General features: G+C 44.0%; 46 protein-coding genes (2 of these 46 cut by a window edge). 25 read left to right on the top strand and 21 right to left on the bottom strand.

The window, feature by feature from the left end:
* Positions 1 to 191: the 3' portion of a sensor histidine kinase gene (locus IEY67_RS02395; RefSeq protein WP_183670044.1), read on the top strand. The gene continues 1,879 nt to the left of window position 1, outside the view; only the last 191 of its 2,070 coding nucleotides appear in the window; its start codon lies off the left edge, out of view; it ends in the stop codon at positions 189 to 191.
* A 10-nt stretch (positions 192 to 201) separates the two neighbouring features.
* Here IEY67_RS02395 and IEY67_RS02390 read toward each other — a convergent pair whose 3' ends face one another.
* Both IEY67_RS02390 and ruvB read right to left on the bottom strand, forming a co-directional pair.
* Positions 202 to 1,707, bottom strand: a complete 1,506-nt coding sequence (locus tag IEY67_RS02390) for a lipopolysaccharide biosynthesis protein (protein ID WP_183670045.1) — start codon at positions 1,705 to 1,707, stop codon at positions 202 to 204.
* Between the two features lie 8 nt (positions 1,708 to 1,715).
* The gene (ruvB, locus tag IEY67_RS02385; RefSeq protein WP_122353595.1) at positions 1,716 to 2,741 is read right to left on the bottom strand and encodes a Holliday junction branch migration DNA helicase RuvB; all 1,026 of its coding nucleotides are present in this window, start codon (positions 2,739 to 2,741) and stop codon (positions 1,716 to 1,718) included.
* 495 nt (positions 2,742 to 3,236) lie between these two features.
* On the opposite strand from ruvB, the gene IEY67_RS02380 reads away from it, so the two are divergent.
* Positions 3,237 to 4,205, top strand: a complete 969-nt coding sequence (locus tag IEY67_RS02380) for a hypothetical protein (RefSeq protein WP_183670047.1) — start codon at positions 3,237 to 3,239, stop codon at positions 4,203 to 4,205.
* Positions 4,171 to 4,860: an ABC transporter ATP-binding protein gene (locus tag IEY67_RS02375; protein WP_122374624.1), complete on the top strand. Its 690-nt coding sequence runs from the start codon at positions 4,171 to 4,173 to the stop codon at positions 4,858 to 4,860. The genes IEY67_RS02380 and IEY67_RS02375 overlap by 35 nt, the downstream gene beginning before the upstream one ends.
* Before the next feature lie 82 nt (positions 4,861 to 4,942).
* On the opposite strand, the gene IEY67_RS02370 is transcribed toward IEY67_RS02375, so the two are convergent.
* The 9 genes from IEY67_RS02370 to IEY67_RS02330 form a co-directional block, all read right to left on the bottom strand.
* Positions 4,943 to 7,093, bottom strand: a complete 2,151-nt coding sequence (locus IEY67_RS02370; protein ID WP_183670049.1) for a GH92 family glycosyl hydrolase — start codon at positions 7,091 to 7,093, stop codon at positions 4,943 to 4,945.
* Between the two features lie 71 nt (positions 7,094 to 7,164).
* Positions 7,165 to 8,289, bottom strand: coding sequence for a glycoside hydrolase family 76 protein (locus IEY67_RS02365; protein ID WP_183670051.1), 1,125 nt, complete (start codon positions 8,287 to 8,289; stop codon positions 7,165 to 7,167).
* A 99-nt stretch (positions 8,290 to 8,388) separates the two neighbouring features.
* Positions 8,389 to 9,528, bottom strand: a complete 1,140-nt coding sequence (locus IEY67_RS02360; RefSeq protein ID WP_183670053.1) for a SusE domain-containing protein — start codon at positions 9,526 to 9,528, stop codon at positions 8,389 to 8,391.
* A gap of 12 nt (positions 9,529 to 9,540) precedes the next feature.
* Positions 9,541 to 10,668, bottom strand: a complete 1,128-nt coding sequence (locus IEY67_RS02355; RefSeq protein ID WP_122353574.1) for a SusE domain-containing protein — start codon at positions 10,666 to 10,668, stop codon at positions 9,541 to 9,543.
* 32 nt (positions 10,669 to 10,700) lie between these two features.
* Positions 10,701 to 12,323: a RagB/SusD family nutrient uptake outer membrane protein gene (locus IEY67_RS02350; protein ID WP_122353575.1), complete on the bottom strand. Its 1,623-nt coding sequence runs from the start codon at positions 12,321 to 12,323 to the stop codon at positions 10,701 to 10,703.
* A gap of 15 nt (positions 12,324 to 12,338) precedes the next feature.
* On the bottom strand, positions 12,339 to 15,689 hold the full coding sequence (locus tag IEY67_RS02345; protein ID WP_183670056.1) for a TonB-dependent receptor: 3,351 nt from the start codon (positions 15,687 to 15,689) through the stop codon (positions 12,339 to 12,341).
* A 130-nt stretch (positions 15,690 to 15,819) separates the two neighbouring features.
* Positions 15,820 to 16,833: a FecR family protein gene (locus tag IEY67_RS02340; RefSeq protein ID WP_183670058.1), complete on the bottom strand. Its 1,014-nt coding sequence runs from the start codon at positions 16,831 to 16,833 to the stop codon at positions 15,820 to 15,822.
* Positions 16,834 to 16,889: 56 nt separating this feature from the next.
* A complete protein-coding gene (locus IEY67_RS02335) occupies positions 16,890 to 17,453 on the bottom strand; it encodes an RNA polymerase sigma-70 factor (RefSeq protein ID WP_183670060.1) in 564 nt (187 codons plus the stop codon).
* A 699-nt stretch (positions 17,454 to 18,152) separates the two neighbouring features.
* A complete protein-coding gene (locus IEY67_RS02330) occupies positions 18,153 to 19,364 on the bottom strand; it encodes an ROK family transcriptional regulator (RefSeq protein ID WP_122355382.1) in 1,212 nt (403 codons plus the stop codon).
* Between the two features lie 498 nt (positions 19,365 to 19,862).
* Here IEY67_RS02330 and IEY67_RS02325 point away from each other — a divergent pair, with 498 nt between their 5' ends.
* From IEY67_RS02325 to IEY67_RS02285, 9 genes are all read left to right on the top strand, one after another.
* The gene (locus tag IEY67_RS02325; protein WP_122374631.1) at positions 19,863 to 23,201 is read left to right on the top strand and encodes a SusC/RagA family TonB-linked outer membrane protein; all 3,339 of its coding nucleotides are present in this window, start codon (positions 19,863 to 19,865) and stop codon (positions 23,199 to 23,201) included.
* A gap of 29 nt (positions 23,202 to 23,230) precedes the next feature.
* Entirely contained in the window at positions 23,231 to 24,799 is a 1,569-nt protein-coding gene (locus tag IEY67_RS02320; RefSeq protein WP_183670062.1) for a RagB/SusD family nutrient uptake outer membrane protein, read from the top strand.
* Positions 24,800 to 25,061: 262 nt separating this feature from the next.
* Positions 25,062 to 25,979, top strand: coding sequence for a dihydrodipicolinate synthase family protein (locus IEY67_RS02315; RefSeq protein ID WP_122374633.1), 918 nt, complete (start codon positions 25,062 to 25,064; stop codon positions 25,977 to 25,979).
* A 5-nt stretch (positions 25,980 to 25,984) separates the two neighbouring features.
* Positions 25,985 to 27,187 (top strand): AGE family epimerase/isomerase, encoded by a 1,203-nt coding sequence (locus IEY67_RS02310; RefSeq protein ID WP_183670064.1) that lies wholly within the window; start codon positions 25,985 to 25,987, stop codon positions 27,185 to 27,187.
* Between the two features lie 242 nt (positions 27,188 to 27,429).
* The gene (locus IEY67_RS02305; RefSeq protein WP_122374767.1) at positions 27,430 to 28,674 is read left to right on the top strand and encodes an MFS transporter; all 1,245 of its coding nucleotides are present in this window, start codon (positions 27,430 to 27,432) and stop codon (positions 28,672 to 28,674) included.
* Between the two features lie 99 nt (positions 28,675 to 28,773).
* Positions 28,774 to 30,396, top strand: coding sequence for a sialidase family protein (locus IEY67_RS02300; protein ID WP_183670066.1), 1,623 nt, complete (start codon positions 28,774 to 28,776; stop codon positions 30,394 to 30,396).
* A 5-nt stretch (positions 30,397 to 30,401) separates the two neighbouring features.
* Positions 30,402 to 32,411, top strand: a complete 2,010-nt coding sequence (locus IEY67_RS02295) for a family 20 glycosylhydrolase (RefSeq protein ID WP_183670068.1) — start codon at positions 30,402 to 30,404, stop codon at positions 32,409 to 32,411.
* A gap of 15 nt (positions 32,412 to 32,426) precedes the next feature.
* A complete protein-coding gene (locus IEY67_RS02290) occupies positions 32,427 to 34,535 on the top strand; it encodes a GDSL-type esterase/lipase family protein (RefSeq protein WP_183670070.1) in 2,109 nt (702 codons plus the stop codon).
* Between the two features lie 54 nt (positions 34,536 to 34,589).
* A complete protein-coding gene (locus tag IEY67_RS02285) occupies positions 34,590 to 35,798 on the top strand; it encodes a cyclically-permuted mutarotase family protein (protein ID WP_183670072.1) in 1,209 nt (402 codons plus the stop codon).
* Positions 35,799 to 35,878: 80 nt separating this feature from the next.
* On the opposite strand, the gene IEY67_RS02280 is transcribed toward IEY67_RS02285, so the two are convergent.
* From IEY67_RS02280 to IEY67_RS02270, 3 genes are read right to left on the bottom strand one after another with little or no spacing between them, the layout of a single operon-like run.
* A complete protein-coding gene (locus IEY67_RS02280) occupies positions 35,879 to 36,631 on the bottom strand; it encodes a TIGR02757 family protein (RefSeq protein ID WP_122374639.1) in 753 nt (250 codons plus the stop codon).
* 3 nt (positions 36,632 to 36,634) lie between these two features.
* Complete coding sequence (locus tag IEY67_RS02275) at positions 36,635 to 37,336, bottom strand: DNA alkylation repair protein (RefSeq protein ID WP_183670074.1); 702 nt, start codon at positions 37,334 to 37,336, stop codon at positions 36,635 to 36,637.
* Positions 37,333 to 38,295: a 2-hydroxyacid dehydrogenase family protein gene (locus tag IEY67_RS02270; protein WP_122374641.1), complete on the bottom strand. Its 963-nt coding sequence runs from the start codon at positions 38,293 to 38,295 to the stop codon at positions 37,333 to 37,335. Before IEY67_RS02270 ends, IEY67_RS02275 begins: the two co-directional genes overlap by 4 nt.
* A gap of 84 nt (positions 38,296 to 38,379) precedes the next feature.
* Here IEY67_RS02270 and IEY67_RS02265 point away from each other — a divergent pair, with 84 nt between their 5' ends.
* A complete protein-coding gene (locus IEY67_RS02265; RefSeq protein ID WP_183670076.1) occupies positions 38,380 to 39,612 on the top strand; it encodes a spore maturation protein in 1,233 nt (410 codons plus the stop codon).
* A 138-nt stretch (positions 39,613 to 39,750) separates the two neighbouring features.
* Positions 39,751 to 40,185, top strand: a complete 435-nt coding sequence (gene ybeY, locus IEY67_RS02260) for an rRNA maturation RNase YbeY (RefSeq protein WP_122355355.1) — start codon at positions 39,751 to 39,753, stop codon at positions 40,183 to 40,185.
* A gap of 24 nt (positions 40,186 to 40,209) precedes the next feature.
* Here ybeY and IEY67_RS02255 read toward each other — a convergent pair whose 3' ends face one another.
* Positions 40,210 to 40,584 carry a HepT-like ribonuclease domain-containing protein gene (locus IEY67_RS02255; protein ID WP_122374768.1) on the bottom strand — a complete coding sequence of 125 codons (375 nt, stop codon included), beginning with the start codon at positions 40,582 to 40,584 and terminating at the stop codon, positions 40,210 to 40,212.
* Positions 40,577 to 40,870, bottom strand: coding sequence for a nucleotidyltransferase family protein (locus IEY67_RS02250; protein ID WP_122374643.1), 294 nt, complete (start codon positions 40,868 to 40,870; stop codon positions 40,577 to 40,579). The genes IEY67_RS02255 and IEY67_RS02250 overlap by 8 nt, the downstream gene beginning before the upstream one ends.
* Before the next feature lie 520 nt (positions 40,871 to 41,390).
* On the opposite strand from IEY67_RS02250, the gene IEY67_RS02245 reads away from it, so the two are divergent.
* Both IEY67_RS02245 and IEY67_RS02240 read left to right on the top strand, forming a co-directional pair.
* On the top strand, positions 41,391 to 41,612 hold the full coding sequence (locus IEY67_RS02245) for a hypothetical protein (protein ID WP_122374644.1): 222 nt from the start codon (positions 41,391 to 41,393) through the stop codon (positions 41,610 to 41,612).
* Positions 41,613 to 41,805: 193 nt separating this feature from the next.
* A complete protein-coding gene (locus tag IEY67_RS02240) occupies positions 41,806 to 42,570 on the top strand; it encodes a phosphatase PAP2 family protein (protein WP_183670078.1) in 765 nt (254 codons plus the stop codon).
* A 1-nt stretch (position 42,571) separates the two neighbouring features.
* Here the strand turns inward: IEY67_RS02240 and IEY67_RS02235 are convergent, their stop codons facing one another.
* The gene (locus tag IEY67_RS02235) at positions 42,572 to 43,198 is read right to left on the bottom strand and encodes a porin family protein (protein WP_183670081.1); all 627 of its coding nucleotides are present in this window, start codon (positions 43,196 to 43,198) and stop codon (positions 42,572 to 42,574) included.
* 151 nt (positions 43,199 to 43,349) lie between these two features.
* Here IEY67_RS02235 and IEY67_RS02230 point away from each other — a divergent pair, with 151 nt between their 5' ends.
* On the top strand, positions 43,350 to 43,763 hold the full coding sequence (locus IEY67_RS02230) for a hypothetical protein (protein ID WP_183670083.1): 414 nt from the start codon (positions 43,350 to 43,352) through the stop codon (positions 43,761 to 43,763).
* Between the two features lie 6 nt (positions 43,764 to 43,769).
* Here IEY67_RS02230 and IEY67_RS02225 read toward each other — a convergent pair whose 3' ends face one another.
* Complete coding sequence (locus IEY67_RS02225) at positions 43,770 to 44,186, bottom strand: DUF1016 N-terminal domain-containing protein (protein ID WP_183670085.1); 417 nt, start codon at positions 44,184 to 44,186, stop codon at positions 43,770 to 43,772.
* 194 nt (positions 44,187 to 44,380) lie between these two features.
* On the opposite strand from IEY67_RS02225, the gene IEY67_RS02220 reads away from it, so the two are divergent.
* Together IEY67_RS02220 and IEY67_RS02215 are read left to right on the top strand one after the other, a co-directional pair.
* Positions 44,381 to 46,990, top strand: a complete 2,610-nt coding sequence (locus IEY67_RS02220) for a sensor histidine kinase (RefSeq protein ID WP_183670087.1) — start codon at positions 44,381 to 44,383, stop codon at positions 46,988 to 46,990.
* Between the two features lie 8 nt (positions 46,991 to 46,998).
* A complete protein-coding gene (locus IEY67_RS02215) occupies positions 46,999 to 47,754 on the top strand; it encodes a LytR/AlgR family response regulator transcription factor (RefSeq protein ID WP_183670089.1) in 756 nt (251 codons plus the stop codon).
* A 19-nt stretch (positions 47,755 to 47,773) separates the two neighbouring features.
* Here the strand turns inward: IEY67_RS02215 and IEY67_RS02210 are convergent, their stop codons facing one another.
* Positions 47,774 to 48,196, bottom strand: a complete 423-nt coding sequence (locus IEY67_RS02210; protein ID WP_122374649.1) for a Riean_0653 family protein — start codon at positions 48,194 to 48,196, stop codon at positions 47,774 to 47,776.
* Positions 48,197 to 48,208: 12 nt separating this feature from the next.
* Positions 48,209 to 48,868, bottom strand: coding sequence for a hypothetical protein (locus IEY67_RS02205; RefSeq protein ID WP_183670091.1), 660 nt, complete (start codon positions 48,866 to 48,868; stop codon positions 48,209 to 48,211).
* Between the two features lie 264 nt (positions 48,869 to 49,132).
* Here IEY67_RS02205 and mnmG point away from each other — a divergent pair, with 264 nt between their 5' ends.
* From mnmG to deoC, 5 genes are all read left to right on the top strand, one after another.
* Positions 49,133 to 51,010 (top strand): tRNA uridine-5-carboxymethylaminomethyl(34) synthesis enzyme MnmG, encoded by a 1,878-nt coding sequence (gene mnmG, locus IEY67_RS02200; RefSeq protein ID WP_183670583.1) that lies wholly within the window; start codon positions 49,133 to 49,135, stop codon positions 51,008 to 51,010.
* A gap of 83 nt (positions 51,011 to 51,093) precedes the next feature.
* Positions 51,094 to 52,902 carry an excinuclease ABC subunit UvrC gene (gene uvrC, locus IEY67_RS02195; protein ID WP_183670093.1) on the top strand — a complete coding sequence of 603 codons (1,809 nt, stop codon included), beginning with the start codon at positions 51,094 to 51,096 and terminating at the stop codon, positions 52,900 to 52,902.
* A gap of 9 nt (positions 52,903 to 52,911) precedes the next feature.
* Complete coding sequence (gene dtd, locus IEY67_RS02190; RefSeq protein ID WP_122355319.1) at positions 52,912 to 53,364, top strand: D-aminoacyl-tRNA deacylase; 453 nt, start codon at positions 52,912 to 52,914, stop codon at positions 53,362 to 53,364.
* 1 nt (position 53,365) lies between these two features.
* Positions 53,366 to 53,704, top strand: a complete 339-nt coding sequence (locus IEY67_RS02185; protein WP_122355317.1) for a nucleotide pyrophosphohydrolase — start codon at positions 53,366 to 53,368, stop codon at positions 53,702 to 53,704.
* On the top strand, positions 53,701 to 54,639 hold the full coding sequence (gene deoC, locus IEY67_RS02180) for a deoxyribose-phosphate aldolase (protein ID WP_183670095.1): 939 nt from the start codon (positions 53,701 to 53,703) through the stop codon (positions 54,637 to 54,639). Before IEY67_RS02185 ends, deoC begins: the two co-directional genes overlap by 4 nt.
* A gap of 148 nt (positions 54,640 to 54,787) precedes the next feature.
* Here deoC and IEY67_RS02175 read toward each other — a convergent pair whose 3' ends face one another.
* Complete coding sequence (locus IEY67_RS02175) at positions 54,788 to 55,762, bottom strand: polyprenyl synthetase family protein (RefSeq protein ID WP_122374652.1); 975 nt, start codon at positions 55,760 to 55,762, stop codon at positions 54,788 to 54,790.
* Between the two features lie 99 nt (positions 55,763 to 55,861).
* On the opposite strand from IEY67_RS02175, the gene polA reads away from it, so the two are divergent.
* A protein-coding gene (gene polA / locus IEY67_RS02170) for a DNA polymerase I (protein ID WP_183670097.1) crosses the window boundary here: on the top strand, positions 55,862 to 57,671 show its 5' portion. It continues 971 nt past the right edge of the window; the window shows 1,810 of its 2,781 coding nt (coding positions 1–1,810); it begins with the start codon at positions 55,862 to 55,864; the stop codon falls past the right edge of the window.

The following is a 57,671-nucleotide window of genomic DNA, read 5'->3' as shown; positions in this document are numbered from 1 at the left end:
GTATCTCCTCCGATAAGCGTGAATGGATATTCGAACGGTTCACCAAAGCAGACGATTTCGTTCCGGGTTCCGGATTGGGATTATACCTCTGCCGGCAGATAGCACACCGCATGAAAGGAAAGATTTACGTCGATCCGGATTATTCAGCCGGTTTACGCATTGTCCTGACACTTCCTCTCAAACCGGAATAAGCGACCGGGATTATTTCTTTTTAGCAAAATAACGCCCTACGTAAGGCAATTCCTGCAATGGTAAATCGCGTCTTATTACGATGCCGACAAACAGGCAAAGCAGCAAAGTACGGTATCCCAAACGCAAAAGTTCCGATTCGATCGTCGGCAACATGCCTGCCAGATAGAAAACGGCCGCTAAAACGGAGTAGATAACTGCAGATTTAAGATCGTATTGTATCGGGAATTTCTTCTGCCCGATAAAATATGAAAGAAGCATCATTATCAGATTGCTCGCAAAAGAAGCCCATGCACAAGCCATATATCCGTATACAGGAGCAAAGAATACAATGATCAGAATTGTAGTGGCACATCCGATCGTCGAGAAATAAGCTCCCCACCGTGTCTGATCGATCAATTTGTACCAGAATGAAAGATTAAAATAAATTCCGAAGAACAATTCACCCAACATAACGATAGGCACAACACGTAATCCGGGATAATAGGAAACAGGGACGATATGTTTAAATATATCGATATAAAACATCACTGCCAGAAAAATAAGCAGAGCGAATATAATAAAATACTTCATCGCTTCCGAATATGACTTTTTACTGTCATCATCCTTATTCTTTGCAAAAATAAATGGCTCGTAAGCATACCGAAACGCCTGTGTAAACATAACCAATACAACTGCTATTTTAAAACAGGCACCATATATTCCCAATTGGGTATTGGCCATCTCCTTATCTTCGAATAAGAAAGGAAATAATATTTTATCCGCTGTCTGATTAAAAATACCTGCAATTCCCAAAATCAGGATCGGAAAAGAATAAGCAAGCATCCGTTTGAGTAAAACGAAACTCGCTTTTTCCCGTAAACCCGGGATCATATCGGGAAACAACAGCACAAGTGTGACAAGCGACGTTATTACATTCGCAACAAAAATATATCCCACCTGATAATCCGGAATATAAAACCAATCAACCAATGCAGGGGTATGAGTATAAAGCCATGGACAAGCTATCAGGAAGAAAAGTACTAAAACAATATTCAGAAAAATATTAAACAATTTGATAGAAGCAAAGCGAACCGCTTTTCCCTGATACCGGAGAAAAGCAAACGGTATGCAACAAAAAGCATCGACTGCCACAATCCCCGACATCATTCCGACAAATTCCGGATTCGCACCATACCCTAAAGAATTACTGATCGGAGTCAATGCACTGAATATCAAAACAACAAACAGCACAGAAGTAAAAGCGATACTGAATAATGTAGTAGCGTAAACCCGCATTGGAAGCGTAATTTCTTTCTTATTCATAAAACGGAAAAATCCCGTTTCCATTCCATAAGTAAGAATAACCATCAGCAATGCTGTCCAAGCATACAAATTGGTTACGATTCCATAATCACTTTCCGTTGCCAGCACACGCGTATACATCGGCACCAGCATCCAGTTCAGGAATTTCCCTACAATACTACTAACACCATAAATCGCAGTCTCTCCTGCGAGCCGCTTCATTCCTCCAGCCATAACTTTTTTCAGTCAAATAAAAACCCTTGTTCTTCGCCCCTTTTACGTCCCAGGTGGGTATAAGCCAGTTCCGTTACTTCACGGCCCCGCGGTGTACGTTTGATAAATCCTTCTTTGATCAGGAAAGGTTCATATACTTCTTCCAGTGTTCCGGGATCTTCGCCTAAAGCCGTAGCGATAGTGGTCAGGCCGACCGGACCTCCGTTGAATTTATCTATAATTGTTGTCAGTAACTTATTATCGATCTGATCCAGGCCATAACGGTCGATATTTAATGCCTCCAACGCATAACAGGATATAGCCTTGTCTATTTCGCCGGAACCTTTCACCTGTGCAAAGTCACGTACACGGCGTAACAACGCATTGGCAATACGGGGCGTACCACGACTGCGTGAAGCGATCTCACGCGCTGCGCTCAGTTCGCATTTCACATTCAGGATATCTGCACTACGAAGTATGATCTTCGTCAATGTCTCCATCTCATAATATTCCAAGTGCATATTGATCCCGAAACGGGCACGCAACGGACTGGTCAGCAAACCGCTACGGGTGGTTGCACCGACCAGCGTAAAAGGAGCCAGATCTATCTGGATAGAACGGGCGCTCGGCCCTTTATCGATCATAATATCGATCCGGTAATCCTCCATAGCCGAATACAGATATTCTTCCACGATCGGACTCAGACGGTGAATCTCATCTATAAAAAGGACATCATCCTTTTCCAGTGAGGTCAGCACACCTGCCAAATCGCCGGGTTTATCCAACACCGGACCGGAAGTCACTTTAAAACCGACTCCCAGTTCATTGGCTATAATATTCGACAACGTAGTTTTGCCTAGTCCGGGAGGGCCATGCAGCAACACATGATCCAATGCTTCTTTGCGCATACGGGCCGCCATCACAAAAATTTTCAGGTTCTCGACCACCTTGGCCTGTCCGCTGAAATCGTGAAAAGAAAGTGGCCGGAGTGCATTTTCGTACTCCCGTTCACTTTCCGGCACACGTGTATCTCTTATATCAAAATCGTCTTCCATATCTTTGCTCATTGCCTTGCAAAGATAATAAATATATTTGCTTTACACTGTCCGGCTCCTGTTCATAAAGCACAGCAGTCTATCTTCCATTCCCATCTGAAACAGCAATCTGAAGCAATTTACAGATGGTTCATTCATTATTAATGCTGAAATATGTCTTGATGCATTCGCTTTCCCTGCCAATCATAATTTTCCACCTGATGCATTTGCCGTTACTACCCGTACTAATTCAAATTTCCCCGGCGGGAAATCAGTGGTTGATAACCATCAACCGATTGGCCGACAATTGTCAACCGTTCGGCTGATAATTATGAACCATACGGCTGATAATTATCGGCCGCTAAAATTTACCGTATGTTTAATAGAAAAGAAAGGAATAAGTATTGATAATAAAAGGGATCTTTTGGTGAGCGAAAGATAGGGATAATGCCTGGGGAATACAACAATCAATGAATAAAATTCCCTACATTTGCCGGGAACGTTAATTGAACATTTATGAACAGCGCATTCCTACGTTTCCGTCTCCGGCAGTCGGGAAAGTTTATTCGTGAAATTCCGGTTATCTATCTGGTCGTGATGGTAGGACTCTTGCTTATACCCGGAATTGCACTGTATCAATTTACGAAGGATTTAAAAGGGAGCCTGATCATAGCAGCCATCCTGCTGGCACTTCTGTCTTTACTCCAGCTGCGAAGGAAAGACTATAGATTCATCTTTCTTACGGAAGAGAATGGCTGGAAAGTATTCAGCATGGATTATTTCTTATTATCCTTACCGATCCTTATTATCCTGCTGGTAAATTCATTCTGGTATATATCGCTGGCAATCATAGCCGGATGCATAGGAATCAGTTTCATAAAACAGCCTTTTCACCGGACAAAAAAGGGGATGGAAGCTCCCGGATGGATACCGGCGGAAGCCTTCGAATTACGGGCCGGGATCCGGCAATACGGCGGCTTATTACTGATTCTCTATCTGAGTGCCTGGATCGGCCTGTTACTGCCTTTTGCCTCTCTGGCATCACTCTGGTTCTTCACGGTCGTATTGTCCGATATTTTCAGATTCTCAGAGCCGGTACAGATACTTTGCGCGCAGGAACGACCTGCCAACAGGTTTCTGCACAGGAAACTACTCCTCTATCTGAAATTATCCATATACGCGATAATTCCAGTTTGTGCGATATACATGCTTTTATATCCACAGCATTGGTGGCTTATCCTTACCTTTCTGGTAGGAGTATCCCTGAATATAGCGTTATTCATTGTAAACAAATATGCCCATTATCTGCCGAATACAAAGATTACGGGAGGGCAAGTTCCCATTACAACAGCTGTAATAAGCATTTTCCTTCCGGTTTTTTCGCCGGTAGTTCTGTTTTTTCTGATCAAATACTATCTGGCTGCCTGCCGGAATCTAACAATTTATCTATATGCTTACAATCCGGAATCTGCAAGTAGAATATAAAAAAGAATCTCCCATACTGAAAGGGATCGACCTATCGATGGAATCGGGGAAAATACACGGCCTGGTCGGTCTGAACGGCGCCGGGAAGACAACCTTGCTGAATACGCTGTATGCTTTCATCCGCCCTTCCGAAGGTTCGATCTGCTACAATGAAAGAACTCTGAAAAGACGGGATATTGCCTACCTGGAAGCCGAGAATTACTTTTACCCTTATATGACAGGACGGGAATACCTGAATCTTTTCCCGGCAGGAAAGAACGGTTTTGAAACAGATAGCTGGCAACAACTTTTTCATCTTCCGTTAGACGATATTACGGAAAACTATTCGACCGGGATGAGAAAGAAACTAGCCTTGCTGGGCGTTCTTAAGCCAGATAAACCGATCGTAGTCCTGGATGAACCGTTCAACGGCCTGGATCTGGAAAGTGCCCATATCCTCACCCTTATCCTGCAACAACTCCGGGAAGGAGGTAAAACGGTATTGGTTACTTCACATGTTTTCGAGACATTAACGTCCAGTTGCGATCAGATCCATCATATCGATCACGGGATAATCGGCCACAGCTACTCCAGAGAACAGTTTGGAATGCTCCAAAAACTCCTCTATTCAACTATAGAGGACCAGGCTTCCGATCAAATAAAGAAGCTTATCTGATCCTTTATTCACGTACTGATACAAATCAGCCCGGATTTAAGTAAACCCGGGCCGATCGCAATAGAAAACACTTGATCTTTTATTATTCAGTAGTGACTGTCAATTGTTTCCCCTGTTTCAACAGGGCATGCGGGATAAACCAGCCATCGATTTTCTGACCGTCATAAGAAATATCCGTAATCTTCCGCCCGTTGCCTTTCTTTACGATCGTGAACTGAGTATTATCGCCTAAGGTGAATTTTACCTGGTCGAACAAAGGTACGGTCACGATATATTCCGGGTCAGCCGGAGAATAGGTATATAAGCCAATGGCATTGAATACATACCAGGAAGACATCTCACCAGCATCATCCATTCCGGAATAAGCCAGTTTGTCCTTACCCATATCATAATAATGATTCATGATACTATCCAGCATACACTGTGCCTTTTCCTGTTTATCGATGAAATAATAAGTATAAGGAATGCTGTGTCCGGGTTGGTTGCCGTGGCAATAATTTCCGATGAAACCGGTTAAATTGTGAGCTTCATAATTTCTCCACGGTTCTGTAAACAGTGAATCCAGTTTCTGTTCGACAGCTTTTTCACTGGGATAAAGGGCAATCATACCTTTCGGATCGTGGGGAGCAAAAAACAGTGACTGCCAGGCATTGGCTTCACGATACATATAAGCATAATAAGGATAATAAGGATCGAAATCCTTGATCCAGCTGCCATCGGCAATCTTTCCGCGCCAGAAACCTGTACTCGGATCGAACAGGTTCTTATAATTACCGGAGCGTTCCATCAACGTTTTATAAGTACTTTCATCTCCCAACTCCTTAGCCAACAAAGCAGTCGCATAATCATCGTATGCATATTCGACAGTCTTTGTTACCGCTGCTTTATATTCATCCCAGGTCGGAACATTCGTCGTATCCTTTTCTGCAATCCATCCCTGTTCGATGTATTCATCCAGATACGGCCTGCCGCCTTTTCCCGGAACAGTTGCGTTATTCACCAACAGTTTATAGGCCCGGTTTAGATCGAAATCCTTCAATCCGCGTAAATAGTTACCGGCAACAAATACAGAGGCATGGTCTCCGTGGAAGAAGGTCGGCATATAGCCATTCCGCTTTTCACCTTTATCTGTAATGGATTTGATCACGTCTGTCGTTACATCCGGCGAGATCATTCCCAATAAAATCAACTTATTACGATAATCATCCCAGAATGACGGATCGGTATAATAACGGAAACCATTATTTACCACATTGCCTTTAGCATCCGTATATTCCCCGTTCACGTCGCTTCGCAAAACGGGCCATAAGAACGAACGATACAGACAGGAATAGAAAATGCCTTTCTCACGTTCCGTTCCGCCGGTCACTTCTATTTTGGATAACAAATTCTCCCAGGTCTTGTCTGCTTCCTTCCGAACCTGTGCAAAGCTTTTCTCTTTCATTTCCTGTTCCAGGTTCATCTTTGCGTTGTCGATACTTACGAAAGAAAAACCGATCTTCAACTCCAGCGGTTCGCTTCCTTTACTATCGGCAAAACTAACAACCGAAACTTCATGTTCATCGTCTTTCACCTGTTTGATATCCTGGATCTTATAATTGGAAACAGCATAGAAACGGATATTACCCTCGGCATCCTGATTACCGGAAAAAGTATGATCGTCGACCTTCTGAATGCTCCAGTCTCTTACTCCATTGTTTGTCCGCGTGATATCCACCAAGACTTTCTTATCGTCATCCGGTCGGAAAGTATATTTATGATAAGCACAACGAAGTGTGGAAGTCAGCTCGGCATTGACCCCGTATCTTTCCAGGAATACCTGGTAATAGCCCGGATGAGCCGATTCGTTCGTATGGCTGTATTTTGAGGCATAATCATCGGAAGATACATTCCCTGTTACCGGAAGGATAGGAAGATGCAGCAGGTTCCAATGTCCTTTATTGGTATGCGAGAAGCCGTAAATAACCGTATCTTCATACTGGTAACCGGCTCCGCTCCGGAATTGGGTCACCGGACTCAACTGGACCATCGCATTCGGAACAGAAGAACCGGGAAATACTTCAGCCCCCCAGGTCCTTGTCTTCAAATGACGTTCATACCCCAGGTCTTTCGTTTCCCACAATGTTGCTGTCCCTAAAAAAGGATTCACATAATTCGTGAGCTGCTGCTTACCCGGTTGGCAACTTATCATCAAGGTCAATGATAATAAGCCTACAAAAAAAGAGTTTTTCATACTAAATTAATTATTAGAATATGATAATGATCAAGAATTAAAAACTATATCTGTCTGAGATTAAAAAACACTTATAATATATCCAGATCCTCCAGTAACGCAGCCGCTTCGATCAACATACAACCACTCAGTTGCTCGGTTAATCCTGTAGACGCTCCCGGGGCAGTCCGCCAGTAAGTACCGAATAATACATTTGATTTATTGGTCCCCTGCGTCCATAATGTTTCTGCATTTGTTTTCAGGAATTGTGTATAACGCCGTTTAGCACCTGCATCCAGGCGGTCCTGCTGGATAAGATCTGTGAAATAACGAATAAAAATACCTTTGAACAATCCTCCGTCACCTGTTCCTTCATCTTTCAGAATAGAATTGCTCACCAGTGTACTGATCGTATAATCAGCAGCCAAAACGGCATCGTTCAGATAGGCCTTTTCTCCCAATATCTTATATAATTCAACGGCTGATCCGATAAATGTTCCTTCATTGTAAGTAAATATCCAACTTTTCTGTATTTCTCCGGTATTGCTGTTTATATTATCGTACACCATCCCGTTATTGCTGTTGAATAATGTACTTTTTTCCCAGTTATATATCTTGAGTGCCCATTCCTTATACGTTTCATCCCCGAATTCACGGTACAGGCGGGCTGCCAGGATGCAAGCCGGACCGTTTGAACAGGCATTTTTACTATACTCCTGCCCTTTTACCCAACTGATACCTCCACCTGCATTCTCATTCCAACCTACTTTGATATAATCCCAGATTTGCAATGCGGCATCTTTATATTTTTGTTCTTTGGTTGCCTGGTATGCACGAAGAATAGCCAGCGCATTCCATTCCATATCATCGTAATAGTCATTCCGGAACGAATTACCGTTCTTGATCTTCACGCCTTCAAACCATTGGTCGAAATAGGTTTTATATTTCGCATCTTCCGTACGCAAATAGGCGTCTGTCAGCACATCCAGTGCATGTGCCTGGGGCCAATACTGGAATGTCGTATTTCCATTGTTATCGGTATTAAAATACTTCTCTCCCGCATTCCAGAATGAATTTATCAATGCCGTCGTACTGCTATCGGCAGCGGCATACCAATTAATACTATCATTTTCATCCGGTACGTTCGGAGTATTATCATCATCGCCACAAGCTCCAAGTAAAAAAGGGAGTAACAGGAAAAGGAATATATTCTTCATGACATTATTTTTAGCTGTTAAAAAAAGAAGAACCCGGAATCAGGTCAAATTTTCCGAAATATACAATTCCGGGTTCTTCTTACCAAATCTTATAGTAAACTATTTAACAATCGTATGCGTATAAGGCTGATCGGCTGTCAGATACAGTGTATAAGTAGCCGGAACACCATCAAAGTCTCCCATCAACTTCCATTTGTTATCCCACTGGGATACTTCGGTAAACAATTGCAGGTAATAATAAGACTCCGGACTGCTTGCCGTCGGACGAGCGTCTGTCTGGTTTAATGTACCCCATTCGACTTCTTTCTCCGCATCGGCTCCGCCATTTTCCTGGATAGTCATTCTGAACTTATAACGTTCGTCCTTACCCCAGCTTTCTTCTTTGAAAGTAACTGTTTCCTTAGCCTGGAATACACCATAGCCTGCGTAAGGCAGTTCGAACAGAGATTCACCATCCGGGCAGAAATAGAAGCTGACTTTGTTTACCAGCGTATAAGTGCAGGCACCGGTATTAAAGTCTAATGTAATACGGTAAATACCGTCTTTGGCAACCGTTGCCGTACCGTTCTCTTTCACCATTCCGTCAACCGTATAGAACTCTCTCGGAGTACCGGTCTTTGCGTCTGTGAAATAGAAAGGTTTACCTGCTGTCAGTTTTGTATACACTTCAAATTCACCACCGGAAATTGCTTTCATTTTATGTGCTTTTGCCAGGTCAGCACCACCTTCAGAGGCCTCTCCGGTCACATATACATCGATCGGAACATCTTCGAAACCGGCCAGGCGGGTCACCGTGATCTTATTTTCAACTCCGGCTTTCATGCTCTGCAAACCTTTTGAAGAAAGTACGGTCCACTTGAATGTACCCGTATCGGACGGTTTTATACCGACCTTGCCCGCAATCTGGTTCAATTGCTTATGCGTAACGGAAACATAATTGCCAAATCCGTTATTATTGGAATACATCACATATACCGGTTGTGAAAAATCACCGTCTGCCTTATCAAAAGCAATCTGATAAAGAGCAGTACCTGTTTCTTCCACACTCGGTGTCTGCCATTCAAAATAAACACTGGCTGATGCGGAGGGTTCCAAAACAACGGATTTTCCATCTGCCGGTTCAAGCAATGTGCTTACACTTGCCAAACGGTTATCCGTCTCCCCCATATTATCATTACATCCCATAAAGGCCAGCACCGCAGAGGTAACGAACATCAGTTTTATAAATATCGCTTTCATAATTCTTCCTTTTTATTTTATTACTAAATTATGAGTATATTCACCTTGCGTATTCAAAGAGAATGTAACATCATACGCCTTATCACTCCAACCATCGGTAGCCGGACTCTTCCAGACTTCGTTGTTTGTCCACTGTTCTACATTCGTCTTTTCAGCCATGTAGTAATACTCATCGTTACCGGTCGGCTTACTATCATTGTTGATGGCAGCTCTCCATTCGGTTTCTCCTTCGGAGCTTTCCATTCTGAACTTATAACGGTCGTCCGAATTATCGCTATCCGTCAGGCCTGTTACTGTATAGTTACTGATAGCCCAGACACCCAGACCCTGGTAATCCAGTTCTATCTCTTTCTGTGACCAGTTCAGGAACCATTTCACTTTAGTCACTTCTTTCGAAGTAAACGATCCGGCATTAAAATCAATATAATATTTATAGATACCGGTCTTGGTTGCTGTTGTACTACCGCCTTCTACCAGTTTTTCACCATTCAGCGAGTATTCAGCCGGAGTACCGGTATTGGCACTGACAAACTTAAAGGACTTGCCTTCCGTTAGTTTCATGAAAATCTCAAACTCGCCGTCAGCCACCTTTTTCATTATCATGGCATTCTCCAGGTCAGCCCCTACTTCTGTTGCTTCACCGGTGATATACAACTGGCTCGGGACTTCTGCGAATCCTGCCAAACGGGTAAGCGTCAGCGTACGTTCTTCTTCTGCCTTGACCGGATTAATACCTTTGGAGGCATATACCGTCCATTTCAGAGTTCCTTCTTCAGCCGATCCGATCCCTGCCGAAGCAGCGATCTGGTTCAACTGTTTATGTGTAATCGTTGCATGATTAGTTCCGCCATTGTTATCAGCTGTAACTATAGACACGGGATCGGAAAAATCACCATCCGCCTTATCGAAAACAACTTCATACAACACGGCACCACCATCTTCCGCCAACGACGGTTCCCATTCAAAATACAATGAAGCCGAAGCTGATGCTTGCAGGACAACGGCTTTCCCATTATCCGGTTCATATAACGCTTTAACGGCAGTCACGCCCAAATGCCTCACTTCCCCGTCACTGCTACATGCCGCAAAGACCAGAGCAAAAGCGAACAGCATAATATATTTGATAGATACAATTTTCATATCTCTAGATTTTTTGGAATTAAAACTTTTGATCAATATCCGGGATTCTGAGTCAGATTCTTGTTGATATCCCGTTGTGACTGCGGAATAGCGAACAGATAATCTCTATCTTTATTGAAAGATCTCTTATCCAACTGGATATACTGTGTATTGCCTGCTGCAAATTTAGCTCCGTGAGGATTACCGTTCAGTGCGGTTTCGATCGTTTTCCAACGACGGATATCGTATAGTCTCGTACCCTCGATAGCCAATTCACAACGACGTTCGCGGCGTACAATAGTCTGCATATCGCCCGAAGCCGGGTAATTCAAAGCAGAAGCATCTGTGAAACCGGCACGTTCGCGAATCGGACGGATCGTCTTGTTCCAAACAGTTTCATTCATTTCACCCAGTTCTGTTTTTGCTTCAGCATACATCAATAGAACGTCCGCATAACGCATCAGGATCAGGTTTAAACCGGAAGCCAAACCAGCCGGAGCTGTCGGATCGAACCATTTACGAAGATAATAGCCTGTTGCTGTCGAGTTCTGTCCCGGACCGATATATTCATCCAGGTTAGCAGCTCCCGCATCTTCAGAAGAACCCGGTTTGATATAAATCGTAGACGTTTTACCGTTACCATCCGTCCATTGGTAGCCATGGTAAACGATAGTAGCCTGTAATCTCGGATCCCGGTTTGTATAGGGATCGTCTTCTTTATAACCGGAACCACTTTCATTGATCGACCGTCCATTTTTCATGATATAATCGTCAACCAGCTCCTGAGTCGGTGCGAAACCGTTTACACGTCCGCCCACCGACAGGGGAATCCCATCGTACATTTCGCTCCAGGTTCTCAGATTCAACAGATAACCCATATCCAGAATCACTTCGCTGTTATATTCGTTTTCCGGCAGGAATAAACCTCCATAGCTTGAGAATAAAGCATATTCACCGTATTCGCCATTTATTATTTTCTCACAAATAGACGATACATTTTGCCAGTCGTTTTCATATAAATAGGTACGTGCCAGTAAAGTCATAGCAGCGCCTTTAGTGATACGGCCATTATCGTTTGCAGCATATTCCTGCTTTGTCGGTAATGTGCCGACAATGTCATTCAGTTCGTCACGGACAAACTTGATAACATCCGCTTTCGGCGAACGGGCGATCGTATTGGCCTCCTCGATCGTCAATGTATAGTCGAACAGGGGAACATCGCCATAGTTATTGGCCAGACGGAAAAACAACATCGCACGAATAAAACGCGATTCTGCCTTCATTCTGTTTTTCAATGTCTCATCCATGTTGGGAACACGGTCTACGTTCTCCAGGAATGTGTGGCAAGTCTTGATACCTTCATAACATTTTTTCCAGTCCTCAGAGAAACGTCCCAAAGCGGCATTTGCCTGGCCGGAAGTGATCAGTTTTTCATCCGTGCTACCACGTCCCTCGTATAAGTTATCCGATAAACGTTCATCTGCAAAGAAATAACCGGAACTCATCATTTGGCTGTAAGCCATGCTCAGCACCGAAGAAGCCTTTGCTTCGGAAGTCCAATAGTTCAAATCCGTAAACTTATTGGTAGGAGCCAGATCCAAATCATTACAAGATACAAATGATGCAAGTATGGCGCATGCCATACTTGGCCAATATTTTAAAATATTCATTTTCATAACAAAGTCTATGTCTTAAAATTCTATATCCAAACCAAATCCATAATAAGTTAGTGTCGGGTAGTTACGTCCGCTGTTCGCTCCGATACCGCCGATACCACCCATATCGCTACCGAATTCAGAAGATTCCGGATCGATGAATGAGTTCTTGGTAAATGTCAGCGGATTTTCAGTATTTACACTGACACGTAATTTCTGCACACCAAACTTCTGAGTTAATGCCTTCGGTAAAGTATATCCGATCTGGATGTTCTTTACACGTAAGTAGGCAGCATTCAACAAATAAATATCAGAACCGGCCATACCCCAGTTGTTCGTAGAAGAGGAAGAACCCGGGGCAACCAGACGAGGCCATCGAGCATCCGGATTTGTCGGAGTCCAGAAGTCCAACTGATGTTCGTAAATACAATATGAATAGTTTGAATGGAATGGTTCTATCAACTCACCGCGCAAATACATAGAACGTTTACCCACACCTTGCAGCATCACGTTCAGGTCGAATCCCTTCCATGTCATGTTGTAAGTAAAACCGAATGTATAACGAGGGAATGCATTACCCAATATTACACGGTCTTTTTCGTCGATAACGCCATCTTCATTCTGGTCAACGTATTTCACATCACCAGGTTGTACGGAAGCTCCTACCGGCAGTGAGCTATTTGCAATCTCGTCATAACTCTGGAACAATCCGTCTGTTTTGTAACCGAAATATGAACCTAAAGGCTCGCCTTCACGGATCAGTTTATACAACTGGTCGTTCTGGTCGATACGTTCTTTTCCACCGAAATCGGTTACTTTATTCTTTGAGTCGGAAATGTTGAAATTGAAGTTATGATGGAAATCGCCTGAATTCAATTTATAATTGACCGTTACTTCCCAACCTCTGTTTTTCATTTCTCCGGCATTCTCCTTAGCTGCAGAACCGCCATAGATAGAAGAAACTTCAGGAGTTAACAATATATTAGAGGTTTTCTTATCAAAATAATCTACAGATAAGAATAAATTACCATTCAGGAAAGTTGCATCGGCACCAATATTGAAGTTGGCCGATTTTTCCCATGTCAGGAATGCATTACCGTCTGTATAGCTGGTTCCCGGAACAGATATGCCATTGAATACATAACCGTTGTTGTTCATCTGGTAAACAGTCTGGTAAGAATAATTGTCTACATTCTGATTACCCAGCACACCATAAGATGCTCTCAGTTTCAAATCACCGATATTACTCTTATAAGTATCCATAAAGGCTTCTTCGGAAAGACGCCAACCGGCAGAGAATGAAGGGAAGAAACCCCAACGCTGATCTTTGGCAAATTTTGAAGAACCGTCATAACGGAAAGATACGTCTCCGTAATATTTATCCATATAATTATAACCTACACGACCGAATATGGAAGTAATACTTGTCTGGTCCGTATCGTTATTCGAGTTCTTGTTATCTTTATTCTGAACGGATTCGTCTGTTGTCGGTAAACCCAGGTCTTCATCCGTATATTCCCAGGCGATGCGACTTGCCTGTTTTGTATAAGATTCGTTTGATACACCGAACAAGGCGTTTACATTATGAACACTGTTAAATGTACGGTTGAAATCCAATAAGAACTGTGTACTTAACGTATAACGTTTTTCGTTATAATCTTCAGTCATTGTATTGGAGTGCATATACAGTACCGGATTTTCCAGATCAGCAGAAGAATACAACGGCACTTTCTTGTCACGGCGATAACGATGATGCTGAGTCAGGTCCAGACCAACCAAACCGGTAGCTTTCAAGCCGTCGATGATCTTGAAGTCAAGGTTCATACTTCCGATGAAGTTATCTTCGTCTTTCTTTTCATAACCACCGTCCTGCAGTAATGCCAGTGGGTTATCGTCGCCGACTATATCATTAACCAGATATTTGTCACCTTCCATAAACTTATAATAATAGTAAGAAGGAACACGAGACGAGTTGATAATCGTATTTCCTGTACCACCGGCTACCGTTCTGTCTTTACGGCGGTTGTAAGCCATCAATGACGTCAGTTTAAAACGGCCATACTCGGTACTCAGGTTACTACGGAAGTTATAACGTTCCATTCCGAAGCTACCCTGGAAGTTACTCTCCTGGTTATAGTAGCTGGCTGATACCATGTAAGTGGTATTCTCACTACCTCCGGATACATTGATGTTATAGTTTTGCTGAAGGCCGGATTTAACAATTTGGTCATATAGCCATTCTTCTTCATTACGATGATCATACAGATCACGAATCTGGGTAGGTGTGAACTGAGGCGCACTGCCCACATTCATATTTGCCTGGTTTCTCAACATGGCATTCTGCCAGCCTTCGACCGGAGAGAATAAAATATGCGGGTCCTGAATGCCGACCTGTCCATTAAACGCGACAACGGGTTTGCTGCCTTTGGAGCCTTTTTTAGTCGTTACCAGGATAACGCCATTTGCAGAACGGGAACCATAGATAGCTGCACTACCTGCATCTTTCAGGACGGATACGTTATCGATATCGTTCGGGTTCAGGTTGTTCAGAGTCGATGAGCTCGATACCAATCCGTCGATAACGATCAGCGGGTCATTGTTACCCATCGTACTGACACCACGGATGTTGATGTTCATACTGTTGTCGTTCGGATTCGCATTCTTGCTCTGAATGATAAGGTTAGCAGAAGCACCCTGTAAAGCCTGGGTAGCATTGGTTACAGGACGATTCTCAAAGATCTCGCTGTTTACCTGGTCTACAGAACCGGTGATACTTTTACGGGAACGGGTACCATAACCGACAACTACCACCTCATCCAGTTTCTGGGTATCTTCCTTCAACGTAATACGGAAATCACTTTTCCCTTTCAGGGATATCGATTGAGTCAGATAACCGATGAAAGAAATATCCAGTGTGCCGTTTTCAGGAACTTCCAATGTAAAATTACCGTTAAAATCAGTAACCGTACCATTTGTTGTTCCTGCAACAACGACGTTTGCGCCGATAACAGGTTCGCCCGTTTCATCGACAATAACACCTTTTACATTCTTTACCTTCTGATTAACCGCATTCTGGGAAGGAGAGGTAATGACCAGATAGTCACCTTTTACCGAATAAGTATAGCCTGTACCAGCCAGCACCTGGCTCAATACATCCAATACTTCCACATTGTTTTGATTAAGCTCGACTTTTTTGTTTACATCCAACTGGGTGCCATTATAGGCAATTTTGTACTTGGATGAAGCTTCAATCTTCTGGAATGCTTCTTTTAAAGAAACAGTACCTTCATTAAAGGACACCTTCTGCGCATTGATTTGCAGGCAACCTGCAATCAAAAAACTCAGACAATAGGTTCCAATTCGTCTGGATTTGTGTTTGTTCTTCATATGTAATTAAAATAGTTAAACAATTGCACCGATTTGAGTGCGAACTCATCTATAATGACAGATGAAAAAAACGTTGCACCCAATCAATCGTAAAACTTTTTCAAATTACATGTGATTTTTTTTAATGAACTTATCTCAGATAAATATTTTTCCCGTCAATTTTATACTCCAAGCCCGGGATAAGCTCTTTCAGAAGCATAAATATATTTTCGACAGACTCATTCTTATTAAAATGAACCGTCAGCAGATTCTCATTATAAGCCGATGTCTGCAAATGTATATTCAACCCGTATGTACGTTGCAGGATACGGATAATATCCTTAAAAGAATAGTTGTCAAACAGCAGACCTCCTTCACGCCAATCGGAATAATCGGCAGAAACAACCTTTTTCACATCTACATCTCCGGATTCAATATAATATAAGAGTTGTTCATCAGGCACCAGATGATATGTTTTTTCTTCTTCATCCTGTAAACACACCTGTACAGATCCTTCTTCAAGAGTAGTTGCTATCCGGCCGATTTCCGGATAAGCAAAAAGATTGAACCGGGTACCCAACACTTCGACATTCAGTGTCCGGGCTTTAACAATAAAAGGCTGTTCCACATTCTTCTCTACCTCGAAATAACCTTCACCCGACAGATAAACCTCACGTCTCTCTCCCACAAAAGTAGAAGGATATATCAATACACTACCGGAATTCAGCCAAACACGGCTACTGTCGGGAAGAACAACCTGCTCACGTTTCCCTGCAGGTACAAAATGTTCTATCAGTGAAACATTCGCCAAGGCATCTTTCACATGGGTCGCTTCCCAATAAAGATATAGAGATGTGGAAAGCATGATTAATGGTAAAAGCCATATAGCCGCCAGTTTTACCCAAAAAGGCATGATCCGCACAGCTTTACCTACCGGTTCCTTTCGATCTGTAAAACCTAAATTTCTGCTCAACTGTGAAAAGGCCTGTTTGGGATAAGTCTCATCCATTTCCGGAAATCCTATAGTATCCCAAACCGACTGTAACGCACTATCTACTTCCGGTCTATCCTCTTTTTTAATCAGCCGTCGATGTACTTTCCAGGTCATCTCTTCCGAGAGGTCGTGATGAAAGAAATAATCAACTATTTTTTTTATATAACTCATTCTATTTCTACGATTATATTATATAGACTGCTTTTAGGCTATCCACCCCTAATTTTTTAACACAAATAAAGTATCAATAGGTATAATAAAATTTTTCTCAACTCTTTTAACGCTAGATTCAAATGATTCTCTACCGTCTTCTTACTCAATTCCAATTTCTCCGCAATCTCTGCATTCGATAATCCCGCTTCACGGCTCAACTGATAGATCAGTTTACGCTGGGGAGGCATATTCTCAACCACCATATCTATCAGGAGTTGCAAATCTTTAGCTATCAGATCTTCATCCGGTGAATCATAAGTTTCTTCCTCAAAAGGTTTTTCATTCAACCTTTCTACACGTATTTGCTGAGATTCCAAAAAATTGAAAGTAGTATTCTTAGATAGAATAAACAGATATGCTCCAAAATTCCTGACATCGGCAAACATATTCCTGTTTACCCACACTTTTGAAAAAACTTCCTGGGTAATATCTTCTGCGTCTTGTTGCGATTTAACCAGGCCGTATACAAAATTGCGGACTTTAGGATAATAGCGCATGAATATTACCTGAAAAGCATCTTGGCTTCCCTGGACCAGTTCCTTCACTAATAGTTCCTCGTTGATAGATTTTGTTAGCATAACGGCAAATATACGAAGCTAATATTTAAATCAAAACGAACATTGGTAATTTGTTTTTATAATAAGTAGTATTTTCTGCTTTGAACAATTCATCTTTGCAAAATCCAATCTATTTCCCCAAATATAAAAAATAATTGGGGAAATGTTATGTTTTTATAACAGGGAAGGAGTATTTTCAAAGATAAATAACAGAGTCCTTAGAAGACTATGGCATAATATTCAGATCTATCTATATTCGTCAGCATACAGCATAGAAGTCATACAAAGTATCAAAAAGGTAGAAATGTCTCCTAGAAAATAAGCTTAGCAAGCAAATCCATTCATTAAAAACTACTACAATCAGTCTTTAATTTTACATAACTGAAAGATATAGCCCAAAGCCTTTTCCTAATTTATTATTGTCTACTTTTCTTTTTTATATATTTAACTTCAATATTTAATTACACCGCAAATATAAATAAATATATTTAATAATAAAAGTATATCAAATCAAATTTATCAATATTTGTTTTGTTAAAAATAAAACTATTCTGCTTAGATTGTTTTTCTATAAGAGGAGTATATAAAAAATTAAAGGGAGCAATTATTCATTACTCCCTTTGATTTACAAAATTACCTTTTGGCAATAAATAAAATAAAGGTCCATAAATCTTATATCGACAAGATTTACAAATACCGTATTGTTAATAAAAATATTGATTAATAATGAATCATCCCCAACACTTTACTTCTTGAAAGCAGGCATGCCCCCAGGGCACCAGCACGTTCCCCTAATCGGGAGACTTTGATTTCTGTATCCTGAGATACCAAATTAAGAGAATATTTCCGTATAGCACTCTTTATGGGCAGACTGATATATTCACTTGTAAGCGACAGAGTACCTCCGAGTACGACTAATTCAGGATTAAAGATATTCATAAGACCGGCTATTCCACGTCCCAACTTCTCTCCCATTTCCTCCAGTATTTCAATGCATAACACATCTTCTTTCTGGATCGCTTCAATCATATCGGCCATGGTTATCTTTTCTTTCTTCTCTATTTTTCCTGCTAAAATAGTACTACTACCTTCACGATAACGCTCTAACAGCTTACGATGCAAGGCAGATCCGGATGCTTCAGTCTCAATGCATCCCTTTTTACCGCAATGACAAAGGATTTCGTTATCAAAAAAGCAGAAATGTCCGAACTCACCGGAGAAACCGGATTTTCCATAGTAAAGCTCGCCGTTTATGAAGATAGAAAGTCCTAGACCCCATCCCATATTAATAAATAATATATTTTTTTCACCCTTAACCACGCCTTGCATGTATTCGCCATAGATCATGGCCCGGGTATCATTTTCGATATATATTTTAATCTTGATCCGCTCTTCCAGGATTTGGGATAAGGGTTTTTCTTCAAAATAGAAAATGCTATAACTATATCCGGAAACCGGATTTACACGTCCTGAAATATTTACTCCTACCGCCAGTACTTTGTCACGCGATACACTCAACCGATCGATAAAATCATTGATCAGATAACACAAACTCTCCAGGGCTTCCGGAGTATTTTCCAGGGTATAGGGAATACTCTCTTCAACACGCAATTTTTCTCCTTTGAAATCGACAGCTGCAATATTGATCTTACTCCGGTACACATCGACTCCGACAAAATAACCGGAAGTAGGGTTCAGACCATAAATATTCGGTTTACGCCCTCCGCTTGTCTCCTGTTTTCCAAAGTCCAGAATATAACCATCATCCAATAATTCCCCGACCAGTTTGGTTACAGTAGGAATACTCAAATCCATTTCCTTGCACAACTCCGCGATTGTGGCATCACCATTGGCTATATAATAATGTATAATCTTCTTTTTAAGAAGGGCACTACGATTGCTATCTGCTGTAATAAGGAATTTTGTATTCATGGTATTATTTTTTACTGCGATATTTTGAACAAACAAAAGTAGATAAATATTTTTCAAATATAGTTCTGAGTAAATAAAAAAAATCCGAAACAACTCCTTCTGTGAAACTTACATCGGTCGTCCACAAGAACCCTCCCATTCAAAAACAAGCTTTCCCTTTTCTAAAAAAAGTTCAAAATATCATAGTCTTCTAAGAACTCAGATACGAAAAAAAGAAGGATTTCAACAATTAAAAATCAGGACTCTCCGGCTTCCTGTCAACAGCCGGAACATTATAACATTATTGTATCACCTAATAAAATCTATGCGAATGAAAATTTCATGAATCACAAGTAAAACAAGATCACACAAAAAGATGCAACGTTCTCACGGCACACTATATGCCGGTCTGCACCAGGTATGACTTTTCAACATACCGGGAAATCAAATTAAACGTAAACAAACTGATTATTATATGGTAGATCCATATCTAAATGTCCAATTAATAAAACAAGTATCATGAAGAAAAAAACCTTCATTTTTATGCTCATTTTCTTATTACCGGCAATTGCATGGGCACAGGAGAAAATGAGTATCCAGGGAGTCGTTTACGACGATCTGAATACAACCATTCCGGGTGCATCCGTTATTGAAAAAGGCACAACCAATGGAACCGTCACTGATATTGACGGGAAATTCACTATACAGGTTACCAGAGGAGCTACACTTGAAATCTCCTATATCGGATACAAGACCCAGGAAGTCAGGGTAACAAACACACAGCCATTAAAAATTACCCTGAAAGAAGATGCACAAACTCTCGACGAGGTCGTTATCACAGGTTATTCGGGGAAACAGCTCCGATCGAAATCGACTAACTCGATTGCCAAAGTAGCCAACGAAAAACTGACGACCGGTTCTTACACCAACCCGGCACAGGCCCTGTCGGGAGCCGTTTCCGGATTACGTGTCATCCAGGCATCAGGAAGTCCGGCCGCTACTCCGACAATCATTCTCCGTGGTGGTACCAATCTCGATGGTACAGGTTCACCGCTAATCATCGTCGACGGACAGGTACGTGGTAGTTTAAGCGATATCAATCCGGAAGATATTGAAGACCTGCAGGTCATGAAAGATGCGGGTGCCACTGCTATCTACGGTGCCCGTGCAAACGACGGGGTTATCCTGGTTACGACGAAAAAGGGAAAATCGGGGAAATCCGAAATCAATTTCAAAGCGAAACTCGGCTTGAACTTCCTGAACAATCCGTATGAATTCTGTAATGCCGAAGATTATATTTATTGGATGCGTACTGCATATTCCCGCTCTTCAAACATGTGGCAGAGAGCTGATGGCAGCGGAGTTGGTTATGTATCATCCGCTACATTGGGATCTGCTTCGCCCCACGGAACAGGAAACAAATATTTTGCAGCAGACGGTGTTACTCCTCTGACAAATGATATGGCAGCCGTTTATAGCACGATGTACCTGGATGATACCAACAGGTTCCTGCTGGGTAAAGGCTGGAACAGCATGATCGATCCTGTTACCGGCAAAGAGCTGATCTTTAAAGATACAAATGTCAGAGATTACAATTTCAACACACCTGCCCTGACTCAGGATTACAATATCAATATGTCGGGTGGTAACGACAGGGGACATTATTATGCAGGTCTGGGATATAACTATTCCGAAGGACTTCCTATCAACACATTCTATGAAAGATATTCTTTTGTCTTCAACGGAGATTATAAGATCAAACCGTGGTTAACCTCCTATTCCAGTTTAAACTTCACGCGGGCTAACTGGGAAAATCTTCCGGGTTCCGCTGTTTCCGAATATAATTATTTCGGACGTATCTTATCGACGCCTCCTACGGTTCGCTATGAAGACGAAGAAGGGAACCTCCTATTGGGACAGCACTATCAGGACGGTAATCAACAATATCAGCCGGAGAAATTCATTCGTGACAACCAGAGTGATAAATTCACAATGAACCAAAGTTTCAATATCGATTTTATGAAAGGACTTTCTTTAAAAGTTTCGGGTAACTGGTACTACGAAGAACAGCTTGCCGAATCGTTCAATAAAGATTTCTACCAGACTCCGACCGTGATTAATACAACACGTTCTACTTCTTCTAACTGGAGACGTAAATTCGACCAGACATACAACGCCGTATTGAACTACAGCAACCAGATCACTCAGGATCATTATCTGGACGCCATGATCGGTACCGAATATTATGATTCTTACACCCGTTATTTGAGCGCATCCGGTTCCGGTGCCGCAACCGACGACTTCGGGGATCTGGAACTGACAGATAAAGGAGAGAACAAACGTAACATCGATACATATCATAACAAAGAAAGAATCATGTCTTACTTCGGTCGTGCCAACTACGATTTCCGGAGCAAATATCTCCTTTCCCTGGTAATGCGTTCCGACGGATATTCACGCCTGGTAGACAATCGCTGGGGCGTTTTCCCCGGAGTATCCGCAGGATGGGTATTCTCCAAAGAAAAATTCATGCAGAAATATTCCGATATCCTTTCTTTTGGTAAACTGCGTGCGAGTTTCGGTTTGAACGGCAAGGTCGACACAAACCAGATCGGATATTATACCTTGCAAGGTTCTTACAGCACGTCTTCCAAATACGACGGGAATACAAGTTATGTGATCGGAAGCATACCGAACCCCGGATTGAGATGGGAAAAATCAAGAACCATTGAAGCTGGTTTAGACCTGAGTTTCCTGGAAAACCGCTTAAATGCGAACTTTACTTACTATAACCGTCTGACTTCCGACAAATATGCAAATATTAGTCTGCCTTCTTCTTCCGGTATCAGTTCCGTTCTGACTAATAACGGAAAAATCCGGAATAAAGGTATTGAAATAGACCTGAATGCCAAGATCATCCAGACCAAGGACTGGAACTGGACAGTAGGAGCAAACATTGCTTACAACAAAAATATCATCGTTTCATTACCCAACAACGGACTGGACAAGAATCGTCAGGATGCCTTTCAGGTATACTCCGGAAACGGCGATGAGAAAATATGGGTAGGCGGTTACCAGGAAGGTCAGGAACCAGGTATGATGTATGCATTCCAGGCAGACGGTATCTATAAAAATTGGGATGAAATCCCTGATTACCTGGAAGACAGAGGAGGTGGAGCTTCCGCCTGCGTACTTTATGGTAAAAAATCATGGGATGAACTGCCCGACAGTGATAAAGGGACCGGCGAAGAAGGGGCTTCCAAAGTGAAAAAATTACCGATCCAACCGGGTGATGTGAAATGGAAAGATGTAAACGGCGATGGCGTGATCGATCAATACGATATGGTAAAAGTAGGCAACACGAAACCACGTTATACAGGAGGTTTCAATACAAATCTCAGCTGGAAGAACCTACGCCTTTATGCAGCATTCGACTTTGGGTTGGATTACAAAATCTATGATCAGACAAGTAACTGGTTCCTGGGATGTATGCAGGGATCATACAACATGACCACAGATGTGAAAAACACCTGGTCGGAGACAAATCCGAACGGAACGTTACCTAAATATTACTGGGCAGATCAGCTAGGTAAATCCAACTATTACAGAAGATCAACTATGTTCTGCTATGACGGTAGTTATCTGGCTATCCGTGAAATCTCCCTGGCATACACATTACCAAAGAACTGGGTACAGAAAGTGATGTTACAAAATGTAGAAGTATCTGTTACCGGACAGAATTTAGGATACATCACGCAATGTGCGTTGGTGGCAACTCCTGAAACGATGGCAGGTATAGCCGGTTCCGGATATGCTTTACCACGTACCCTTTTATTCGGGATCAGCGTTACTTTATAAACAATTAAACAGTCTAAATTCGGTTAATTATGAACTTAAAGAAAACAATTATAAATACATGTATAGCTGCCAGCGCAGTACTTTATACATCATGTGATCTGGACCTGGTTCCTCTCGATTACTACGGAAGTGGGAGTTACTGGAAAACCGTATCCCAGGTGGAATCTTATATGAACGGGATACATGTCGACCTGCGGGCTAGTAATTTCAACAGACAGTTCTTGCTGGGCGAAGCACGCGGAGGGACAAACAAATCCGGTACTTCTTCATTGATCACCTCAATCAACTACGACCGTATCAAAGAGAACAACCTGGATGCAGATAATACAGGTATTTCAAACTGGAACGGGACATACGGCTATATCTTCGATTGCAACCTGCTGATACAGGAAGTGGAAGGAACTGCCTTGCAGGAAGAGAATGCTTCTACTATCAATTATCTGCTGGCACAAGCTTATGGGATCCGTGCATTACATTACTTCACACTTTACAGAACCTTTGGCGGCGTTCCATTGATCGAACGAGTGAAAGTTCTGGACGGACAAGTAGACGTCGAAACACTTTACACACCACGTTCATCGGCTAAAACGATTATGGATTTTATCAAATCGGACCTGGCAAAGTCGTTGGAATATTTCGGGTCGGACGAAACCATCAAAAGCAATAAAGCTTATTGGTCGAAAGCAGCTACAACCATGTTGGCGGCAGAGGTCTACCTGTGGAGTGCAAAAGTATCATTGGATGATCAGACTCCCGCCTCCGACGACTTATCGAAAGCCAAAGGCTATCTGAACACGATCCTGAACGACTCCCGTTTCGGCTTGTGCGATAACTTCAAGGAGATCTGGGATGTAACCAATAAAGGTAACAAAGAGATGATCATGGTAGCCCGGTTCGCAGACGGTGAAGCGACCAACCAGGCAAGCGAATTTGTTTATGCGCAACCTAACTTCGTAAATACGGTCTACGGACGCGACGGAAACCTTATTACAGGAGATACACTCGAACTAAAAGGCAGCGGTTGGCAGAGAAACGAATACGAACTGGGCTTATGGCGCATTTTTGACGCGGAAGATACCCGCCGTGATGCTACATTCCTGGAATATTATCTGGCAGACGGCTCTTTAATGGGTACGGTTCTGAAAAAGAACCTGGGTTATGTCAATTCAAATAACACCCGCGTTTTCTGCGGTGACGAGGCAATCTATCGCTATGCAGATGCCCTCCTGCTAATGGCGGAAGTTGCCAATATGGAAGATGGGGATGTAGCCTTTTACCTGAACCAGGTTCGTAAGCGTGCCTACGGTTCCAACTGGAATGAAGGAAAATACGGCTATACCAATTCAGACTTCAAGACAAACGAACTGGCTATCCTCGCAGAAAAAGACAAAGAGTTTGTAAATGAAGGCAAACGCTGGTTTGATATCTGTCGCATGAAAGACGGAAAGAATGGAAAAGCATTGGCATTTTGCACTGAATCAGGCTATAAAGGAAACGGAGCCGTTCTAAAAGAAAGCGAAAGCCATAAACTCCTTTGGCCGATCGATGTAACCACATTGAACGCAGACGATACATTGGAACAAACTCCGGGTTACTGATATTTTTCAACATAATTGATAGTTAAAATTTAACTGACTCCTATTCCAAAGGTCGCTATATTCAATATAAATATAGCCTCCTTTGGAATTCTTCTTACCTAAGTCTAAAGACAAATCCTGGGTAATAAGAGGCACTAATATCACACAAAAACAAAGAATTAAGAAAATAATTCTCAATTCACACCCTAATTAATAAAATATTTTATTTATATTTGTCAAGTTTTTAAACAGCAACACACATAAAGAATAAACACTATACACCATGGAAAGAATTAAAGGACTTATCGATGCCCCGTTTACTCCGTTTTATGAAAATGGAGAAGTGAATTACGAACCCATTGAAGCTTATGCCAAACTTCTTGTCAACAACGGATTAAAAGGTGTTTTCATCAACGGTTCATCCGGTGAAGGTTACATGCTTACGGAAGAAGAGCGTATCAAACTCGCTGAACGGTGGATGGAAGCAGCACCCGAAGGATTCAAAGTCATCGTACATGTGGGTAGTACTTGCGTAAAGACCAGTCGTAACCTGGCAGCTCATGCACAAAAGATCGGAGCATGGGGTATCGGAGCCATGGCCTCTCCGTTTCCGAAAGTAAACCGCATCGAAGAATTGGTGAAATACTGCGAAGAGATTGCTTGCGGGGCACCGGAACTGCCTTTCTATTATTATCATATCCCTGCATTCAACGGTGCTTTCCTCCCGATGGTAGATTTCCTGAAAACCGTAGACGGCCGCATTCCTAATTTCGCCGGGATCAAATATACATACGAAAGTCTTTACGAATATAATCAATGCCGGTTATACAAAGACGGAAAATTCGACATGCTTCACGGGCAGGACGAAACGATTTTGCCTTGCCTGGCAATGGGCGGTGCACAGGGTGGAATCGGCGGAACAACCAATTATAACGGAAAAGAACTGGTCGGTATCATTGAAGCATGGAAAGCCGGTGACCTGGAAACAGCCCGCGAAAAGCAAAACTTCTCACAGGAAGTGATCAACGTGATCTGCCATTATCGTGGAAACATCGTAGGAGGCAAGCGTATCATGAAACTGATCGGCCTGGATCTCGGAAAGAACCGCACACCGTTCCAGAATATGACCGATGCGGAAGAAGCGGCTATGAAAGCTGAACTCGAAGCTATCAATTTCTTTGAAAGATGTAACAAATTCTAATCATTATGGATGCAAAAACAAATATTGCCCAGCCTACCGAATATATCGGTTACTGGGGTGACATTTACAAAAACGACTTCCTGAACGATGTCATGCCATTCTGGTTGAAATACGGCATCGACAAAGAGAACGGCGGCTATTTCACCTGCCTGAACAGAGATGGTTCCTTAATGGATTCCAATAAATCCGTATGGTTCCAGGGGCGGTTCGCCTTCATCCTGGCTTATGCTTACAACAATATCGAGAAAAAGCCCGAATGGCTGGAAGCCTGTAAGAACGGTATCGATTTCATCGAGAAATATTGCTTCGATACGGATGGACGTATGTTTTATGAAGTGACTGCAACCGGTATCCCTATGCGCAAAAGAAGATATGTTTTCTCCGAAACTTTTGCGGCCATTGCCATGGCGCAATATTCTATCGCATCCGGAGATAAAAGCTATGCCGATAAAGCGGTAAAACTATTCAAGCAGATCCTTCATTATAAAAATACACCGGGATTACTGGAACCGAAATTCCGTGAAGGATTCGTTGCGAAGGGACATTCTTTCTGTATGATACTGATCGATACGGCAGCCCGTATCCGTGAAGCCATCAACGACGAGATCCTTACAAAGCAAATAGACGAATCCATCGCCGAATTACGTCGTGACTTTATGAAGCCGGAATTCAAAACGATTCTCGAAACAGTCGGTCCGAACGGCGAATTCATCGACTCGATACCGGGCCGTACGATCAATCCGGGCCATTCCATCGAAACAGCCTGGTTCATTCTGGAAGAGGCCAAATACCGGAACTGGGATCCCGAACTGAAAGAAATGGGATTAACCATTCTCGACTGGGCCTGGGAATGGGGTTGGGACAAAACATACGGTGGAATCAGCTATTTCAAAGACTGCAAAAACCTTCCTCAACAGGAATACTGGCATGATATGAAATTCTGGTGGCCCCAATGTGAAGCCATCATTGCCACACTCTATGCCTATGAGGCCACCGGTGATGCAAAATATCTGGAAATGCACCGGATGATCAATGAATATACCTATGCCCGTTTCCCGGACAGGGAATATGGCGAATGGTACGGTTATTTCCACTATGACGGTACATTATCACAGCCGGCCAAAGGAAATATGTACAAAGGCCCGTTCCACATCCCCCGGATGCTTCTGAAATGCAATCTGCTTTGCAAAGAAATCCTTTCAAAATAACATAAACAGAAAGAAAATGCTGTCAAAAGTTCATTTGCCGTCTGCTTTAGCTGACGGTTTACAAGTTGTTTTCCTCTTTAGGCTTTAGCCACATTTCTCTTAACAAAAGGAGATTGTTTAAAATGGGACTAAAGTCCAAAGAAATAGATCATTTACTGCTCCGTCAGCTAAAGCAGACAGCAAATGAACTTCAGATGGCTTATCTTCACCAAACTTTGTTTTCGCCTCTAAAATATAACGAAATGAATAATAAAAAGATATACCCCTGGGTAGTTGTCGGTCTGTTATGGGGAGTAGCCCTGTTGAACTATATGGACCGGCAGATGCTCTCTACCATGAAAGATGCGATGATGATCGACATCACCGAACTGGAATCGGCAGCCAATTTCGGCCGACTGATGGCCGTATTCCTCTGGATATACGGATTCATGAGTCCCGTAGCAGGAATGATAGCCGACAGGGTAAACCGCAAATGGCTGATCGTCGGCAGTCTGTTCGTCTGGTCGTTTGTCACACTTATGATGGGCTATTGCACCACGTTCAACCAGATTTATTTCCTGCGTGCCCTGATGGGGGTAAGTGAAGCCTTATATATCCCGGCAGGATTATCTCTGATCACCGACTATCACCAGGGGAAAACCCGTTCACTGGCAGTTGGTATTCACATGACCGGGCTTTACACCGGACAGGCTCTGGGAGGTTTCGGAGCAACCGTAGCAAGCGCTTTCACCTGGGAAACGACTTTCCACTGGTTCGGGATTGTCGGTATTGCATACAGTGTTGTCCTGATCCTGTTCCTGAAAGATAAAAAAGATCATATCATTCATAAGATAAAAGAAGTAGGCGCCGCTGTCGAGAATCCGGTCAAAGGAGCCCTCAAAGGAATGGGAATGTTGTTTACCAACATTTCCTTCTGGATCATCCTACTTTATTTTGCCACCCCGAGCTTACCCGGCTGGGCGACGAAAAACTGGCTTCCTACGCTATTCTCCGAAAATCTGTCCATAGATATGTCGGAAGCCGGACCGTTATCGACGATCACGATCGCCTTATCTTCGTTTATCGGTGTAATTGCCGGCGGGATCATGTCGGACAGATGGATACAGACAAACGTACGCGGCCGTGTCTATACCGGCGCTATCGGATTGGCATTGACCATTCCATCGTTACTTTTGCTTGGTTTCGGTCATAACTTCCTGATGATCGTAGGAGGCGGACTTTGTTTCGGTATCGGTTTCGGTATCTTCGATGCAAACAATATGCCGATCCTTTGCCAGTTTATCTCACCTCGTTACCGTGCAACCGCTTATGGCATTATGAATATGACAGGGGTATTTGCCGGAGCTGCCATCACAGACCTGCTGGGAAGATCGACAGATGCCGGAAACCTGGGACATGACTTTGCCATGCTGGCAGGCCTTGTTGCCATCGCCCTGCTGATACAGATATGCTTCCTTCGTCCGAAAGTGGCAAATATGACGGATTAACAATAAGAATATCAATAAAAAGTTCCAGAGGTAACGGCAGGCATACCATGAAATCGTTACCTTTGGAAACTACATTTACTAATTCATAGAACAATTATCATGAAAAAAAGCATCTTTTATCTCTGTCTTCTATTCATCGTGCAAACCGCTATTGCTGCAGACAGCCTGTACATCAGGGAGCAGCAAATCCCGATTCTGATCGATCGTACGGACAATGTGCTGCTGGAAATGCGTATTCCTGCACAGAAAGGGGATGTATTAAATAAACTGACTCTTCAATTCGGCAATGAAACAAATGTATCCGATATAAAGGCTGTCCGGTTGTTCTATAGTGGGACGGAAGCCCCCGCAAGGGAAGGAACTCATTTTAATCCGGTGACTTATGTAACAAGTTTCACTCCGGGAAAAACACGTACAGCCAACCTTTCCTACTCTGTTAAACAGGATGAAATAACAACTCTGGGAAACACCATTACACTGACCTCCAAACAGCCGATGGTAAAAGGTCCGAATTATTACTGGGTCAGTATTGAAATGAAACCGGAAACATCTCTGCTATCGAGAGTTTCCTTTACCATACCGGAAGCAGTCATCAATAACAAACCGATGGAAATCACCTGGAGCGGTAAAGCGGAAGCTCCCCGCCGTGTAGGGGTAGGCGTACGCCAGGCCGGAGACGACGGCTCCGCCGCATTCCGTATCCCGGGGCTTGTGACAACGAATAACGGAACTCTTCTGGGGGTTTATGATATCCGTTACAACAGTAGCGTAGACTTACAGGAAATGGTCGACATAGGTGTCAGCCGCAGTACCGACAAAGGGCAGACCTGGGAACCGATGCGTGTAGCCATGACATTCGGTGAAACCGGTGGTTTGCCTCATGCACAGAACGGTGTGGGCGACCCGTCCATTCTGGTCGATGAGAAGACAAATACGATCTGGATCGTTGCCGCCTGGACACACGGTATGGGGAACGGACGTGCATGGTGGAACTCCATGCCGGGAATGACTCCCGACGAAACGGCCCAATTGATGTTGGTAAAAAGCGAAGACGACGGTAAGACCTGGAGCGAACCGATCAATATCACTTCACAGGTAAAAGATCCTTCCTGGTATTTCCTGTTGCAAGGCCCGGGGCGCGGCATCACGATGCAGGATGGTACACTGGTGTTCCCTATTCAGTTCATCGACGCTACACGTGTTCCGAATGCGGGTGTTATGTACAGCAAAGACCGTGGTAAAACATGGCATCTGCATAATCTGGCACGTACCAATACGACCGAAGCACAGGTGGCAGAAGTCGAACCGGGGGTACTGATGCTGAACATGCGTGACAACCGTGGCGGTAGCCGGGCAGTTGCAACAACCAAAGACCTGGGTAAAACCTGGACGGAACATCCTTCCAGCCGGAGTGCACTCCAGGAACCGGTATGTATGGCAAGCCTCATCAAAGTAGATGCAAAAGACAACATCACCGGAAAGAAACTGTTACTGTTCTCCAACCCGAATACAACTAAAGGGCGTAACCATATCACGATCAAAGCCAGTCTCGACGGCGGTCTGACATGGCCTGCCGAACATCAGGTATTACTGGACGAAGCAGAGGGATGGGGATACAGTTGCCTGTCTATGATCGACAAGGAAACCGTAGGAATCTTCTATGAGTCAAGCGTAGCGCACATGACTTTCCAGGCTATCAAAATAGCTGACCTTATTAAATAAAACGGATGAAGCAAAAACTGTTCGTAACACTTATACTATGTTTATGGTTACCGGTGGCATATGCTGCCGGTAACCTGAACTTACTTCCCTGGCCACAGCAAGTGGACTGGACGAAGCAGACGTTCTCAGGCAAGGATATTTCACTTTCACTGGCTGGAAATACCGGACAAATGGTTACCGGCTGGCTGCAGGAAAGCAATATCAACATAAATCCTGCCTGTAAAAAAGTTTTCCGGGTAACGCTTGTCGAAAACCTGCCGGAAGCAACAATAAATCAGGACGAAGCCTACAAACTACAGGTATCATCGCAAGGGATCGCTATCGAGGCAACCACAGAACAGGGCGTTTATCGGGCCATACAAACCCTCCGCCAGTTGACGGAAAAGAAAGGCGGCAGATCCTTCGTCACCGGATGTAAAATAATCGACTGGCCTGCTTTCCGTATCCGTGGATTTATGCAGGATGTAGGACGTACCTACATCCCGATGGAGGAATTGAAACGGGAAATAGCCAAACTGGCACAATACAAGATCAACGTATTTCACTGGCACCTCACGGAAAACCAATCCTGGCGACTGGAGAGCAAGATCTTCCCAATGCTCAACGACAGCATCCATACAACCCGTATGCCGGGTAAATATTATACACTGGAAGAGGCCAAAGAACTGGTTGAATTTTGTAAACGGCACCAGGTATTGCTGATCCCGGAATTCGACATGCCGGGACACAGTGCCGCCTTCGTAAGTACGTTCCGCCACGATATGCAAAGTCCGGAAGGTATGAAAATACTGAAACTGCTGATCGAGGAAGTATGTGAGACATTCGATGTGCCGTACCTTCACATCGGAACGGACGAGGTACAGTTCACCAACCCGCAATTTGTGCCCGAAATGGTCGCTTTTGTACGATCAAAAGGTAAAAAAGTAATTTCCTGGAATCCGGGATGGCATTATCAGCCGGGAGAGATCGACATGATACATATGTGGAGTTACCGGGGAAAACTTCAGGAAGGAATACCGACAATAGATTCGCGTTTCCACTACCTGAACCATTTCGATACCTTTGCCGATCTGCGCGGATTATTTATGAGTAATATCTACCGCCATACCGAAGGCAGCAACGATATGGCGGGTGTCATCCTCGCTATCTGGAACGACCGTTGGGTGCAACCGGAAGAAAAGATCATCAACGAGAATATCTTTTATCCGAACATGCTGACTATCGCCGAACGTTCCTGGCGGGGAGGAGGATATGAGTATTTCGATAAATACGGAACGAATATGCCTCCCCGGAACAGTGAGGAATATAAAGCATTTACAGAGTTCGAACAACGTCTGCTCTGGCATAAGGAACATAATTTCCGGGGATATCCTTTCCCTTATGTAAAACAGACAGACATCAAATGGCGTATCACCGATGCATTCCCGAATAACGGAGATATGGGCAGCGTATTTCCTCCGGAAACCGAGCTACAAGACAGTTACACATACGAAGGAAAAACATACGGAACGAACGATAGTGAAGGAGCCGGAATCTATTTACGCCACGTATGGGGAAATACTATTCCCTGTTTCTATAAGGACCCGCAGGAAGACCATACCGCTTATGCCTGGACCTGGGTTCATTCACCCAAAGATCAGGAAGTCGGAGCCTGGATAGAATTCCAGAACTACGGCCGGTCGGAAATGGACCTTGCACCGCCACAGGGACAATGGGATTATAAAGGAAGCCGTGTATGGCTGAACGACGAAGAAATACTGCCTCCTGTATGGACAGCCACGCACAAGGAAAAATCGAATGAAGTTCTGCTGGGAAATGAAAATTGCGTGGGACGTGAACCGACAAAAGTCCATTTGCAGAGAGGATGGAACAAGGTGTTCATGAAACTGCCGGTCGGCAAGTTCCGTCTGCCGGAAGTACGGCTTGTCAAATGGATGTTCACATTCGTATTTGTTACCCCCGACGGTGAAAAGGTGGTAGACGGACTGATCTACTCGCCGGATAAGAAAAGATAAACAGATCATCATACAATGAAAAAAACGCTTTTATTACTATGCTTGTTACTCTGCACGACTGCCTATGCTCAGAAAAAGATCAAGGTGGCCTGTGTAGGTAACAGTGTAACCTATGGTGCAGGCATAGAAAACCGGGAAGTAAATTCGTATCCGGCACAGCTGCAGCGGATGCTGGGAGAGGACTACGAAGTAATGAATTTTGGGAAAAGCGGCGCCACTTTACTGAACAAAGGACACCGTCCGTACAGCGAACAGGAGGAATACCGGGCAGCTCTCGATTTTGCAGGTGACCTGGTTGTTATCCATCTCGGACTCAACGACACCGATCCGCGCAACTGGCCGAACTATCGGGATAACTTCGTCTCGGACTATCTCTCCCTGATCGAATCTTTCCGGAAAGTAAATCCGGAATGTAAAATATGGATTTGCCGGATGACACCGATTGCCCATCGCCATCCTCGTTTCAAATCGGGTACACGCGACTGGTACTGGCAGGAACAGGCTACCATCGAAGAAATCGCGCAATTGGGCAACACGGGATTGATCGACCTGCAAGCCGGACTCTATAACCGCCCGGATCTCTTGCCCGATGCTCTTCACCCGAATACAGAGGGGGCAGGTATCCTGGCAAAAACAATCTGTCAGGAGCTGACGGGAAATTACGGTGGTCTGCAAATGCCGGTCATTTACTCGGACAATATGGTTTTACAGCGTGAAAAGCCGTTACCTATAACAGGCACCGCCAATGCCGGCCAGAAGATAACCGTACAGATTGCCGGTCAGAAAAAGGAAACCGTTACGGCTTCGAACGGAAAATGGTCCGTCACCCTCGAGCCGCTTCAGGCAGGAGGCCCTTACGAGCTGACAGTAGAGGCAGTTTCCGGAAAAACCGACAAAAAGGGGAAAAAGAAAACAGCCGATTCTCAAAAGATCGTTTACCGGAATGTATTGATTGGTGAAGTATGGCTCTGTTCCGGCCAGTCTAACATGGCCTTCCGCGTAAATGAACTAGCGGACTCACAACATAAAGAACTGACAGCGTATGCGAAGAAAGAACCGCAAATCCAGCTCTTCAATATGGTACCCCGCTGGTTCACGAATGCAGAGGAATGGGATGAAGCGGTAATGGATTCACTCAACCGACTGCAATATTATCATGACGCACAATGGACGGCATGCAACGAACAGACAGTCGATAAATTCTCGGCCGTAGCTTTCTCCTTCGGACAGATGCTTTCGGATAGTCTGCAAGTTCCGGTCGGACTCATATTGAATGCCGTCGGAGGTTCCGGTACAGAAGCCTGGATAGACCGGAAAACATTGGAGTTCGACTTTACCGACATCCTGTACGACTGGATGCAAAACGACTTCATCCAGGATTGGGTACGCGGACGTGCAGCCCTCAACATAAAAAAATCGACCAACAAGCTACAACGACACCCGTATGAACCTTGTTACCTGTATGAAACTGGCATCAGGCCGTTACAGCAATATCCGATCAAAGGAGTGATCTGGTATCAGGGAGAATCGAATGCACAGAATATAGAGACACATGAGCGTCTGTTCCCTTTATTAGTAAACAGCTGGCGAAAAAACTGGGGAGAAGAGTTCCCGTTCTACTACGTGCAGTTATCCAGTATCGACCGTCCGAGCTGGACGTGGTTCCGTAACAGCCAACGCCGGATGATGAAGGAAATCCCGAACTGCGGCATGGCTGTAAGCAGCGACCGGGGAGATTCGTTGAATGTGCATCCAAGATACAAACGTGAAATAGGGGAGCGCCTGGCCCGCTGGGCTTTAAACCAGACATACGGACATCGGATCACACCGTCCGGCCCGCTTTTCAGTTCGGTTGAATTCAAAGATGGTGCCGCCTATCTCTCTTTTGAGTATGCAGATAGTTTGCATACTTCCGACGGAGAGCCGTTACGTACCTTCGAGATAGCAGAACACGACGGACTATTTGTTCCGGCACAAGCAAAAATTGTCGATGGAAAGGTCAAAATCTGGAATGAAAAGATCAGCCATCCTCAACTGGTCCGTTACGGCTGGCAGCCATTCACCCGTGCAAACCTGGTAAACGGGGATGAACTTCCGGCATCCACATTCAGGTCAAAGGAATAATAAAGCACAGGTATATGAATTATTCGTCATATAGCGTGAAAGTACAACAACATTATGTATAACAAATCAATAGTAAACGGATGGTTGATCCTGCTGGTCATATTGCTGACAGGATGCAATCGTCCTACCTCTAAACCGAACAATATCATGATCAATTGGAGCAAATTACCCGACCTGCCCGGAATGGCAGATACGGCATCACTGGGAGTATCGGCCCCCTTCGCCGGTATCAGCAACGGCAAACTGGTGGTAGCCGGTGGTTGCAACTTTCCCGATAAACCCGTCACCGAAGGGGGAGTCAAGAAATATTACAGCGATATATTCACCCTCGACCTTTCAGATAAAAACGCCCAATGGGAAAAAGCAGGCAATCTTCCTTTACCGGTTGCTTACGGAGCCTCCGTCACGACACCGGAAGGCGTCGTTTGTATCGGGGGCAACAACAGCACCGATTTCTTTACAGATGTCCACCTGCTGTCCACTTCGAACAACGATGGAAGCGTGCATATCTGTCGATTGGCATCCCTTCCTGTCCCGATGGATAACCTCTCAGCCACCTATGCCGACCATACGGTTTATGTAGCCGGAGGCAATGAAAATAAAAGGCCGGGGAATAGCTTCTTTGCCATGAAACTGGTTAAAAATCTGGATGAGGATTGGGAAAAGCTACCAGACATCCTCGGTCCGGCTCGTGTCCAGCCTGTCTTAGCCGCTCAAAAGTCTGCAGACGGAATACGCATCTACCTGGCAGGCGGTTTTCAGCCTCTTTCCGGGAATACGGATGCTATTATACCATCAGATATGCTCTCATTCCATTCGGGCACAAAAGAGTGGATTACAGAGACGGAATTGCCCTTATTTGACAACGGAGCACGGCGGACCTTCACCGGCGGTTGTGCTGTTGCCTATAAAGACAGTTCGATCTTATTCATGGGCGGCGTCAATTACGACCGTTTCCTGGCAGCCGTCAACCGCCCGAAGCTGATCGAAAAAGCCGAAGCAGACGGTGACACTGCCCTGGCCGGCACATTACAGGAAGAGGGGAAATCTTACATGTTTCATCCGGTGGAATGGTACAAATTCAATACTGCTTTGTTGCAATACAATACCTTCACCAAAGAATGGACCAACCTCGGTGAATACGAACAACTGGCCCGTGCCGGAGCAGGTGCCATACTGAAAGGCGACAGCCTTATCATCGTCAACGGTGAATTGAAACCGGGCATCCGCACTCCCCACGTCAACCTGGCTATTATAGAATAAACGCTTCTACATAAACAGAAAAGTATTTGTTATTTGTCATACACAGGCATTCAATGGATAAAGGCATGACAAAAAACGACCTACAACGTCGTTTTCCTATTTATATCATAACCAAATAAAGCAAAATCGCCCAGGCAGGGATCGTCGGGAAAAACTTCTTTCAAGGCTTCGGTTATCTCGACAGCTGTTTTCAGGGTGGCATTCTTTTGGTTGGTCAGTCCCAGTTCCAGAGAGATTTGATGGACATGCGTATCCAAAGGAATGATCAGTTCATGCGGCCGTATCGATGTTCCCCAAATGCCGAAATCGACAATACCGTCTTTCCGGACCATCCAGCGAAGGAACATGGCCAGGCGTTTGCAGGCGGAAGTACCCGTCAGCACCGGAATCCCTTCGATATCCCGGAACACATCCTGTATCTTTGTGACCGGATTGGAATACGGACTGGCAGCCAAAGCATCCTCCAGCGAATCATATTTGCCGTAGATACTTCTCATCCGTTCGCACAACTGCCGCAGATGGGAGTAGGTGTAGAAACGGTAAAAAGTATCCCTTTTACCCGATTCCACCGTGTTTCCCGACAATTCCTTATATCCTTCATCCATAATCCAGCGATACGGACTGGGTCCCATTGCGGCATGCAATTCGTTCGCTTTTCGCAAGATCAGTTCCCGGCGCCCGTAAGAAATCCAGGAGGTAAGAAAGGCGGATATTTCTATATCTTTCTTCTCAGTGTACCGGTGCGGAAACTGTACCGGATCGTCCGGGATAAATGCATCTACATTATATTCTTTTGCCCACTGGCGGAGCTTTTCTTTTATCTGTTCGTCCATCTGTTATTTCTTCTTCAGGAAATATTGACGCTGATCCTCCGGATAATGTTCGATGGCATACCGGAGTGCCGTACGGGGGAGACGGGTGGCATATTCCTCCAGGAACGCAGACAAAGTCTCCCGGTCTTTCTTTCCGACTTCACGGAGCATCCAACCCACAGCCTTGTGCATCAGGTCATGTTTATGCGACATCAGTTTTTCTGCCAGAGCCAGCGTATCGGTATATTCACGGTTACGGATAAACGTCACCGTCGAAACCATCGCGATGCGTTGTTCCCACAGGCAATCGCTTTCCGCCAGTTCATACAACCGGGAGCGGTCTTTATCCAGCAGGTAAAGCCCCACGAGATGCGGACAGGTAACGTCCACCAGATCCCAGTTATTGATACGGCGGGCATTGCTCAGATAAAAATCGTACAGCTTCTTCCGGTCGGCTTCCGAAGCCTTTTTGAATTGCTCGACGGCGATCAGCAGGGCACAAAGGCGTGCTTCATGATATTCGCTATCCATCAGTTTCTGCAATTCGGGCAAAGGAGTTTGTTTGTTCACCTTTGCGATACTGCGGGTGAGGGGAGCGACCAGTCCCAGGAATACATCGCCTTCAGCATACTGTCCCGGCCCCGTTTTAAAGAAACGTTGCAGGAAAGCAGCCTTCTCCGGATTCGCCATCGAGAGAAGTTCGCTCAATATAAACTCTGCCGTCATGGACGCATGACACGTGATACAGGACGGTCGCCTTCCAAAAATCCGATGACGTTATTACAAACCGTACGGGCCATGACGATACGCACATCCAGTGTCTGTGTTCCGATATGGGGAGTCAGTACGACATTATCCATCTCCAGTAATTCCGGCAGCGGATAATCGCCGAATTCAAATACATCCAGACCGGCACCATGAATCGTTCCGTCCTGCAAAGCCTTCACGAGTGCCTGTTCGTCCACCAGCGGACCACGGGCCGTATTGATCAGGATAGCAGACGGTTTCATTTGCTTCAATTCTTCCTCGCCGATGATATGATAGGTGTCAGGCGTATAAGGTGCATTCAGGGAGACAAAATCGGACTTTGCCAACAACTCCTCCATAGAGGCATACGTTACATTCAGTTTCGTTTCTTCATCTACGTACAATTGGCGGCGGTTATGATAGATCACTTCCATGCCACAGGCATTCGCACGTTTGGCAAGTGCTTTTCCGATACGTCCCATACCGATAATCCCCAACGTCTGTCCGGTAATATTCACACCCAGATTTTCGAGTACGCCTATTTTCATTTCCTTGCCTAATGTGCGCAATTTACGGTCGCATTCGGTAATGCGGCGGGCGGTATCGATCATCAGACCGAGTGCCAGGTTTGCCGTAGGAGCGGTCACCGGGTCCGGGGTATTGGCCACCGTAATACCTTTTTCCAGGCAATAAGCCACATCGATATTATTGTAACCTACCGCATAATTGGCTACCATCTTTAAATCCGGTGCATGGTCGATCAGTTCTTTATTCACCGGGAAATCGAACATGGAGCACAATACATCATACTCCGGGATCATTTCGAATACTTCCTCATAAGTAAAATCTCTTCCGTCGGGAAAAGTCACATCATACTTGCTTTCCAGCTCCGTGAAGCCCTCGCGGAACATGTCGTAGGTTACTAATATCTTTGTCATAAGTCATTACGATTATTATTCGGGCAAAAATACAAATCTATCGTTAATAAATTCCTATTTTTGTGAGCATAATATGAAAACAATATGGTTCTAAACTACATTTGGATTGCATTCTTTCTTATCGCATTCGTTGTCGCACTGGGTAAACTGATCTTTGCAGGTGATACTGCCGTATTTACCGAGATCATCAATTCGTCTTTCGCATCTGCCAAAACCGGCTTTGAGATTTCACTCGGACTAACGGGGATTCTATCACTTTGGCTCGGTATCATGAAGATCGGGGAGAAAGGAGGGGTGATCCAATCGTTTGCCCGATTCGCTGCTCCGGTTTTCAGTAAGTTATTCCCGGGAATACCGAAAGACCATCCGGTAACGGGTTCGATCTTTATGAATATTTCGGCCAACCTGCTGGGACTCGACAATGCGGCCACACCGATGGGACTGAAAGCCATGCAACAATTGCAGGAACTGAATACCGAAAAAGAATCGGCCAGCAATCCGATGATCATGTTCCTTTGTATCAATGCTTCGGGATTGACACTTATCCCGATCACCATTATGATGTACCGGGCACAACTGGGGGCGGCTAATCCGTCGGATGTATTCCTGCCGATCATGCTGGCGACATTTTCATCCACATTAGTAGCCATACTGGCTGTCTGTATCAAACAGCGGATCAATCTGCTCCAAAAAAATCTGGTTCTGTTCTTCGGCGGATTAGCAGCTTTTATCGGCGGACTGGTCTGGCTGTTCAACTCATTGGAACAGGAACAGGTTTCCCTTTATTCGACCTTATTTGCAAACACTTTATTGTTTACGATTATCTGCGGATTCATCGTCAGCGGTATTCGCAAAAAGATCAATGTATACGACACATTCATCGAAGGGGCTAAAGAGGGGTTCAAGACGGCAGTCACGATCATACCGTACCTGGTTGCCATTTTGGTCGGAATAGGCGTATTCCGGGCTTCAGGAGCAATGGATTTTATCATTGAAGGTATCCGTATGGGGGTAGGTGCTTTAGGCGTAAATACGGATTTTGTGGGTGGCCTGCCGACTATTTTAATGAAGCCGTTAAGCGGAAGCGGAGCACGGGGGATGATGTTGGATGCGATGAACACATACGGAGCCGATTCGTTCGTCGGACGATTGGCATCCATCGTACAGGGTTCGACGGATACGACATTCTACGTAGTCGCACTTTACTACGGCAGCATAGGCATACGCAATACACGTTATACTATTCAATGTTCTCTGCTGGCAGACCTGGTAGGAGCGATTGCTGCGATTACTCTGACATACATCTTCTTTGCCTGAGAGATCAGATCGGATTATCAAAATGTCATTACCATACCGGGTAAATCGGATTAATATGGCGGGTAATTGAAATTAGTACTGCGAGTAATATTTTTTAACGTATTATTCTGATAGATAAACAAGATAAATAACAGCATTATGACAATATCATTTCACGCGGAAGACATCGAACTTCCGGCTATCAAAAAAGAGGCTGTCAGCAACTGGATCAAAGCGGTGACAGAAACATACGGGAAAAAGACAGGGGATATCACCTATATCTTTTGTTCCGACGAAAAGATTCTGGAGGTAAACCGCCAGTATCTGCAACACGATTATTACACCGATATCATCACGTTCGATTATACCAGCGGCAACAAAATATCGGGCGACCTTTTTATCAGCCTGGATACAGTAAAAACAAATTCGGAAAAGTTCGAAACACCTTACAACGAAGAACTGCATCGCACAATCATCCACGGAATTCTTCATCTATGCGGCATCAACGATAAAGGACCGGGGGAGAGGGAGATCATGGAAGAGAATGAAAATAAAGCGTTGGCTATTTTACCAGAGGAATGCCGGGAGAGTTAATCCCGGCATTCCTCTGGCAAAAAATTATATTTGAAGCATATTACTTATTTTTAATACTACAGTCCTCAAAGGAGGTAGGCTCTGTCTGATAACAGCAAAAATAATCTCTTCATCAACATTCGCATATTCATGGGATATGATATTTCTAAGGGCTATTACCTTTCGCCAAGGTATTTCAGGATATTCTGAGAAGAGTTCTCCATTGGTACATTCGTCTATCTTCTTAATATTTTCACCAATGATTTGGAGACGCATCACGCAACCATCAAAAATCAAAACATGTTCCGGGGAAAGCAAAAAGTCATCCGGAGATAGAATCGGTTTGCTCCATTGCATTATCAGATCAATAGACTCAACAATCTGATCGCAACGATCCAGTACTCTTCTTTTATCAAACATAAATGCCATCTTTCAGGATATTATTCTTTAATGCCGGACGCAATGAGTCCCTTAGCCGCACCAAATCGACCTTACATTTACATAAAGCTTCCAATAACTCTTTAAGGTCGAAAATGATAAATGGCTCAACTTTCTCCAATGAAACAAATATATCAAGATCACTCTCTTCTGTATGTTCTCCTCTAGCTACAGAACCAAAAATACCTAGTTCTTTAATACCGAACTGCGGTCCAAACTCTTTTTTAAATTTGGATAATATCTCCTTATATTCTGCTACAGATTTCATAAATATATCGTTTCTACAAAGTTAGAAATAAAATCAATATCTACAATGGCTCTAATTCCTCATTTCTTCAACTATCAATGAGCAGCTCCTATATGAATTTTCCCTCTTTATAATTTTTGTTTCTCCATTTTTTCCTACCTTTGTAAAGGACTCCTCAGCAGAAAGCCCCAGGGTGGGTGCTGGGGAGAGTGGTTTATTTATAAAGAAGACGTTTATTAGCGTTTGTCTTTCGTATTTCAGAACTTCGCAACTTTTGACCTGTCGAAATGATAAATAGCAACAAAGACGTCCTCCTGATATGTTTATACAAGCATCTGTGTATTTCTTACCCAAGAAATATATGGTTTGTAGTACATATCGGCGTGGGCTTTCTGCGTTGCTCGTTCTCGACAGGTGGGCAATGCGAAGGCCCTGAAATACGGGACGGGCGAAGGTAAGATTCCCACGCCTTCTTGTATATAGACTTTCTTTTACAGAAACGAACCACCTAAGGGAGTCGGGTACAAGCCAGGAATTTACCATGATTCATGTTGGACGGCTTATTGAGCTTAAGCTTCATGACCAGGGACGTACAGTTACTTGGTTTGCAACACAATTGTGTTGTACCCGTCCGAATGTATATAAAATTTTCAGCAAGGAAAGTATCGATACCTACCAACTTTGGCGCATCTCCTGCATTCTAGGACACAATTTCTTCCAGGACCTTTCCGAGGCGGTAAAAACCGACCTGTTTACTTCTTAAACACCCTCCCTGTATCCATATATGAAACAAATATGTAAACTATTTGGAACCACCTATTTACCAAACTACACATCCATTTGTCCATATCTTTGCGCTATAAAATTTAACTAAAAAAATACTCCTTTTACGGCTTTATCCAATAAGGTATTTACAGTTGAATATTCGTATAAAATAACTGAACGTGTAAACAAGAATGAAAACAAGCCTATTGTTGTTTCTTCTTCTCTTTGTTCCGGGTGTTCTATGGGCCAATGGAGGGGAAGTTAAAGATACTATCTCAAACACTTATTACGACAAAACGATACAATTCCGCCCACAGCAACTTATACTTCCGGCATCTCTTATACTGGTGGGATCATGGGGTGTTTGTAATGGTTTCCTACAATCGGTCAACCACTCAGTAAAAGATCAGATGACCGACCTGCGAAAGAACCGTTTCTTTCATGCGGACGATTACATACAATACCTGCCAGTTATATCTTATGCTGGTCTGGGCTTGATTGGTGTAAAATCCAAACATTCATTCAAAGAAAGACTGATCATTACAGCTACATCTTATCTCGCAATGGGCATAATGGTAAACGGAACAAAACTAGCCATAGACGAGAAACGACCGGATTCCTCTGCTGAAAATTCTTTTCCTTCGGGACATACCGCCACAGCCTTTATGGGTGCCGAATTGGTCCGTATAGAATACGGTCCGGGATATGGAATCAGTGCGTATCTTATAGCCAGTAGTGTAGCTGTTTTACGTCTTTACAACAACAGACACTGGCTGAACGATATCATAGCAGGGGCAGGTATAGGTATTCTGAGTGCCCGTATAGGTTACTGGCTCTTACCCGTCAATAAAAGGCTATTCGGATTAAATAAAAAAAGATCAGCCACGATAATAACATCTCCTTTTTATGATCACGAAAACCAGGCTTTCGGAGCAGCTTTATCCATACGGTTTTAATCTAAAAACGCCATCCGACATTAAACTGGATGACTCCATTATGTTCTTTCCCTTTGAACAGGCAGACACTACCGGGAGCACATTGTGAGTCACGGTAAAGATAAGTACATCCTAAATTGTAATTTGCAGAAAGAACCAATCCCATATCAAAAGCATAACCGGCTCCCATGGAGAAAGACAAATCACAATTTCGGACGTCGTCTTTTATATCTCCCGAAAAAGTTCTTGTATCGGAAGGCTTATAATTCAATTCGTATTGAAAATCCGCAGCTTTAGCTTTTACATTAATTCCCAGTTGTGGCCCGGCAAACATATGAAATCCTTTATACAAATAAAACTTTACATGAAGAGGTATATTTAAATAATCAACATTCAATTTAGATGTTTCTCCTTTATATTTATACCGATGTCCTTGCATGGAATAATAAATGCCTGGTTCCAGTGCAAACAATTTGGAAAAACGAATTTCCCCAGCAACTCCGACATTGACTCCCGGACGCATATCAGCAAAGCTTTCCGGATAGGTATTAGCCAGGTTAAACCCGATACGGGGAATAAAATGAAACTCTTGTGCGGATATCTGGATGGAGATAAGAGCAATAAATAAAAGGAGTACTAACTTTTTCATAACATATCTAATAACATTGTTAAATATATAGATGCCAGCTATTATCAATATGTTGCATGAGAACTTAGTTTTTAATACATGAAGTCATAAAAGCAATAAAACCGGTGAATACTTCGTTTATTAAACAGTACTCACTCAAAAACATATTATTATGAGCACATTAGCATCAAATCCACGAATCAGTAAAATGATCCATTCAATTTCAGAAATTTGGTTTATCATTATTTTGTCCATTCCTGCATGGAGCATGATTCGTTATCTGATCATAAAAGAGTTTGATAACTTTACTTTTGTTCTTACTTTGTTTTTTACGATTGCTATAGGCTTACTGATCAAACAAATTTTTCAAAGAACAGGATGGATAAGTCTATTACTTGGTTTTCTTCTTTCGTTTGCTTCCCTGTATATGATTGGGGCATTGCTTTCCGAATATAGTGAATTTTCTACAGGGAGAGAGCCAAATGCCATATTGATGCTCACTGTAGGAGGAACTCTTTTTGGAATATCCCTAATTCTGGCACTAAAAATGTGTTATCAAGGGGTACTTAATATGCTTGCCAGCTAAAAGCTGTTACGCTTCATCTACAGATTTACATTTTGTGATTATCTCTGTATGATGTCTCCATGGTATTTCTGCCACAAGTTGTGGCAGTTTCTGTTGTTGAAATTCTGCACCAAGTTGGTGCAGTTTTATTTCATTACCAGAATAAAATAAAAACCACTTTTTCATGTACCACAGATTACGAGCTGAAAAACCTTTCATCTCAGGAAAAGCGATACGCAAGTCAGCGCTTAGTTGTTCAATAACGCTATCACCCCAATTGGAAATGGATTGTTTACGAACAATATCAGAGCCAATGCTCCAATACAATTCAAGAAGTTCTGTGTTTACTCTTAAAGCCGCTTTGATCTGGCTTTGTCTGATACGCTGTTTGAGTTCTATCAGCCATTGCTGATACTCTTTGTCTGCCTTAATTAAATTGTTCATAGTCTCGGAATTGTTAAAATAAACTTCAATGTTGCAAACATACAACAAAACCTCTAATGAAACAAAGGATAAGCAAAATATCCTTGGTGACAGATTCTCACCCAAACCCGCCATTCACTCATTTTTCAACCAGGTGAAAGCCTTTCGCCTATACTTTTGAACTGTAATCGGATTTTTCATTTAAATTTACAGTTATGAAAGCGAGACTCTTATTTTTATTCCTATTCCTATGCCTGACATGGAGCGGATGGGCGGAATCATTTACTCCTTACAGTCGCGATTCTCTAAAAAAAGGGGATTGGTTCACTTTTGAATGTGTTAATTATTATCCTTATGTGGCACCGGGAATCAAAGAAGAGATTCCTTGGAGAGCGGAAAATATCCGAAGGGTTATTATCCGGGCAACAGTGACGGACAGAACGGATAAGTCTATTTCTATTGACTATACGCTGGATAATCTGTATGATTGTCATAATGACCAAAAGAAACAAGGCTTTTATTATTTCGACAGCCGTTACCAGCAAGATTTTGCCTTCAAAGATAGTGTGTCAGGTAAACAGATTTTACATGCTACATACGATCGGAAAAGTGGAAAAGCACTCATATCCGACAAAGTGAACTCACTCTACTCCTATTCAAAAGCATATATCCCTTTTGGAGTAAGACAGGAAGGATTATCTACCTATACAGAAGTATCAGTCCATGATTCTTTAGATCTGGAAAAGCTGGTTATTCCAACAGCCGACAATCTCCTGACCGGATGGAAAAAAGATGTACCTAACTTCCCAGTACCGAATACACGGATTATCGAAGCCTCCTTCCCTCTTCCACCGAATACTGAATTTACCTGCTGTGATTTCGATATCGACGCATCCGGAGATTCGACTATTCATAAAAAAATATTTATCCCCTACCCGACAGAATACAAAGTCGGAAAACGAGTGACCTTACTGCTCACTCCGGGAGATTCCATTGTCCAGGATAAAGAAGTTTATGCCAATACACATACCTTCCATTACGAAGGACGAGGAAATGAACAAAATAACCTTCAATACAACTTCATGCGATTCTCTTACTACAATTCTGAATTTTACAGTACCTCTCCCGCCGATCAGAAAAAAGCATTTCAGTCCCGCGATTCTCTTTTTCAAACGGCCTTTGAGAAAGATTTCAAGAAGATGGACCCCTATTGGCGAAGAGTATTTGAACTCTCGGAAGAGTATTTTAAAGGTAGTGAAATCCTACGGCGTTGCATGTTTACCACTGACAAAGATGTCTGGCGCAAAAGCGGCTTACCCGACTGGCAAGCTCCCTACTTTACATCTGTTAGTCCACTCATCGATTATGCATATAGTCTAAAAAAACAGGGTGCAGCAAATTATAATTATTTTTTGTATGTCTATACTATTTATAAAAAACAGGAACTCAAGTCGGATAATCTATATCTGAACAAGCAGAAAGGATTAACCCAACAGGAAGACTATCTATTAACTAAACAAATCCTTTCCGGTTATCCAAAATATCAAGTAAACAAAGTTAATCTAAAGGCTTTAATGGGTGAAAAAATGCTATCCGAATTAGAAGCGGATTACAAGGATTTTATCAGTTCCTGCCCGGATACCAGCCTGACAAACGATCTAAAAAACACATACAATAAGCTGTTACCTTTTGAAGCCGGAAAGAATATTAAAGAAACCGGTCTGATTATAACCGACAGCCTGCACCTGGCAAAAGGAAACAACCGGAAATACATCCTGTTACAACTATTGACATGGGATGGTCTTCCCGCCAATAATCTCCAAAACGCACTCGACTTGAAACAGCGTATTGAAGCGGAAGGACTAACTTCCACCATACAACTCGAACTATACTCAAAGTTTTCCTCTCATAATGCTGAGAAGGTAAAGCCATACAAAGTTATACCCAGCCAGCAAGTACAAGATTTAAAGTCTAAGGGTATCTACCCACTCACCATTCTGATGCGCGAAGACGGAACTATTCTCTATCGGAGACTCTGGGATTTTGACATAGACACAATCATCGATTTAGTTAAAAAAGACCTGAACAGAGAAGATAAGTCCTTCAACGATTTCATAAAAGGATTCAAAGAAGGTGTTATAGGTGCGCTTTTACTCGCTGCGATCATCGGTCTTATTTACTATTTCCGAACCAAAAACAAACAAAAGCAAGAACTTAACCGCCGCCGTATCCGCGAACTCGAGTTGCGTGCGATCCGTTCCCAGATGAACCCGCATTTCATCTTTAACGCACTCAGTTCGATCCAGAATCTGATCAATCGTTCAGCCAATCAGGAGGCGAATAAATATCTGATCGACTTCTCCCGCTTACTGCGAAAGGTACTGGCTACATCCGAAAAGAAACTGGTTACCCTCTCCGACGAGATCGAACAACTACAGTTGTATCTGAAACTGGAACAGCTGCGTTTCCCCTTCTCCTACTCCCTGACGGTAGACGAAAATATCCAGCCGGATACGATCGAAATACCGGGAATGCTGATACAACCCTTCATCGAAAATGCAGTTAAACACGGAATCGCTCCGCGCGGTACCGGAGAGATTATAATTCGATTATCTTTGCAAAACCAGTTATTGATAATCGACATCACTGACGATGGTCCCGGACTAGATACAGACGCAAATGGAGGCTTCGGCATCCGTGCCGTCACCAATGAATTTGAAATATTGAAAACGTTATACAATACGGAAATCGGTGTTACGATCGAAAACAGACAGGAGAAAGAAGCTGTTTCCGGTTGCCATGTCCGGTTATCCATTCCTTTATAAGACAAAATATGGATACGAAAATAACCGCAGCAATTGTAGATGACGAGCAGGGGAACCGCGAGAACCTGCTCCGCATGATCGGGACTTATTGCCCGCAGATCAGTATATCGGCCATCTGCAGTTCCGTTACGGAAGCTCGTACCGTCCTACCCGAAGTAAAACCGGATATCCTTTTTCTGGATATCCGGCTGGGTGACGATACCGGTTTTTTCCTCCTCGAAAATCTTCCGGATATTCCTTTCGAGGTGATTTTTGTAACCGCTTACGACAGCTATGCGATCCAGGCAATCCGTTTCAGTGCACTCGACTATTTACTGAAGCCTATCGACCCGGAAGAACTGACACATGCCGTAGACAAAGCAGTCCTGGTCGTCTTACGAAAACAGGAAAACAAACGGATGCAGAACCTTCTTCAAAACACGCGGGCAATAGATAAACAAAAGAAAATAGCGCTGTCGGTCGCCGACAAAATAGAATTCGTAGAGATCGGCTCCATCATCCGCTGCGAATCGGAAAGCAATTATACGACCTTCTATTTAAAGACAGGAGAGAAACTGATTGTCTCCAAAACATTGAAAGACTTCGACGAATTGCTGACGCCCTATCATTTTCTGCGCGTGCACCAATCGCATCTGATCAACCTGGATGAGATCAAAAGCTTCATCAAAAGCGACGGAGGATATATCCGTATGAAAGACGGTTCGTCCATCAGCATTTCACGGCAACGGCGCAACTATGTGATGGAAGTTTTAAAACAGCTATAACCCCCTCGCCCAAATTCATTCACTCCTTATATTTCAGGTCGAAACGCCCCTTTGTCATACGCCCGCCTTCGAAAGTACCGCTAAATATTCCGTCAGACATACGGGTAATGTGTACTTTCCCATCCTCTATATTTTGATTATCAAAAGACACATTTGTATACGGAAGTGTTTCACCCTGTTTGGGGTTGGCTATCGTAAAACGGAGAAACGAGTCGAAACCGACCTGTGCCGAAATCGTCATACTGGTACTATCTTGCAGTTTTGCATATTCGGCAGCCGGCAAACTCCACCGGCCACTGACATACACCCAGCCATCTATCAGGCAGCCTAACGTATTCTCCCCGGTCGTAGTCGTCTCGGGCATGAGCGTCGGATCGACCGATTTATTTTCTTCACAGGCTACGCAAAAAAACAACAAACAGATAAATAATATATGTCTCATAACAGTCTCTGATTAAAAGTGAAAATTCATACCGAACAACAAGGATAATTGGGAGAAGCAGCCCCCGCCTCCATTCAATTCAGGCGATTCGACCTGCCATTTCTGACCGTGATATTTGACGGAATAACTTTCGGAGGACGTGACAATCCAGTTCAGTTTTGCAGAAATACCCACATGCGATGAGAGAAGATATTCACCACCGGCTGAAAGATTATATGCCAACTTATTCATAGACACATCCCGGGGCTTATCGTACACGAAGCTTTTATCTTTATAATACTGATACCCCACGCCGGTCGACAAAGAGAGATTATATTTTTGCTTCACCATAAATAAAGCAATCTGAGGCGCGATATAATGCATCAGAATCTTGTCAGAACCTTCGTCATGAGTTCCCTTATACCGACCACCCTGATAAATGAGCCCCGGAGAGAGTTTAAACGAATTGAAGATATATTTATCTCCTAAAAAATAGTAATTGACATCCCAGGCTACCCCATTCCTCAGATCATTACGATAGGTGTCGGAATTGCTTGTGATCCCGATCATTTTTCCCAGATACCAGGAAGGTCCTGCATGGATGGAAAACATCGATTTTCCGATCGACGCCTCCTGGGCACAAAGCGACACAGTCTGTATCAACAGCCCTAATAAAAGTACATACTTTTTCATAACGTTTTTTTTAGACTTACAGTAAATAAGATGTATTTGAACTGCCAAATGCTGCATAGCCTTCTAAGAGTTTTATCTTATATAAAAAACATGATAATCCGGTTAGAGTCATCATAAAAGCCAAAGACTGCCGATGCCGGGATCTATCCTGCCGGGTTTGCCTAATCTTTAACGAAACAAAGCATAAGCAAAATATCCTTTGGGATGATGACTAAAAGGCGGAGTATGACTATCTTTGCAGAAGAAACAAAGATAATTACGACAATGACTTTCAATTACGATGTGATCGTGGTAGGTGCCGGTCATGCAGGCTGTGAAGCCGCAGCAGCTGCCGCCAACCTGGGTTCAAAAACGCTTCTTATCACAATGGATATGAACAAGATTGCACAGATGAGTTGCAATCCGGCTGTAGGCGGTATCGCCAAAGGGCAGATTGTTCGTGAGATCGATGCGCTGGGAGGGTATATGGGTATTGTTACAGACAAAACAGCCATCCAGTTCCGCATGTTGAACCGGAGTAAAGGTCCTGCCATGTGGAGCCCGCGCTCACAAAGCGACCGTGCCCGCTTCATCGATTGCTGGCGGGGAATACTGGAAAATCGTCCGAATTTATATATCTGGCAGGATACAGTCCGGGAAATCATATTGGACGGAGACACTGTTTGCGGTGTTAAAACCAATATGAATGTAGAATTTCGTGCGAAGAGCGTGGTTCTGACCAACGGTACTTTCCTGAACGGCTTGATGCATATCGGCCGGACGCAAATACGCGGCGGACGCATCTCCGAACCGGCTGCAACCGGATTGACGGAACAGTTGGTTTCTTTAGGCATCAAATCGGAACGGATGAAAACCGGAACCCCGGTTCGTATCGACGGACGGAGCGTACACTTCGATGAAATGGGTGAACAACCGGGAGAGAACGATTTCCATAAGTTCTCCTATCTCGATTTCCAACCACGCCCGTTAAAACAACTCAGTTGCTGGACCACTTTCACCAACGAAGCCTGTCACGAGATTTTGCGCGAAGGCCTCCCCGACTCTCCGTTATACAACGGACAAATTCAGAGTATCGGACCGCGTTACTGTCCAAGTATCGAAACGAAGATCGTCACTTTTGCCGATAAGAACCAGCATCAGCTATTCTTAGAACCGGAAGGTGAAACGACACAGGAATATTACCTGAACGGTTTCTCCTCTTCTCTCCCACTCGATATCCAGTTACGAGCCCTGCAAGCCATCCCGGCATTCAGGGATATCCGTATTTATCGTCCGGGATATGCTATCGAGTACGACTTTTTCGACCCGACACAGTTACATCATAACCTGGAGACAAAACAAATCCGCAACCTGTTCTTTGCCGGACAGATTAACGGGACTACCGGATATGAAGAAGCAGGCGGACAAGGACTCATGGCTGGTATCAACGCCCACATCAATTGTCACGGCGGCGAGCCTTTCATCCTGGGCCGGGACGAGGCCTACATCGGTGTATTGATCGACGACCTCGTCACAAAAGGGGTGGACGAACCTTACCGTATGTTTACCTCCCGTGCCGAATACCGCATCCTGCTCCGGCAAGACGATGCCGATATGCGACTGACAGAGAAGTCCTATCAAATAGGATTGGCAAAACAGGATCGTTACGACCTGCTCACGGAGAAAAGAGAGCAACGGGATGCAATCATCAGCTTTGCAGAAAACTATTCCGTAAAGCCCCAATATATAAATTCGGGATTGGAGAATCTGGGAACTACCCCACTCTCTCACGGCTGTAAACTGATCGACCTGATCCCTCGCCCGCAAGTTACACTGGAGAACATTGCCGAGCTTGTTCCTGCATTCCGTGCAGAGTTGGACAAAGTATCTGTTGCCCGCAAAGAAGAGATCATCGAAGCGGCAGAAATCCTGATTAAATACAGCGGTTATATCCGCCGCGAACAGATCATCGCAGACAAGATAAACCGCCTGGAAAATATTCATATCAAAGGCAAGTTCGATTACAATTCGATCCAGTCTTTATCGACGGAAGCGCGGCAAAAACTAACACGGATAGACCCGGACACGATTGCCCAGGCAAGCCGTATCCCGGGCATTTCCCCGAGCGACATCAACATACTGCTGGTACTGCTCGGAAGATAAAACACGAATTGTTCCACGTGAAACATTTACTTCAGATAAAAGAAGGTAAAACACTGGGAATAGGACAGAAAGAGTAAAACAAAATGAGTGCGGAAACTGAGAAACATATTAAAATGATCCTTTCGATCCTGCCGGACAAGCCTGGTTGCTACCAGTACTTCGACGAGAAAGGAACCATCATTTATGTAGGCAAGGCGAAGAACCTGAAGCGCCGTGTATCCTCCTATTTCAACAAGGAACACGACAGCAACAAGACACGTGTATTGGTTAAGCAAATCCGCGACATCAAATACATTGTTGTAGATACGGAAGAAGATGCCCTCCTACTCGAAAACAATCTGATCAAACAGTACCGTCCACGCTATAATGTTTTGCTGAAGGATGACAAAACCTATCCTTCCATTACCGTCAAAAACGAATATTTCCCACGCGTCTTCCAGACCCGGAATATCGTCAAAGACGGTTCGCAATATTATGGTCCCTACCCATCTGTATATACAGCCAAAGTCATGCTGCAGATGTTGAAAGAACTTTATCCGCTGCGTACCTGTAAATACCCGTTGACACCCGAATCGATTGCTGCCGGGAAATACGATGTTTGTCTGGAATACCACATCAAACGTTGCAAAGGACCTTGCATCGGACTGCAATCGCACGAAGAGTACCAGAAGAATATTTCCGAAATAAAGGAAATACTTCGTGGAAATATTTCCCAGATCAGCAAACATCTGTACGAGGAGATGCAGGCACTGGCTGCCGAACTAAAGTTTGAAGAGGCTCAAAAGATAAAAGAGAAATACGAAGTGATCGAGAATTACCGTTCAAAGTCGACGGTAGTTACGCCAATGCTTCACAATATAGATGTATTCTCTTTCGCAGAGAACGAGAAGTCCGCCTACATTAATTTCATGCATATCGGAAACGGGGCAATTGTACAGGCCTATACGTTTGAATACAAGAAACGCCTGGATGAAACGAAAGAAGAACTGTTAAGCCTGGGTATCGTAGAAATGCGCGACAGGTTTAAAAGTACGGCACGCGAGATCATCATCCCTTTTGAAGTGGAGATGGAGTTGGGAAACGTTTCCTTCACCGTTCCGCAGCGCGGGGATAAAAGGAAATTGCTGGAACTTTCGGAAATGAACGTAAAGCAGTTCAAGGTAGACCGTTTGAAGCAGGCAGAAAAACTCAACCCGGAACAACGGAGCACACGTATCCTGAAAGAAGTACAGGACGCTTTGCACCTCCCCAAACTGCCTATCCATATCGAATGTTTCGATAACTCGAATATACAAGGCAGCGATGCTGTTGCAGCCTGCGTCGTCTTCAAAATGGCGAAGCCATCGAAGAAAGACTATCGCAAATACATCATTAAAACAGTTGTCGGGCCCGATGATTATGCCTCCATGAAAGAGGTGGTACGCCGCCGTTACCAGCGTGCGATCAACGAAGGTTCTCCCCTGCCCGACCTGATTCTTACCGACGGTGGAAAGGGACAAATGGAAGTCGTCCGCGAAGTGATCCAGGACGAACTCCACCTGGACATACCGATAGCCGGCCTGGCGAAAGACGGAAAACACCGGACTTCGGAATTGCTTTTCGGCTTCCCTCCCATAACTGTAGGTATGCCGATACAAAGCCAGATGTTCCGGTTCTTCACCCAGATACAGGACGAGGTGCACCGCTTTGCCATCACGTTCCATAAGGACAAGCGAAGCAAAAGCCAGACACGCTCCGAACTGGACACCATCAAAGGGATCGGCGAGAAAACAAAAGTACTGCTTCTGCGTCATTACAAGAGCGTAAAAAGAATCCGCGAAGCCAGCTTCGATGAATTGAAAGAATTGATCGGTGAAGCAAAAACAAAAGCATTAATAAATGGTTTAAAGTAAACATATAGAATGAGAACAGTTATACAGCGTGTACAGCATTGTTCCGTAACGATCGACGGAGAACTCAGGTCACGGATAGGGAACGGAATGCTGGTATTGGTCGGTATTGAAGACCGCGATACACAGGAAGACATCGAATGGTTATGCAAGAAGATTGCCAATCTGCGTATTTTCGACGATGAAAACGGCGTTATGAACCGTTCTGTGATCGAATCGGGAGGCGAGGTAATGGTGGTTAGCCAGTTTACCCTCCATGCCTCTACAAAGAAAGGAAACCGCCCCTCTTACATCAAGGCTTCCAAACCGGAGTTTGCCATCCCGATGTACGAATCGTTCTGTGCCGAGATGGGGTTGCAGATCGGTAAGCCCGTTTCCACCGGAGAATTTGGGGCTGATATGAAAATAGAATTGTTGAACGATGGGCCGGTCACCATCCTGATCGACTCGCAAAACAAAGAATAAGATGGCAGATATTACCCTGCAGGAAGCCCAGGAAAAAGTGGACCAATGGATCAAGACATACGGTGTCCGCTATTTCAACGAGCTTACCAATATGACGATCCTGACCGAGGAAGTAGGCGAACTGGCCCGGATCATGGCACGTACCTACGGTGAACAATCGTTCAAGGAAAGCGATAAAAACCGCGATCTGGGCGATGAAATGGCAGATGTACTATGGGTACTGATCTGCCTGGCAAATCAGACCGGCGTAGACCTGACCGCTGCATTCGAAAAGAACCTGCAGAAGAAGACAAGCCGGGATAAAGAAAGACATATAAACAATAAAAAATTAGATGTATGACACACGAACACAATTGCAGTTGCGGTCACGACCATGATCATGAACACCATCACGACCATGAACACGAGCACATGGATAAATACCATGAAGCGTTCAGTAAATTCGATCCGGCCGGAACGGAAGAGATAGTAGGGAAACACGTCGTTTCAATCCTGGACAAACATGAAAAAGAGAACTTCACCCCCGAAGTACTGAAACAAATCCACGGATTCATCGACCTGACCTCTCTGACCAGCATCGATACAAAGGAAAGTATATGGAAGCTGGTGGACCGGGTAAACGATTTTGAAGGAACCCGCCCCGACGTACCGAATGTCGCTGCAATCTGCACCTATCCCCTCTTTGTGGAAACGGTTAAACAGGCACTGGCGGCACAGGAAGTAAAGATCGCTTCGGTAGCCGGAAGCTTCCCCTCTTCGCAGACATTTACAGAAGTAAAAATTGCGGAAACAGCCATGGCTATCATGTCGGGAGCCGACGAAATAGATGTGGTAATGAACCTCGGATATTTTATGGAAGAGAACTATGAAGAGCTGACCGAAGAGATACAGGAGATCAAAGACAGTTGCCGCGAAGGCAAATTAAAAGTCATTCTGGAAACCGGCGCCTTGCTCACTCCGGAAAATATTCAGAAAGCGGCCATTTTAGCCCTCTATTCCGGCGCAGATTTCATCAAGACATCGACAGGAAAGGGTTATCCCGGCGCAACCCCGAAAGCCGTCTACACAATGTGTAAAGTACTCAAAAAGTACCATTCCATCACAGGAAAACAGATCGGTATTAAAGTATCCGGTGGTGTTCGTACCGCAGAAGACGCCGTTAAATACTACACGATCGTCAAGGAGGTGCTGGGCAGCGAATGGCTGAACAAAGATTTGTTCCGTATCGGAGCCAGCAGCCTGGTGGAAGATATCGAACATCGGCTGGGTAAATAAAGGTAAAGGAGCTATAACCTAAAAAAGGGGACGCAGACGACGCAGAAAACGCAGACGGACGCAGATTTTGAATAATTTCTATCTGCGTCCGTCTGCGTTTTCTGCGCAATCTGCGTCCCTTTTCTAAATGTAGAATAACAGTATCTTGTTATTTCTGTCGTTCCATAATATAATCAGCCAAAGCAAGCAACCCCTCGCGGGCTTCCGATTCCGGCAGTTGCATAAGCACTTCAACAGCCTTATCGTGATATTCCTTCATCCGTAATTCGGCATATTCGATTCCTCCGTTCGCTTTGGCAAACTCGATCAAAGCATCGATATTACCGGCAGAGAAATCCTTTTCATTGATCACTTTCAGGAAAGATTCCACCTCTTCTCTCCTACCGCTTTCAAGAGCATGCAACAACGGTAATGTTACCTTTCCCTCACGTATATCATTTCCGGTAGGTTTACCGATATTCATTTCTTTAAAATAGTCGAAGATATCATCCTTGATCTGGAAACAATACCCGAGGTATTCACCGAACTGACGGCATTTACGCACCAGTTCCGGCGAAGCATCTGCCGATATAGCCCCGATCTCCGTACAGGAAGAAAGCAGCGTAGCCGTCTTTTTCTTGATCACCTGCATGTAACAAGCCTCGTCGAGAATAGCTTTCTCGGCCGTCTCCAACTGCTTGATCTCACCTTCCGACAAGTCGCGCCCTAGGTTAGATACGATATTTATGATTTGCAGATTACCGGTCTGAATCGAACGGATCAATGCAGTAGAAAGGACATAATCTCCCACCAGTACGGAAATACGATTATCGAAAACAGCATTCAGGGAAGGAACTCCCCGGCGTTCTTTCGTCTCATCTATTACATCGTCGTGTATCAGGGTGGCAGTATGCAACAATTCGAGAAAAACAGCCGAATTGATCGTATGATCTGTTACCTTTCCACAAGCTTTTGCCGTAAGCAATACCAATAACGGACGAACATGTTTACCGCTGGCATGCAAGATCTGGTCGATAGCCGCTTGCAGTCTATGCGTCTCGCTACGAAGCGAATCCGCAAACTCATCATTAAAGCGTTTAAACTCTTCCGCAACCGGTTGTTCTATTTTCTTTCTATCTTTCATAATCTATTCAAAGATTCGCAAAAGTAACAAAAAGTATTGAGTAAGCGAGTTTTTTCGTACATTTACCGTCTATTGTCACCCTAAAACGTGTTAAAAGAGATGAAGCTATTCCTTATAGACGCGTATGCACTGATCTATCGGTCGTACTACGCATTTCTTAAAAATCCGCGGATCAACTCGAAAGGCATGAACACTTCTGCCATTTTCGGGTTTATCAACAGTCTGGAAGATGTGTTGAAACGTGAGAATCCAACGCATATTGCCGTTGCTTTCGACCCGAAAGGCCCGACATTCCGTCACGAAGCATACGAATTATATAAGGCACAGCGGGAAGAAACCCCGGAAGTGATCCGGCAGTCCGTCCCTATTATCAAGGATATTATCGAAGCATACAATATCCCCATACTGGAAGTCCCTCGCTACGAAGCCGACGATGTAATCGGTACCGTTTCCAAGCAGGCGGAAAAAGAAGGGTTCGAAGTCTATATGATGACACCGGACAAAGATTACGGACAACTGGTGTCCGAACATATATTTATGTACCGTCCTAAATTCGGAGGCGACTACGAAGTGATGGGCGTACAGGAAGTATTGAATAAATATTCGCTGACTTCGGTCGACCAGGTGATCGACCTTCTTGGACTGATGGGCGACAGCTCCGATAACATTCCGGGTTGTCCGGGTGTCGGAGAAAAGACAGCACAGAAATTACTCGATGAATTCGGTTCCATCGAAAACCTGCTGGAGAATACCGACAAGCTGAAAGGCTCCCTCCAGAAAAAGGTATCGGAGAATGCCGAACAGATTCGTTTCTCAAAATTCCTGGCTACGATCAAGACAGATGTTCCCATCCAGTTCGATGCCGTTAAATGTGTCCGGGAAAAACCCAACGAAGCTCGTCTGGCCGAGATTTACACGGAATTAGAATTCAGAACATTTATTAACAAAATGACTGCAGAGGAGAAAAAGCCCGCTCCTGCCCCCAAAGCGACAAAAGGGCCTGTTCAAGGCAATCTCTTTGACTTATTTGCGACCGAGGTTCCGAGTGTTCCAAAATATTCGACTCTCGCGAGCTTAAAAACGACCCCTCACAATTACATAACCATTGATTCTGAGGAAGAAAGAGCCAAATTAGGCCGATTTTTACTGGATCAGGATTTTTTTGCTTTTGACACGGAAACCGATGGCATCGACCCATTGACAGCCGGATTAGTCGGAATGTCGTTCTCCATAAAGGAAAACGAAGCCTGGTATGTCCCGGTTCCTGCCGATAAGGAAGAAGCGGCAAAAATTGTTGCTCACTTCTCCCCTGCCCTGCAAAACCCGAAATCGCAAAAAATAGGACAGAATATAAAATTCGATATAATGGTCCTTCGCAAATACGATGTCCGGGTAGCCGGTCCGTTGTTCGACACCATGATCGCCCATTACCTGCTCAACCCCGAGTTGCGTCATGGGATGGACTACCTCGCGGAGACCTATCTCAAATATAAACCGGTCCCCATCTCGGAGCTTATCGGTCCGAAGGGAAAGAACCAGCTATGCATGCGCGATGTCCCGCTCAGTAAAATAGCCGAGTATGCCGCCGAAGATGCTGATGTCACATTAAAGCTCAAACATTTCTTTGCGCCCGAACTGAAGAAAACAGGGATCGAATCTTTATTCTTCGACATCGAGATGCCATTGATATATGTATTGGCAGAAATGGAGCTGACAGGTGTCAAGCTCGACACGGTCGCCTTGAAACAGTCATCGGAAGAACTGACCGGGGCATTACTCAAACTGGAAAAGGAGATCTATGAACTGGCAGGTACCAAATTCAACATCAACTCCAGCAAGCAGGTCGGCGAGATTCTTTTCGAACGGCTGAAGATAGAGGAAAAAGCAAAAAAGACAAAAACAGGCAGTT

This window comes from Parabacteroides faecis (assembly GCF_014647375.1).
Classification (GTDB): domain Bacteria; phylum Bacteroidota; class Bacteroidia; order Bacteroidales; family Tannerellaceae; genus Parabacteroides; species Parabacteroides faecis.
The sequence above is the reverse complement of the archived record's forward strand: the minus strand, read 5'-3'. Positions and strand labels throughout refer to the sequence as shown.

What these genes read in the sequence shown, in the direction of transcription:
- IEY67_RS02390 (WP_183670045.1), bottom strand. Translation starts at nt 1,707, where the DNA reads ATGGCTGGAGGAATGAAGCGGCTCGCAGGAGAGACTGCGATTTATGGT.
- ruvB (WP_122353595.1), bottom strand. Translation starts at nt 2,741, where the DNA reads ATGGAAGACGATTTTGATATAAGAGATACACGTGTGCCGGAAAGTGAA.
- IEY67_RS02380 (WP_183670047.1), top strand. Translation starts at nt 3,237, where the DNA reads ATGAACAGCGCATTCCTACGTTTCCGTCTCCGGCAGTCGGGAAAGTTT.
- IEY67_RS02375 (WP_122374624.1), top strand. Translation starts at nt 4,171, where the DNA reads ATGCTTACAATCCGGAATCTGCAAGTAGAATATAAAAAAGAATCTCCC.
- IEY67_RS02370 (WP_183670049.1), bottom strand. Translation starts at nt 7,093, where the DNA reads ATGAAAAACTCTTTTTTTGTAGGCTTATTATCATTGACCTTGATGATA.
- IEY67_RS02365 (WP_183670051.1), bottom strand. Translation starts at nt 8,289, where the DNA reads ATGAAGAATATATTCCTTTTCCTGTTACTCCCTTTTTTACTTGGAGCT.
- IEY67_RS02360 (WP_183670053.1), bottom strand. Translation starts at nt 9,528, where the DNA reads ATGAAAGCGATATTTATAAAACTGATGTTCGTTACCTCTGCGGTGCTG.
- IEY67_RS02355 (WP_122353574.1), bottom strand. Translation starts at nt 10,668, where the DNA reads ATGAAAATTGTATCTATCAAATATATTATGCTGTTCGCTTTTGCTCTG.
- IEY67_RS02350 (WP_122353575.1), bottom strand. Translation starts at nt 12,323, where the DNA reads ATGAAAATGAATATTTTAAAATATTGGCCAAGTATGGCATGCGCCATA.
- IEY67_RS02345 (WP_183670056.1), bottom strand. Translation starts at nt 15,689, where the DNA reads ATGAAGAACAAACACAAATCCAGACGAATTGGAACCTATTGTCTGAGT.
- IEY67_RS02340 (WP_183670058.1), bottom strand. Translation starts at nt 16,833, where the DNA reads ATGAGTTATATAAAAAAAATAGTTGATTATTTCTTTCATCACGACCTC.
- IEY67_RS02335 (WP_183670060.1), bottom strand. Translation starts at nt 17,453, where the DNA reads ATGCTAACAAAATCTATCAACGAGGAACTATTAGTGAAGGAACTGGTC.
- IEY67_RS02330 (WP_122355382.1), bottom strand. Translation starts at nt 19,364, where the DNA reads ATGAATACAAAATTCCTTATTACAGCAGATAGCAATCGTAGTGCCCTT.
- IEY67_RS02325 (WP_122374631.1), top strand. Translation starts at nt 19,863, where the DNA reads ATGAAGAAAAAAACCTTCATTTTTATGCTCATTTTCTTATTACCGGCA.
- IEY67_RS02320 (WP_183670062.1), top strand. Translation starts at nt 23,231, where the DNA reads ATGAACTTAAAGAAAACAATTATAAATACATGTATAGCTGCCAGCGCA.
- IEY67_RS02315 (WP_122374633.1), top strand. Translation starts at nt 25,062, where the DNA reads ATGGAAAGAATTAAAGGACTTATCGATGCCCCGTTTACTCCGTTTTAT.
- IEY67_RS02310 (WP_183670064.1), top strand. Translation starts at nt 25,985, where the DNA reads ATGGATGCAAAAACAAATATTGCCCAGCCTACCGAATATATCGGTTAC.
- IEY67_RS02305 (WP_122374767.1), top strand. Translation starts at nt 27,430, where the DNA reads ATGAATAATAAAAAGATATACCCCTGGGTAGTTGTCGGTCTGTTATGG.
- IEY67_RS02300 (WP_183670066.1), top strand. Translation starts at nt 28,774, where the DNA reads ATGAAAAAAAGCATCTTTTATCTCTGTCTTCTATTCATCGTGCAAACC.
- IEY67_RS02295 (WP_183670068.1), top strand. Translation starts at nt 30,402, where the DNA reads ATGAAGCAAAAACTGTTCGTAACACTTATACTATGTTTATGGTTACCG.
- IEY67_RS02290 (WP_183670070.1), top strand. Translation starts at nt 32,427, where the DNA reads ATGAAAAAAACGCTTTTATTACTATGCTTGTTACTCTGCACGACTGCC.
- IEY67_RS02285 (WP_183670072.1), top strand. Translation starts at nt 34,590, where the DNA reads ATGTATAACAAATCAATAGTAAACGGATGGTTGATCCTGCTGGTCATA.
- IEY67_RS02280 (WP_122374639.1), bottom strand. Translation starts at nt 36,631, where the DNA reads ATGGACGAACAGATAAAAGAAAAGCTCCGCCAGTGGGCAAAAGAATAT.
- IEY67_RS02275 (WP_183670074.1), bottom strand. Translation starts at nt 37,336, where the DNA reads ATGACGGCAGAGTTTATATTGAGCGAACTTCTCTCGATGGCGAATCCG.
- IEY67_RS02270 (WP_122374641.1), bottom strand. Translation starts at nt 38,295, where the DNA reads ATGACAAAGATATTAGTAACCTACGACATGTTCCGCGAGGGCTTCACG.
- IEY67_RS02265 (WP_183670076.1), top strand. Translation starts at nt 38,380, where the DNA reads ATGGTTCTAAACTACATTTGGATTGCATTCTTTCTTATCGCATTCGTT.
- ybeY (WP_122355355.1), top strand. Translation starts at nt 39,751, where the DNA reads ATGACAATATCATTTCACGCGGAAGACATCGAACTTCCGGCTATCAAA.
- IEY67_RS02255 (WP_122374768.1), bottom strand. Translation starts at nt 40,584, where the DNA reads ATGTTTGATAAAAGAAGAGTACTGGATCGTTGCGATCAGATTGTTGAG.
- IEY67_RS02250 (WP_122374643.1), bottom strand. Translation starts at nt 40,870, where the DNA reads ATGAAATCTGTAGCAGAATATAAGGAGATATTATCCAAATTTAAAAAA.
- IEY67_RS02245 (WP_122374644.1), top strand. Translation starts at nt 41,391, where the DNA reads ATGATTCATGTTGGACGGCTTATTGAGCTTAAGCTTCATGACCAGGGA.
- IEY67_RS02240 (WP_183670078.1), top strand. Translation starts at nt 41,806, where the DNA reads ATGAAAACAAGCCTATTGTTGTTTCTTCTTCTCTTTGTTCCGGGTGTT.
- IEY67_RS02235 (WP_183670081.1), bottom strand. Translation starts at nt 43,198, where the DNA reads ATGAAAAAGTTAGTACTCCTTTTATTTATTGCTCTTATCTCCATCCAG.
- IEY67_RS02230 (WP_183670083.1), top strand. Translation starts at nt 43,350, where the DNA reads ATGAGCACATTAGCATCAAATCCACGAATCAGTAAAATGATCCATTCA.
- IEY67_RS02225 (WP_183670085.1), bottom strand. Translation starts at nt 44,186, where the DNA reads ATGAACAATTTAATTAAGGCAGACAAAGAGTATCAGCAATGGCTGATA.
- IEY67_RS02220 (WP_183670087.1), top strand. Translation starts at nt 44,381, where the DNA reads ATGAAAGCGAGACTCTTATTTTTATTCCTATTCCTATGCCTGACATGG.
- IEY67_RS02215 (WP_183670089.1), top strand. Translation starts at nt 46,999, where the DNA reads ATGGATACGAAAATAACCGCAGCAATTGTAGATGACGAGCAGGGGAAC.
- IEY67_RS02210 (WP_122374649.1), bottom strand. Translation starts at nt 48,196, where the DNA reads ATGAGACATATATTATTTATCTGTTTGTTGTTTTTTTGCGTAGCCTGT.
- IEY67_RS02205 (WP_183670091.1), bottom strand. Translation starts at nt 48,868, where the DNA reads ATGAAAAAGTATGTACTTTTATTAGGGCTGTTGATACAGACTGTGTCG.
- mnmG (WP_183670583.1), top strand. Translation starts at nt 49,133, where the DNA reads ATGACTTTCAATTACGATGTGATCGTGGTAGGTGCCGGTCATGCAGGC.
- uvrC (WP_183670093.1), top strand. Translation starts at nt 51,094, where the DNA reads ATGAGTGCGGAAACTGAGAAACATATTAAAATGATCCTTTCGATCCTG.
- dtd (WP_122355319.1), top strand. Translation starts at nt 52,912, where the DNA reads ATGAGAACAGTTATACAGCGTGTACAGCATTGTTCCGTAACGATCGAC.
- IEY67_RS02185 (WP_122355317.1), top strand. Translation starts at nt 53,366, where the DNA reads ATGGCAGATATTACCCTGCAGGAAGCCCAGGAAAAAGTGGACCAATGG.
- deoC (WP_183670095.1), top strand. Translation starts at nt 53,701, where the DNA reads ATGACACACGAACACAATTGCAGTTGCGGTCACGACCATGATCATGAA.
- IEY67_RS02175 (WP_122374652.1), bottom strand. Translation starts at nt 55,762, where the DNA reads ATGAAAGATAGAAAGAAAATAGAACAACCGGTTGCGGAAGAGTTTAAA.